The following is a 47,102-nucleotide window of genomic DNA, read 5'->3' on the forward strand; positions in this document are numbered from 1 at the left end:
GACGAGGAGCTCGACCAGGACGGCACGGACTCCGCCTCCGCCGCCTGACGCTGTGAGCGCGATTTCGGGGACTATTCGTGACCGAATAGTCCCCGAAATCGCGCTCACAACACACCGTGGTGCGGAGTCAGCCGGCGTGGCGCAGGCGCAGCGAGTTGCCGACGACGATGACGGACGACGCCGCCATGGCCGCCCCGGCGATCATCGGGTTGAGCAGCCCCGCGGCGGCGAGCGGGATGGCCGCCACGTTGTAGGCAAAGGCCCAGAACAGGTTCTGCTTGATCACGCGCAGCGTGCCGCGGGAGAGCCGGACGGCGGCGGGGGCGGAGCGCAGATCGCCGCGCACGAGCGTGATGTCGCTCGCCTCGATCGCGACGTCGGTGCCCGTGCCCATCGCGAGCCCCAGGTCCGCGGTCGCGAGGGCGGCGGCGTCGTTCACGCCGTCGCCGACCATCGCCACGACCCGGCCCTCCGACCGCAGCCGCGTCACGACCGCCGACTTGTCCTGCGGCAGCACGCGGGCGATGACGTCCTCGTCCGCGATGCCGACCTCGCGGGCGGCGACGCGGGCCGCGCCCTCGCCGTCGCCGGTGAGCAGCACGGGCCGCAGGCCGAGGTCGCGCAGCTCGCGCACGGCCTCGGCGGACGTCGCCTTGACCGGGTCGCGCAGCACGACGACGCCGCGGGCGGCGCCGTCCCACGCGACGACGACGGCGCTCGCGCCGGTGGCCTCGGCGTCGTCGAACGCGGCCGCCAGTCCGTCCGTGCCGCCGCCGTCGATCGCGACGCCCTGCCCGGCCAGCCACGACGGCTGCCCGACGAGCACCCGCCGGGCGTTGAGCCCGCCGTCCACGGCGAGCCCGGCGAGGCCGGAGTGCGCCCGTCGCACGACCGCCTCGACCCCGCCGCCCGGCGTCGCGCGGAATTCGAACGCCTGCAGCGCGCCGATCCCGACGCCGTCGGCCCCCGTCGCACCCGACCTGTCAGAGCCAGGTCGGGCCATACCCCCGTGTGGCTCTGACAACTCGGCGGCTGCGGCCGCGACGGCGTGCGCGATGGGGTGCTCGCTGAGGGCCTCGACGGCGCCGGCGTACGCCAGCACCTCCCGCTCCCGCGAGTTGTCAGAATCACGAGGGGCCATACCCCGCTGTGGCTCTGACAAGTCCGGGACGAGCACGCGCTCCACCTGCATGCGGCCCTCGGTGACGGTGCCGGTCTTGTCGAGCACGACGGTGTCGACTCGGCGCGTGGACTCCAGGATCTCCGGGCCCTTGATGAGGATGCCGAGCTGCGCGCCGCGGCCGGTGCCGACCAGCAGCGCGGTGGGCGTCGCGAGGCCGAGGGCGCAGGGGCACGCGATGATCAGCACCGCGACGGCGGCGGTGAACGCGAGCTGCACGTCCGCGCCGGCCAGCAGCCAGCCCACCAGGGTGAGCACCGACAGTCCGATGACGATCGGCACGAAGACGGCGGAGATGCGGTCGGCGAGCCGGGCCACGGGGGCCTTGCCGGTCTGCGCCTGCGACACGAGCCGCCCGATCTGCGCGAGCGTCGTCTCCTCGCCCACGCGCGTCGCGCGCACCAGCAGGTGGCCGGACGTGTTGACGGTCGCCCCGGTGACCGCGTCGCCGGGGCCGACGTCGACGGGCACCGGCTCGCCCGTGAGCAGCGACGTGTCGACGGCGCTCGCGCCCTCGACCACCTCGCCGTCGGTGGCGACCTTCTCGCCCGGCCGCACGACGAACACGTCGCCGACGGCGAGGTCCGTGACGGGGACGCGCTCGGTGACGCGTCCGCCGTCGGGCCCGGTCAGCGGCGTGCCGGTCGCGGCGAGCCGTACGCGCTCGGCGTCCTTCGCGCCCAGCTCCAGCAGGGAGCGCAGGGCGTCGCCGGCGCGACGGCGGGAGCGGTGCTCGGCGTACCGGCCGGCGAGCAGGAAGGTCGTGACGACGGCCGCGACCTCGAAGTACAGCTCGGGCACGCCGCCGGACTCGGACGGGATCAGCGACGGCCGCATCCGCATCCCGAGCTCGCCCGTGCCGCCGAGCGTGAGGGCCCACAGCGACCACACGGTCGCGGCGATCACGCCGAGCGAGACCAGCGTGTCCATCGTGGACGCGCCGTGCCGGGCGGCCCGCGCCGCGGCGGTGTGGAACGGCCACGCGCCCCACGTCACGACCGGCAGCGCGGCGGCGGCGACCACCCACTGCCAGCCCGTGAACTGCAGCGCAGGGATCATCGACAGCGCCACCACCGGCACGGTGAGCACCGCGGACGCGGCGAGCCGGCGGCGCAGGTCTGCGCCGCGTGCGTCGACCGGGGCCGACGTGTCAGACGTGTCAGACGTGTGGTGCACCGGGGTTCGCTGCGCGTCGGACACGTCGAGGGCGGGCGGGGCGACGTCGCGGCGGCCGGTGACGCGGGCGCCGTAGCCGGCCTTCTCGACGGCCTCGACCAGCGCGGCGTCGTCGACGGGCGCGGTGAGCTCGACGTGCGCGCTCTCGAGCGGCAGGTTCACGGTGGCGGTGACGCCGTCGACGCGGTTGAGCCGCTTCTCGACGCGTGCCACGCACGACGCGCAGGTCATGCCCTCGATGGCGAGGTCGATCTCCAGGATCGGAGGGCCGGCGGCGGGCCCCGCCGGGTCGACCGGCGAGGACGTGGGGGTGCTCATGGGGTGACTCCCTGAGGTGCTGGGTGGAGGTCACCCGCGACGACCCGGGGCGGCGGGGTCGCGGTGGGGGCGCCGGTCGGGTCGACGGCGGCGCGGCGCGGAGGGCCTGGGTCGCGGCGGCTCCGGGTGGTGGAGCCGGCGACGGTTCGGCAGGCGGTCCGCGGGTGGTGGCTCCGGGGAGCGGGGACTCAGGCGCGCGGGGGCACGGCCAGGTCGTAGGTCTTCTGCGCGGGCGCTGCGTCGGCGGACGCCTCGCCGGTGCCGCATCCGCAGGCGCAGTTGTGCGCCTCCTGGCGGGCAGGCGCCTGCGCGGCCTGCTGGGCGGCGAGCGCGTCCTGCTGGACGACGACGGACTCGACCTCGTAGCCGGCCTCGTCGACCGCCTCGCGCAGCGCCGCCTCGTCGAGCGGCGCGTCGGAGAAGACGGCGACGTCGGAGGTGCCGCCGACGTGCAGCTCGACGCTCACGTCCTCGACGCCGGCGACGGCGGAGAGGTCCTTGGTGACGTGCGCGACGCAGTTGCCGCAGGTCATGCCGGTGACGCCCAGGGTGGTGACGGTGCTCATGCGGGGCTCCTTCATCGAGGTGGATCAGCAGTGGAGGGGGGATCAGGACCGGACCAGCCGGCCGATGGCGTCGGCGGCCTCCTTGACCTTCGCGGCGCCCTCGGCCTCCGAGGCGCGGGCGGCGTCGACGACGCAGTGGCCCAGGTGGTCCTCGACGAGGCCGATGGACACGGCCTGCAGGGCCTTGGTCACGGCGGACACCTGGGTGAGGATGTCGATGCAGTAGACGTCCTCGTCGATCATCCGGGCGATGCCGCGCACCTGGCCCTCGATGCGGCGCATCCTCTTGAGGTACGCCTCCTTGTCGGAGGCGTAGCCGTGCGGGCCGTCGTGCGGGTGGCCGCCGTCGGTCGCAAGGTCGGGGAGGGGCGTGCCGGTGTCGGTCATGACCTCACCATACCCCCAGGGGGTAACGGTGGCAACGGGTGGCCGGGCGAGCGGACAAAAGCCGTGGCATCCCGACCGCGCCGACACTAGGGTCACCGGTGGCTCGCACGGAGCCGCCCGGTCGCGCCGTCGAGCGGGAGACCCAGGAAGGTTCGATGCCGGATGACGGTCCTTGCGCCCAGCGAGCGGCCTGCCCGCTCCCACGCGCACACCCGTTGGAACCCGTGCAAGGAGCACCACCGTGTTCGATCTTCGAATCTTCTCCATCCGTGAGTCCCGCCATCGCATCCACAACCCCCTGACCGAGCGGCAGCTCGCCGAGTTCGGCGCCTCGCTCGACCTCCCGGCCGGGACGAGCGTCCTCGATCTCGCCTGCGGGTCGGGGGAGCTGCTGTCCAGCTGGGCGCGTGACCACCAGGTCACCGGGCTGGGCGTGGACCTCAACCCGGACTTCGTCGCCCACGCCCGGGCGCGTGCCGACGAGCTCGGCGTGAGCGACGCCGTGCGGTTCGTCGAGGCGGACGCCTCCGGCTACGTCGTCGACGAGCCCGTGGACGTCGCGGCCTGCGTGGGCGCGACCTGGATCGGCGGCGGGGTGCCTGGCACCCTCGACCTCCTGCGCCGGAGCCTCGCGCCCGGCGGCATGCTGCTGGTCGGGGAGCCGTACTGGCGCACCGTGCCGGCCACCCCGGAGATCCTGGCCGGCTGCGGGGCGCAGTCCGTCGACGACTACCTGACCCTGCCCGGGCTGCTGGAGTCGTTCGGCGACCAGGGCTACGACGTCGTGGAGATGGTCTGCGCGACCGAGGAGTCGTGGGACCGGTACATGGCGCCGCAGTGGCTGAGCATGCGTCGCTGGGCGGACAGCCACCCTGACGACGAGCTGCACGACGAGGTCCGCCGCCTGCTGGCGACCGAGCCGCAGCAGTACGCGGCCTGCACCCGCGCCCACTACGGGTGGGGCGTGTTCGCGCTGATCGCGCGCTAGCACCCGGTCGACGGACGGGCGGTGGGCAGGACGTCCTGCCCACCGCCCGTCGCTCTCGGCGGCGCCGGGGGTCGCGCCGGGGATCGACCGGAGGTCAGCGGACCCGGAACGGCGCGACCAGGAGGTCCTCGCGCCGCGAGCTGGGGCCCACCAGCAGCTCGAACTCGCCCGGCTCGACGACGCGGCGGCCGGCGGCGTCGACGATCGTGCAGCCGGCGGCGGGCACCTCGACCTCGACGACGACGCTCTCGCCGGGCTCCAGCGGCACACGGCGGAAGGTCTTCAGCTCCCGGTCAGCCCAGGTCACCGAGGTGACGCGGTCGCTCACGTAGACCTGCACGGTCTCCACCGCCGGCCGGGCCCCGGTGTTGGCGACGGTGACGCGACCCCGCACCACGCCGTCGGACGCGACGTCGGCGGCGTCCAGCTCCAGGCCGGAGTACTCGACCGTCGTGTACGAGCGCCCCTCGCCGAACACGTACGGTGGCCGCTGCGTGAGGTCGGCGTACCGCGTGCCGTGCTGGCCGCGCACCTGGTGGTAGAACACCGGCTGCTGCCCGGCGTGCAGGGCGTAGGAGATCGGCAGACGGCCGGTGGGCTCGACGAGCCCGAGCAGCAGCTCCGCCACGGCCCGGCCGCCGCGCATCCCCGGGTTGGCGGCGTGCACCAGCGCGGCGGCACGGCCCACGGCCTCGGGCAGCACGAGCGGCTTCGAGGCGACCAGCACGACGACGACGGGCGTACCCGTCGCGACCAGCCGCTCCAGCAGCTCGACCTGCCCGCCCTGCAGCTCCAAGGTCGCGGTGGACTTGCCCTCGCCGGCCAGCGCGACCTCGTCGCCCAGCACGGCGACGACGACGTCCGCGGCGCGGGCCGCGTCCTCCGCCTCGGCGAGCAGCACCGGGTCGGACGGCGCGGGCAGGGCCGCCGGCGGGCGCGGCTGGCCGTCGGGGAAGTGCGTGCCGTCGGGGTCCGGTCCCAGCTCGACGATGTCGGCGCCGCGGGCGTAGGTCACCTCCCACGACGGGGGCGCGACGGCGCGCAGCCCGTCCAGCACCGTCTCGGTCAGCTCGCGCGGGTGCCCGTCGCGGATCCAGCTCACCTGGCCCGACGCGCCCGCCCAGTCGCCGAGCTGGGCGTGGGGGTCGTCGGCGTTCGGCCCGACGACGGCGACGCGCAGCGGCGCGGCACCGGTCGGGGCGCTCGCGCGCCCGTCGTCGTCCGCCACGAGGCCGCCCGCGAGCGGCAGCGTGCCGTCGTTCTCCAGCAGCACGAGGGAGCCGCGCGCGACGTCGAGGGCGAGGTCGCGGTGCTCGGCGGAGCCGACGACGGCCTCGATGCGGTCGGCTACCGGGGCGCGCGGGTCCTCGAACAGCCCGAGGTCCACCTTGAGGCGCAGGATGCGTCGCACCGCGTCGTCGAGCCGCGCCTCGTCGATGCGCCCGTCGGCGACGGCCTCCTGCGCGCCCTCGAAGAACCGTGGCGTCGCCATGATGACGTCGTTCCCGGCGTCGACGGCGGCCGCCGAGGCGTGGGCGTGGTCGGGGCTGACGAACTGCTCCCACACCATGCGGCCCACGTTGTCCCAGTCGGTGACGAGGGTGCCGTCGAAGCCCCACTCGTCCTTGAGCACGCCCTGCAGCAGCCAGCGGCTCGTGGTGATGGGCACGCCGTCGATGGCCTGGTAGCCGATCATCACGGTGCGCACGCCCTCGCGGACGACACGCTCGAACGGAGGCAGGAACCAGGAGCGGAGCTTGCGCGGCGTGAGGTCGGCCTCCGTGGCGTCGCGGCCGCCCTGCGTCTCGGAGTAGCCGGCGAAGTGCTTCGCCGTCGCGAGCACCGCCGTCGGGTCGGTGAGCCCCTCGCCCTGGTAGCCGCGCACCATCGCGGCGCCCAGCTCGCCGATGAGGTACGGGTCCTCGCCGAACGTCTCGTTCACGCGGCCCCAGCGCAGGTCGCGGGTCGCGCACAGCACGGGGGAGAACGTCCAGTGCAGGCCCGTCGCCGACGCCTCGACCGCCGTCGCGCGCGCCGCCTTCTCCACCACGTCGAGGTCCCACGTCGCCGCCATCCCCAGCTGGCTGGGGAAGACCGTGGCGCCGGGGAAGAAGCCGTGCCCGTGGATCGCGTCGTCCGCCACAAGCAGCGGGATGCCCAGGCGCGTGCCGCGCGCGAGCTCGATCGCCTCCACGACGCGCGAGGGCGACGCGTGCAGGATCGAGCCCGCCAGCCGCTCGGCGACGATCTCGTCGAGGTCGTCCATCGCGTTGAGCTGCAGCATCTGCCCCACCTTCTCGGGCAGCGTCATGCGGCGCAGCAGGTCCTCCACCCGCTCGGCGGGGGACAGGGACGGGTCGCGGTACGGCTGGTCGGTCATGGGTTCACGGTCCTCGATCGGTGCGGAGACGGCGAGATCGAGGCAACCGCCGCGAGATCGACCTTCGGTGGGTCGACCTCGCGGCGGATACCTCGATCTCGGGGCGGTCAGCGGACGGTGAGGCCGTTCGCCTGCGCGACGGAGCCGAGCCAGCCGAGCGACGGCTTCGCGCGGCGCTCGAACGTCTCCTTGTCGAACTCGACCAGGCCGAACGTCGGGCGGAACCCGGAGGCCCACTCGTAGTTGTCCAGCAGGCTCCAGTGCAGGTAGCCGCGCACGTCGACGCCGTCCTCGATGGCCGAGTGCAGGCCGGCCAGCGCGCCCTCGGTGTAGTCGATGCGACGCGCGTCGTCCTGCGTGGCCATGCCGTTCTCGGTGACGAAGACCGGCACACCCTCGGTCTTCTCCCACGCGGAGCGGACGCCGTGCTCGAGGGCGAGGGGGTAGAACTCCCACCCGGTGAGCGTGGTCTCGACGCCCTCGGGCACCTGGCGCGGGCCGTCGGGGCCGATGATGGTGCGGGTGTAGGCCTGGACGCCCACCCAGTCGTCGCCGCGGGCGGCCTCGAGGTACCAGTCGTCGCGCTGGTGGCCGTACTCGTGGGCCACGTCCTCGCAGCCCGGCTCGGGCTGGAAGTCCTGGGTGGCGACGGTCCAGCCCGAGTTGATGCCGCCCACGCCGGCGAGGATCTCGCGCGACCGGGTGTGGCACTCGAGCAGCGTGTCCGCGACCTGCAGGTCGGGCGCGGGCAGGCCGTAGGCGACCAGGTTGGCCGGGTCCTCGCCGCCCGCGATCATCGCGGCGATGTTCGGCTCGTTGATGGTGCAGACGTAGTCGACGTCGTTCCCGAGGATCGGCAGGGCGAGCTCGGTGAAGCGGGCGAAGCGGTCGGCCGCCTTCGGGGAGCGCCACATGCCCTCCTCGTAGAACCACCGCGGCACCGTGAAGTGCATGAGCGTGACCATCGGGGTGATGCCGAGCTCGAGGCACGTCTCCACCATGCGGCGGTAGTGCGCGATCTCGGCGCGGGAGACGAAGCCCTCCTCGGGCTCGATCCGCGCCCACTCGATGGAGAAGCGGTACGTGTCGAGGCCGGCGTCGCGCAGGAGGGTCATGTCCTCGCGGTAGCGGTGGTAGCTGTCCGCGGCGTCGCCGCTGGGCTCGACGATCGAGGTGCCGGCGGCGTGCTCGCGCACCCACCAGTCGCTGGAGACGTTGTTGCCCTCGATCTGGTGGGCCGCGGTGGCGGCGCCCCAGCGGAAGCCCTCGGGGAAGTGCAGCACGGGATGGTCCTTACGTTGTGGTGCGGAGTTCGGGGGAGCGAGCTCAGCGGCTCAGCGGGAGGTGGTCCAGAAGTCGGCCAGGAGGTCCGCCGTCGCGGCGGGGTTCTCGACGTTGGGGAGATGACCGGCGTCGGCGATCACCTCGTAGCGGGCGCCGAGCCGCTCGGCCATGGCGCGCTGCCACGGCTGCGGCCACGCGGCGTCGTCCACGCCGTGCGCGACCAGCACCGGCAGACCGGTGGCGGACACGTCGGGCGTGACGTCGCGGACGTCGGCGAGGACGTCGATCGCGCCCAGCAGGTTGTCCGTGCTGGTCGCGACCGAGCGGTCGCGGTGGAAGCGGGCGTCGACGTCGAGGGCGGCCAGAGCGGCCGGGTCCTCGGACAGGCGCCGGGCCAGCCCGGGGTTGTCGAGCGTCCACAGGTCGACGAGCCCGGCGGCGGCGAGCAGCCGGTCGCGCTCGGCGTCCTTGCGCCCCGGCCAGCCGTGCGGGCCGGAGCAGAGCATCGTGAGGCTCGCGAACGGCGCGGCGTCGCGCACGGCCGTGGCGGCCGCGACCGTGCCGCCGAAGCTGTGGCCCAGCAGGTGCAGGTCGCCGGCCCGGATGCCGGCGGCCGCGGTCACCACGGCGGCGACGTCGAGCGCGTCGCCCGTGAAGTCGTCGCGGCGGTAGGCGCCCACCCCGCGCGGCGCGACCGAGTCGGCCTGCCCGCGCTGGGAGTACGTCCATGCCTCGACCCCGCGCTCGGCCAGCAGCGGCAGCAGCAGCCGGTGGTCCTCCCGCGACCCGGTGAACCCGGGGACCAGCACCGCGACGGCGCGACGCTCCACGCCGTCCGGCACGACCGACCGCAGTGCGGTCAGCGGACCCACCGGCACGTCCAGCACCAGCGGCTCGACGCCGTTCGGCAGCGGCAGCACCGAGAACGGCGCCCCGGGCCGGACGGCCGTCGGGGCGGGCGCCGTCACGACGCCTCACCGTCCGCGAAGCGCCGTGCCGGCTGCGGGATCGCGTCCAGCAGCTGGGTCGTGTACGCGTCCTCGGGGAACCGCAGCACCTGCGTGGTGCCGCCGGACTCCACGACCTGGCCGTGGTGCAGCACCATGATCTGGTCGGTGACGACGCGCGCGGACAGCAGGTCGTGCGTGATGTACAGCAGCGAGACGCCCAGGTCGGCGCGCAGGTCCTCCAGCAGGCTGAGCACGCCGGCGCGCAGCGACACGTCGAGCATGGAGACCGGCTCGTCGGCGATGAGCACCTGCGGGTTCGACGCCAGGGCGCGCGCCACGACGACGCGCTGGCGCTGCCCGCCGGAGAGCTGGTGCGGCAGCTTGGCCGCGTACTGCTCGACGGGCGTGAGGCCCACGGTCTCGAGCAGCTCCAGCACGCGCTCGCGCGCCGCCTCGCCCTTGAGCCCGGTGAAGTTCTCCACCGGCCGCGTGAGCGTGTACTCCACGGTGTGCAGCGGGTTGAGCGCCGAGTACGGGTCCTGGAAGACCATCTGGACGTCCGCGTGCAGCGTCTTGAGCTGGCGGCGGCGCAGCCGGTCGACCCGCAGGTCGCCGAACGTCACCGTGCCCGACGTCGGCCGCTCCACGCCCGTGACCATCTTGGCGATGGTCGACTTGCCGGAGCCCGACTGGCCGACCAGCGCCATCGCAGCGCCCGGCTCCAGCCGGAACGAGACGTCGTCGACGGCGGTGACGGCCTGCTCGCCGCGGCGCGGCGGCGGGTACACCTTCGACACGTGGTCGACGACGATCGCGTCGTGGGCGGCGGCGCGCTCGGGGTGCGCCGCGCCGTCGCGCCCTTCCTGCGGCGCCTTGCGCTCGAAGCCCGGCAGCTCGACGACCTCGGCGCGCGGGTCGGCGTAGTGGCTCAGCAGCATCTGCGTGTACGGGTGCGCGGGCGCGGAGAAGATCTGCCGCGACGCGCCGTCCTCGACGATCTCGCCGTCGTGCATGACGACGACGCGCTCCGCGGACTCCAGCACCACGCCGAGGTCGTGCGAGATGAGCACGGCGGTGAAGCCCTCCGCGGCCTGCAGCTCGCGGATGGTGTCCATGACGGCGTGCTGCACGAGCACGTCGAGCGCCGTCGTCGGCTCGTCGAACACCATGAGGCGCGGCTCGAGCGACAGGGCCAGCGCGATCGACACGCGCTGGCGCATGCCGCCGGACAGCTCGCCGGGGTAGCGGTCGAGCACCGTGGACGGCAGCTGCACCTTGTCGAGCAGCTCGACGGCGCGCTGGCGCCGCTTCGCCTTCGGCACGTGGCCGTGCGCGGCGAAGATGTCGCCGAAGTGGTGCGCGATGGTGCGCACCGGGTTGAGCGCGTTCATGCCCGACTGGAGCACCATCGCGAACCCGCCGCGGCGCTGCACGCGCAGCTCCTCGGCGTCCAGGTGCGCGATGTCGGTGCCGTCGAACACGATGCGGCCGGCGGAGATGCGCGCCGGGGCCTTGGCGAGGCGGGTGACGGCGAAGCCGAGCGTCGACTTGCCGGAGCCGGACTCGCCGACCAGGCCCACGAACTCGCCCTGCTCCAGGGTGAGGTTCGCGTTCTTGACGGCGTGCGTCGGGACGGCCCCGCGGGGCTCGTAGACGACGGACAGGTCCTGGATCTCGAGCAGGCTCATCGGCCGGTCCCTTCCCGCAGGCGCGGGTTGGACAACCCGTCGACGCCGAAGTTCACGAGGGTCATGGAGGTCGCCAGGAGCGCGATGCACAGACCCGGGGCGAACAGGAGGATCCACTGGCCGGTGAGGATCGCCATCGAGTTCTGGGCCCAGAAGATCATCGAGCCCCAGCTCACGGTGGCCATGTCGCCCAGGCCGAGGAACGACAGGCCGGACTCGGCGAGCACCGCCGACGTCGCGGCGCCGAAGAACGACCCCGCGATCATCGAGGTCATGTTCGGCAGGATCTCGCGGAAGATGACGCGGGCCGAGCTCTCGCCCGAGAAGATCGCCGCCGTGACGAAGTCGCGCGAGCGCAGCGACTGCGTCTGCGAGCGCAGCACGCGGGCGCCCCACGCCCAGCCGGTGATGACGACGACCAGGATGATCATCGGCAGCCCGCCGTTCTGCAGGTACGCCGCGATGATGATCATCAGCGGCAGGCCCGGCATCACGAGGAACAGGTTGACGAGGAAGTTGACGACGTCGTTGCCCCAGCCGCGCAGGTAGCCCCACGACAGGCCGATGACGACGGCGACGACGGTCGACAGGCCGCCGGCGACGAAGCCGACGAGCAGGGAGACGCGGGCGCCGTAGATCACCTGGGACAGCACGTCCTCGCCGGCGCCGGTGGTGCCGAGCCAGTGCGCGGCGCTGCCGGGCTCGTTGCGGCCGAACGAGTCGTCGTGCGGGGAGTACGGCGCCAGCAGCGGCGCGAAGACCGCCATGAGGACGAACAGGCCCAGGATGACGAGCCCCACGCGGGCCTTGGGGTTGGCCCAGACGGTGGCGAACGCGCGGCCGAGCACCTGGCCGGTGCGGCCGAGGCGGGTGCGGGCGGGCCGCTGCGGTCCGCGGGCCGCCTCGGGGGCGGGACCCTCGGGGTCCGGGATCGTCGCGGTGCTGGTGGTGGTCGGGTCAGCCATCGGGGTCACCGCCTCGTTCGGGGGTCGAGGACGCCGTAGAGGATCTCCACCAGGAAGTTCGCGAGCAGCACGCTCACGGTGATCATGAGGAAGAGGGCCTGCATCAGCGGGAAGTCCTGGTTGGTGACGGCGTTGAACAGCAGGTAGCCGACGCCGGGGTACGCGAACACCTGCTCGACGAGCAGGGAGCCGCCGACGACGCCGCCGAGCGCCATGCCGAACCCGGTGAGGTTGGGCAGGATCGCGTTGCGGGCGGCGTAGCGGATCGCGACCGTGCGGCCGCGCAGGCCGTTGGCCTCGGCGAACGTCACGTAGTCGTCGCCGAGCGTGTTGATCATCGTGTTGCGCATGCCGAGGATCCAGCCGCCGAGCGACGTGATGAGGATCGTGATCGCGGGCAGGGCCGCGTGGTACAGCACGTCGCCGAGGAACTCCCACGACAGGTTCGGCACCGCGGTGGCGGAGTAGGCGCCCGAGGTGGGGAACCAGCCGAGCACGTAGCCCAGGAAGAAGACGATCAGCAGCGCGGTCCAGAAGTAGGGGAACGCGGAGAGGAAGCTGCCGGCCACCGTGGGCAGGGAGTCCATCCAGGTGCCGCGCTTCCAGGCCGCCCCGATGCCGATCAGGGTGCCGAGCACGAACGCCACGACGGTGACGGCGCCGACCATGATCAGCGTCCAGGGCAGGGCACCGGCGACGAGCTCGGAGACCTGCTGCGGGAAGAAGGTGTAGGACACCCCGAAGTCGAGGTGGATGACGTTGTTCAGGTACGTGACGTACTGGTCCCAGATGCTGCCGCCGGGCACGCCGAGCTGGGCCTCGATCGCCGCCTGCACCGACGGCGTCACGGGGCCGTTCTGGGCGAGCTTGGCGATGGCCGCGTCAGCGGGGGAGCCGGGCATGAGGCGCGGGATGACGAAGTTCAGCGTCACCGCCGCCCACAGCGTGAGGACCAGCAGGCCGAGCTTGCGGAGCGCGTAGCGCAACGGAGCCTCCGGGTCGGTGGTCGGGTGGTCGGGCGGGCGCGGCCCGGCGCCGTCGGGTGGGGACGACGCCGGGCCGCGGTGAGGTCAGCCCTGGGCGGGCTTGAGGTGCGTGAGGATCAGCAGCGGGGTGGAGTCCCACGTCTTCGGCGAGGCGTAGGGGTCGTCCGCGCTGGGCCAGCCGGTGAAGTTCTTGTTCGAGAACAGGCCCCACGAGCCGCCGTAGAACAGGGCGATCATCGGCAGCTGCTCGTAGGTGATCTGCTCCAGCTGGTGCGTGATCTCGAGCTGCTCGGCCTCGTCGGTGGTCACCTTGAGCTCGGCGAGCAGGTCGTCGGCCTCCTTCGACTCGAAGCGACCGAAGTTGCCGGCGGAGGTCTTGCCGACGGGCAGCAGGAACTCCGAGCCCATGAGGCCGTTGTAGTCCTGGAACGGCTGCCCGGTGCCGCCGACGGTGCCCATGATCATGTCGAAGTCGCCCGTGCGGAGCTCCTTCTGGTACGCGGCGGCCTGCGGCTGCACGACGGTGACGTCGATGCCGATCGCGGTGAGCTGGCCCTTGACCTGCTCCACGCCCTGCAGCCAGTCGGACCAGCCGTTCGGGGTGGTGATCGTGATCTTCAGCGGCTTGCCGGACGAGTCGACGAGCTTGTCGCCCTTCTTCGTGTACCCGGCCTTCTCGAACGCGGCGAGGGCGGCGTCGGTGTCCTGGTCGACGTAGCCCTGGTTCGGGATCGACGTGTCGAGGATGGCCTCCTGGTTGGGCAGCATGAGGCCGGTCTGGCTGGCCCGGTCGACGTAGCCCTGCTCGGCCTTGTCGGCGATGACCTGCTTGTCGAGGGCCAGCGCGACGCCCTGGCGGAAGTTGACGTCGTTGTACGGCGCCTTCGTCATGTTCGGGATGAGCGAGATGGCCGCGCCCGCCGGGAACCAGTACGTGTTGTTCTCGGGGTCGGCCTTGACCCAGGTGTCCTCGACGTCGCTCATGAACGCGTAGGCCCAGTCGTAGCCGTTGTTGACGATGTCCAGCTCGGAGTTGGCGGCGGGCTGCACCAGCTCCTCGACGGCCACCTTGTCCGCCTGCCAGTACTTCTCGTTCTTCTTCAGCGTGTACTGGTTCGGCGTGAACTCGCCGAGCGTGTAGGGGCCGGACCCGACGGGCTCCTCGTTGGTCCAGGTGACAGGGTCCTCGACCTCGGACCAGATGTGCTCCGGCACGATGAGCTGCTGGGCAAGGATCTTCGCGGCGGGGACGTCCTCGGTCTGCAGGTGCATGACGACGGTCTTGCCGTCCACCTCGACCGACTTCAGGTGCGACCACGCGCCCTTGAGGTCCATCTCGGGGTGCTTCTTGACGAGGTCGAAGGAGTACTTGACGTCCTCGGCGGTGAGGGGCTCGCCGTCGGACCACGTCACGCCGTCGCGCATGGTGAAGACGACGGTCTTGGCGTCGGGCTGCTCGTACCCCGTGGCCAGCCAGGGGGTCTCCTCGCCGCTCATCTCGTTGATGATGACCAGCGGCTCGTACAGGTACGACGTCGTGTTCCGCTTGCCGGACGAGTACGGGTTGAAGTTCCGGTCGAACGTCGGCGAGCCGTTGTCGGCCGCGATGAGCATCGACGTCGCGCCGCCGGCGGCGCCGTCGTCACCCTTGTTCTGCACCGGTGCCGAGCAGGCCGCCGTGGCCAGCACCGCGACGGTGGCCGCGATGGCGGCCAGGCGCCGCCCCGAGCGCGCTGTGCGCGTCATGGACATCCACTCCTCTTCGTCGAGGCCTCTCCTGTGAGGGCCCGCGCACGCCGGGGTCGGCGTGCGACGTCCCGGCGAGTGTATGCGCATACATTTCGGAGCGGCAAACCGTGTGGCCATCGGCCCGGGCGTGGTCCGGGGCGCTCCCGGGCCACCGGGTCACGAGCAGCCGCAGCTCTCGCGCAGCAGCACGCGCACGGGCAGGTTCACCGTCGCCGCAGGTGCGGACGGGTCGGCGAGCCGCGAACGCAGCAGCTCCACCGCCGCGCGCCCCAGCTCGACCATCGGCTGGCACACCGTGGTGAGCCGGGGGATGGACGCCTGCGTGGCGTCGATGCCGTCGAACCCGGTGAGGACGACGTCGCCCGGCACGTCGACGCCGGCCTCGGTGAGCACGTCGAGGAAGCCGAGCGCCGTCTGGTCGTTCGAGCACACCAGGCCGCGGGGGAGCGCGTGGCCCGTCGCCCCCGTCCCCCGGCCGGTCACGTGGTCCTCGAGCATCCGGCGGGCGAGGTCGCGGGCGCCGGCCCGCGTGAAGTCGCTGCGCGCGGCCGGCTCGTCGGGCACCTCGAGCCCCGCCGCTCCCAGCGCGTCGCGGAACCCCAGGAAGCGCTCGTGGGCGTCCGGCGAGTCGAACGGGCCGCCCACGAACGCGAGGTCGCGCAGGCCGTGGTCGGCGATCAGGTGGTCCACCAGGGCACGGGTGCCGGCCCGGTTGTCCACCGAGATGTGGTCATAGGCGTCGTCCTGCGGCGGGCCGGCCATGACGACGACGGGGACGCGGCGGGCGATGTGCGCCAGCAGGTCGTCGGGCACCGACTTCGACAGCACCGCCAGCCCGTCGACGCGCCCGGCGAGCTCGTTGACCGCCTGCGCGCGGCGCAGCCCGCGCGCGACGCCGATCATCACCGCGTGGCCGGTGCGCCATGCCTCCAGCTCCGCGCCGCGCATCACCTCGCCGAGGTACAGGTTGCTCCAGCGAGCCGTGACCGGGCCGCCGACGTCGCGCACCACCTCGACGGACTCGCCCACGCGCACCGGGTCGGGCAGGTCGGCGGCCTCGTCGATGCCGTCGACGTCGGGGAAGCACAGGCCCAGCACGCCCGTGGAGCGCGCCGCGAGGCCGCGCGCCGCGCCGGAGGGCACGTAGCCCAGCTCGCGGATCGCCTCGTGCACCACCGTGCGGGTGCGCTCGCGCACGTCGTCGGGGCGCCGCAGCACCCGCGAGACCGTCGCGATCGAGACCCCTGCGCGCTGCGCGACGTCGTACACCGTGGGGGCCTTCGCCACCGCAACTCCTTGACCGCGTGCGTCGCCCGCACGGTCGTGCGAGCGGTCCCACGATAGTGAACGCGCATACATCTCTGCATCGCGGCTGGTCACCACCAGTTCCCTGTCGCCTTCGAGAACGGGACCCGTACCGCCATTCGACGATGTGGCGGTACAGATCCCGTTCTCGAAGGCGACCGAGAGGTCGGGCGATGGTGGGCACGGCGGCCGGCTCCGGGTCGTCGACGGGGTCGTCGACGGCGATGCGCAGCGCGGCGACGAGGTCGCGGTACAGCACGTCCGTGGCGCGCGGGCACCGCGAAGACACCGCCGCCCCCACGCGGCCCCTCGCCAGGCGGTCGCGTCAGGCCCGCAGGTCGACGCTGTCGTGCGGGGCCACGCCGTGCGAGCGGCCCGGGTAGCGCAGCCCGGAGAAGTACATGGTCGTGTGCGCCACGATGTGCTCGGCGGGCACCACGACGCCCTCCCACTCGGCGTCCGTCGTCGTGTGGGCGTCGCTGACGAGCGTGACGTCGAGACCGCGGGCCGCGGCGGCCTGCGTCGTCGTGCGGATGCAGTAGTCGGACTGCGCCCCGGCGACGACGAGGCGCGTCGCGGCGAGGTCGCGCAGCACGTCCGCCAGGTCCGTGCCCGCGAACGAGTCGCGGTACGCCTTGCGCACCAGGGGCTCGCCCGGGGCCCGCTCGAGGGGCGCCGCGAGCTCCCAGCCGGGGGAGCCCTCCGGCAGGTCGCCGTGGTCCTGGACCCAGACGACCGGCGTCCCCTCGCGGCGCGCCCGGTCCACGAGCGCCGCCGTGCGGCGCACCACGCCCTCGGCGTCGAGGCACTCCTCGAGCACGCCGACCTGCAGGTCGATCACCAGGAGGACGGTCCGGCCGGCCTGGGGTGTCCGAGGCGTCTCGGGGGTCGCCACCGGCGTCAGGCGGTCGCCGCGGCGGCGGCGCGGGCGCCGGCGGGCAGGGCGTCGAGGATGCGGTTTACCGCGTCGTCGTCGTGCGCGGCGGAGACGAACCACGCCTCGAAGACGGACGGCGGCAGGTTGACGCCGGCGTCGAGCAGCGCGTGGAACAGCGCGCGGTAGCGGTACGCCTCCTGCGCCTGGGCCTGCGCGTAGTCGCGCACGCCCTCGGCGGCGGCGAACGGGCCGAAGAACGTCGAGAACAGCGAGCCCGCGCGCTGCACGCGGTGCTCCACGCCCTCGGCGGAGAGGGCCTCGCCGAGCGCGGTGGCGATCGTGTCCGCGACGGCATCGACGCGGGCGTAGACGGCGTCGTCGGCGAGGCGCAGCGTGGTGAGGCCGGCCGCGACGGCCACGGGGTTCCCGGACAGCGTGCCCGCCTGGTAGACGGGGCCGGTCGGGGCGAGCTGGTCCATGATCGACGCCGGGCCGCCCAGGCCCGCCACGGGCATGCCGCCGCCCACGACCTTGCCGAAGGTGATCAGGTCGGGGGTGTACCCCTCGCCGCCCTCGCCCCGGATGCGCGCGTTCTCCAGCCCCCACCAGCCGGACGGGCCGACGCGGAAGCCGGTGAGCACCTCGTCCATGACGAACAGGGCGCCGTGCGCGCGCGTGATCCGGCGCAGGCCCTCGTTGAAGCCCTCGGCCGGGGGCACCACGCCCATGTTGGCGGGGCTCGCCTCGGTGATGACGGCGGCGATCCGCGAGCCGTGCTGCGCGAACGCGGCCTCGACGGCGGCGAGGTCGTTGTAGGGGAGCACCAGCGTCTCGGCCGCGGACGCCTCCGTGACCCCGGCGGTGCCCGGCATGGCGAGCGTCGCGACGCCCGACCCGGCCTCCGCCAGCAGCGCGTCGACGTGCCCGTGGTAGCAGCCGGCGAACTTCACGACGAGGGGCCGTCCGGTGACGCCACGCGCCAGGCGGACCGCCGTCATCGTCGCCTCGGTGCCCGTGGACACGAGGCGCACCCGCTCGGCGACGGGCACCCGGCGGCGGATCTCCTCCGCGAGCTCCACCTCGGCCACCGTGGGCGCGCCGAACGACAGGCCGCGCGCGGCGGCGTCCTGCACGGCCGCGACGACCTCGGGGTGCGCGTGCCCCAGCAGCGCCGGGCCCCACGAGCAGACCAGGTCGACGTACTCGCGCCCCGCGACGTCGGTGACGTACGGGCCGCGCGCGCTCGCGAGGAACCGCGGGTCGCCGCCCACCGAGCCGTACGCCCGGACGGGGGAGTTCACGCCCCCGGGGATGGCGGCCTGGGCGCGCAGGAACGCGGCGTGATTGTCGGTCGTCATGCTCGGTACGGTCACTTGATCCACTCCGCGATCTCGTTGGCCCAGTAGGTGAGGACGACGTCGGCGCCGGCGCGCTTGATGGCGGTCACCGACTCGAGCACGGCGCCCTTGCGGTCGATCCAGCCGTTCGCGGCGGCCGCCTCGATCATGGCGTACTCGCCGCTGACCTGGTACGCCGCGACGGGCACGTCGGACCGGTCCGCGACGCCGCGCAGCACGTCGAGGGACGTGCCGGCCGGCTTCACCATGACCATGTCCGCGCCCTCGGCGAGGTCGAGGTCCGCCTCGCGCAGGCCCTCGCGGGCGTTGGCGGCGTCCATCTGGTACGTGCGGCGGTCGCCCTGCAGGGCGCTGTCGACGGCCTCGCGGAACGGGCCGTAGAAGGCGCTCGCGTACTTGGCGCTGTAGGCGAGGATGCTCACCTGCTCGAAGCCCGCGTCGTCGAGCGCGTCGCGGATGACGGCCACCTGGCCGTCCATCATCCCGGACGGCGCCACGACCTCCGCGCCCGCCCGCGCCTGCGCGACGGCCATCGCCGCGTACCGGTCGAGTGTCGCGTCGTTGTCCACCGTGCCGTCGGCGGCGAGCACGCCGCAGTGGCCGTGGTCCGTGAACTCGTCCAGGCAGGTGTCGGCCATGACGACGGGGCCCGGGCGCCCGGACGAGCCTGCTGAAACCTCCGACTCGACCGCCGCGACGGCCTCGCGCGCGATCCGGATGCCGCGCTGCAGGACGCCGTCGGGGTCGTCGCCGGCGGTGCCGGTCGCGTCGCGCTCGGCGGGGATCCCGAACAGCATGACGCCGCCCAGGCCCGCGCGCGCCGCGTCGGCGACGGCGTCGCGCAGCGTGGCCTCGGTGTGCTGCACCTGGCCGGGCATCGAGGTGATCGGTGCGGGCTCCGCCAGGCCCTCCTTGACGAACAGCGGCAGGACGAGGTCCGCCGCGTGCAGGCGCGTCTCGGCGGCCAGCCGCCGCATGCGGGGGGTGGCGCGCAGGCGGCGCGGTCGGTACACGATGCCGGTGCCCGAGGTGCTCACGGGTGCTCCTTCGCTGAGGTTTCAGGCGCACGGTTCGCTCCCGTGGGCCGGGTTTCTGCCAGCGCCTGCTCGACGGCGGCGGCGAGCGCGTCGTCGGTGGGGCGCGCCGCGACGGCGGCGACGCGCAGCCCGGCCTCGCGGGCGGCGTCGGCCGACGGCCCGCCGATGGCGACGACCGGGGTGGCCGTGCCCGTCTGGGCGGCGATCTCGCGCGCCACCGAGCCGGACGAGACGATGACGACGTCGAAGCCGCCGGCACGGGCGCGCTTCGCGACCTCCGCGGGCAGCGCGTGGCGCACCGTCCGGTAGGCCGTCACGACGTGCGGCGCCCAGCCGCGGTCGGCCAGCCCGTCGTCGAGGGTCGGTCGGGCGAGGTCGCCGAGCGGCAGCAGCACGGCCGGCGTCTCCGGGTCGGTGGCGGCCGGGTCGGGGAACGCCGCGACCAGCCCGGCGGCGGTGGCGTCGTCGTCCGGCACGAGGTCGGACGTGACGCCGGCCGCGGCGAGCGCGCGGGTCGTCGCGGGGCCGACGGCGGCCCAGCGCGCGCGGGCCTCCGCGAGGCTGGTGCCGGTCCGGGCGGCGGCGTCGGCGAGCGCGTCGACGGCGTTGACGCTGGTCACGGCGACCCAGACGAAGGCACCGCGTGCCAGGCCGCGGACGGCGTCGTCGAGCGGCGCGAGGTCGTCCGCCGGGGCACGCTCGATCACGGGCGCGACGACGACGTCCAGCCCGTGGTCGCGCAGCCGCGCGGCGAGCCCGGCGCCGCGGCCGGGTGCCCGCGCCACCAGCACGGACCCGGCCCGGCCCGTGCCCTCGCGGGCGGCGTCCTCGGTCACGCGCCCTCCGGGTCGTCGGTGCCGGTGGGCGTGTGCAGGGGCTCGACGTCGGGCCGCGGCGTGACGTCGTCCGCCTCGCCCGTGCGGGGCTCGCCGCTGCCGCCCACCAGTGGCGCGAGGCGGGCCGCGCCGTCGGCGAGCAGCGCCTCGGCCACGCGGAAGCCCAGGGCGGTCGCGGCGTCGTCCTGCGCCGCATGGTCCAGGGGGGCGTCGTTCGCCGCGAGCGCGGCGGACGCGCTGTGCGTGAGCTGCTCCGTCCCGTCGACGCGGGCGACCACCGCGGTGAGCTGCAGCTCGCCCGCCTCGACGCGGGCGTGCGCGCCGACCGGCGCCGCGCAGCCGGCCTCGAGCCGCGCGAGCACCGCGCGCTCGGCCAGCACCGAGAGCCGCGTGGGGCGGTGGTCGAGGGCGGCGAACGCGTCCGCCAGCGGGGTGCCGGGAACGACGTCGGCGGTGCGGGCCTCGACGGCGAGCGCGCCCTGCCCGGGGGCGGGGGCGACGACGGCCGGGTCGAGTGCCTGCGTGACCACCTCGGTGCGGCCCAGCCGGGTCAGGCCGGCGAGCGCGAGCACGACGGCGTCGAGGTCGGCGTCCGGGCCGAGCGCGCGGGCCAGCCGGGTCTCGACGTTGCCGCGGATGTCCACCAGCTCGACGTCGGGGCGCGCGGCCTGCACCTGCGCCGCCCGGCGCGGGGAGCCCGTGCCGACGCGGGCGCCGCGCGGCAGTGTGTCGAGGGTCAGGCCGTCGCGGGCGCACAGCGCGTCGCGCGGGTCCTCCCGCTCGGGGGTGACGATCGTGAGCTTGGCGGGCTGCGCCGTCGGCAGGTCCTTGAGCGAGTGCACGGCGACGTCGCAGCGCCCGTCGAGCAGCGCCTCCCGCAGCGCCGTGACGAACACGCCGGTGCCGCCCAGCGACGCGAGCGAGCCGGTCTTCACGTCGCCCTCGGTACGGATGCGCACCAGCTCGACCGGCCGGCCCAGCAGCTCCTCCAGCCGGCGCGCGACCAGGCCGGACTGCGTCGTCGCGAGGGCGCTGCCGCGGGTGCCGAGGCGCAGCGGGGCGGGGGCGGTCTCGGGGGTGCTCACCGGTCCAGTGTCGCGCAGGGGCACCGCCTGTGGACAACTTCCGGCGGGCCGGAGGCCGATCTCACACCGTTCACCCCGACGTCGTGACGCCAGGTCATGACGATGCGTCGACACCACGCCGCAAGTTGTCAGAGCCAGGTCGGGGTATGGCCCGACCTGGCTCTGACAACTCCAGGTGCCGGAGACCTGTCAGAGCCACAGCCGGGTATACCCCTACCTGGCTCTGACAGGTCGCGGGTCAGAGTGCGGCGACGGCGGCCTGCGCGTGCGCGACGATCGCCGCGAGGCCGGTGCCCGCCACCCAGCCACCGGTCACGGCCAGCCCCGGCGTGTGCCCGACGGCGGCGCTGAACGCGGCGACCTGCGCGCGGTAGGCGGGGGTCGGCGGGGGCAGCGAGCCGTCCCAGCGCTGCAGCAGGTGGTCGCGGACGCGGTCGGTGAGGTCGACGCCGAGCAGCGCGGACGCGTCGCGGGCGGCCTCCTCGGCGGACGGCGGCTCCGTCGTCGTGCCGATCCGGCCGTACGACAGCCGCACCACGTGCACCCCCGGCCCGGCGGCCCGCCGCACCCGGTCGGCCAGCCACGGCCACTTCGCCGTCGCGTGCGTCAGCGCCTTGGCGCGCACCCCGGCCGCGCCCTTGCTGTCCCCCGCGACTCCCGCGTCCGCCGCGCTCTCGGCGTCGGGCGCGACGAGCATCCCGGAGCCGCGGGGGGCGTCGTCGAGCTCGGGCGCGTCGAGCAGGAGCGTCGCGAGCCAGATGTCGGCGCCCGCCTCCGGTGTCGGCACGGGCACCGTGCCCGGCTCGGCCTCGCCCGGCGCCGTGACCCATGGCGCCAGCAGCGGCGCGACGTGCGGCGTCGTCACGACCAGCCGCGGCGCGCGCACGGTGTCGCCGACGGTCGTGGTGACCTGCCAGTCCGCGCCGACCCGCTGCACGCCGTCGACCTGCTGCCCCACGCGCACGGCGGCGTGGATGGGGCCGGTCGCGTCGGTGCGCGGCGAGTCGGCGAACTCCTCGGCGCTCGCGGCGATCTCGCCGGTGAGCGCCTCGACGACGGCGTGGATGCCGCCGTCGATCCCGCGCACGGCGGACCCGGCCGGGGCGGCCGCCCGCAGCTCGGCGACGGCCCGCGACAGCGACGCCGTGCGGGCGAACGCGTCGAGCAGCCCGGGCGCGACGGCGGCGACGTCGAGGCGGTCGAGCGGCGCGGAGTGCACCCCGGTGGCGACGGGCGCGACGAGCCGGTCGGCCACGCGGCGCCCCAGCCGGGAGCGCACCAGCGTGCCCAGGTCGGTGGTGTCCGCGACGAACCGCGGAAGCACGCGGTCCAGGGCCGCTCGGGCGACGCCGAGCCAGCCGATCGCGCGCCGCACGTCGGCCGCCCACGGGACCGACGGGATGCCGAGCACGCCCGCCTTCGGCAGCGGGAAGGCGCGCCCCGCCGCGTACCCCCAGGCGGACAGGGCCGCCGGGCTCACGACGTCCAGCCCGAGCTCCTCCGCCAGGTCCGTGACCGTGGTGCCGCGCGCGGCGAACGACTCGGCGCCGAGGTCGAGCCGCACGGGCGGCGAGCCGAACGCGCCGCCGCGCACGGGGCCGCCCACGCGGTCGGACGCCTCGAGCAGCACCACCTGGAGGCCGCGGCGGGTCAGCGTGCGGGCCGCGACGAGCCCGCCGATCCCGCCGCCGACGACGACCGCGTCGACGTGCTCCGGCGGCCGGGCGGGCCGGCCGGAGGCCGCGTCGGGGGCGCCCAGCGGCGGGAGGGGCGTCACAGCGAGTGCACCAGCTCGACGACGCGCGTGAGCACGGTCGGGTCGGTGTCCGGCGGCACGCCGTGGCCCAGGTTGACCACGTGCCCGGGGGCGCCGGTGCCGCGGGCGACGACGTCGCGCACGTGCGCCTCGAGCACGGGCCACGGGGCGCCCAGCAGGGCGGGGTCGATGTTGCCCTGCACGGGCACGGCGCCGCGCGGGTGATCGGCGAGCAGGGCGGCGGCCTCGTCGAGGGGGGTGCGGTAGTCGACGCCGACGGCGGGGTGCGCGACGCCGGCGGCGTCCAGCACGTCGCGCAGCGCGGGCAGCAGGTGCCCGGTGCCGGTGCCGAAGTGGATGGCGGGCAGGCCGCCGTCGGGGCCGCGCAGATCGGCGACGTGCGCCAGCGCGGCGGTCGACGACGGCGCCACGTGCGCGGTGTAGTCGGCCAGGGACAGGGAGCCCGCCCAGGAGTCGAAGAGCTGCACGGCGGACGCGCCGGCGAGCACCTGCGTGCGCAGGAAGCGGCCGGTGAGCTCGGCCGTCCAGGCGGTGAGCCGTGCCCACGTCTCGGGGTCGGCGTGCATGAGGGTGCGCGCGGCGAGGTGGTCGCGCGACGGGCGGCCCTCGACCAGGTAGGCCGCGAGCGTGAACGGCGCGCCGCCGAAGCCGAGCAGCGGCACGTCGCCCAGCTCGGCCACCGTCAGCCGCACGGCCTCCGCGATCGGCGCGAGCGCGCCGTCGTCGAGCGTCCGCGAGGTGAGCCGCGCGACGTCCTCGGCCGTGCGGTACGGCTGGTCCATCACGGGGCCGACGCCGGGCTTGATGTCGACGTCCACGCCCGCGAGCCGCAGCGGCACGACGATGTCGCTGAAGAAGACGGCGGCGTCCACATGGTGACGGCGCACGGGCTGGAGGGTGATTTCCGCGGCGAGCGGTGGCCGGAGGCAGGAGTCGAGCATCCCTACCCCCTGACGGACCTCGCGGTACTCGGGCAGCGACCTGCCGGCCTGCCGCATGAACCACACGGGGGTCACGTCCGGACGGTCGCCCCGCAGGGCACGCACCAGCGGGGCACGCGTCGTCCGGCCGTCGACCAACGGGTGGTCGGCGGGCAGCTGGGTGGGCTCGGACGGCGTCTCGGCCGGGATCGTGGGGGGTGTCACGGTTCACGATTCTGCCCCGGTTGTTCGGCCCTCTTAAAGTGGAGCCACTGTGGTACTCCTCTCCCTGACCGCCTCGCACCGCGAGCTGGACCTGGACGCCCTCGAGCGGCTGTCCACCGGGTCCGGCTCCGTCGGGCGTGTCGCCGTGGGGTCGTGCGGGCCCGTGCAGGGCTCCGTGGTGATCTCCACGTGCAACCGTTTCGAGCTCTACCTGGACGTGGACGCGCCCCTGCACGGCGACGCCGTCCGGCACACCACGCGCCACGTCGCCGCCCTGGTCGCCGCGAGCTCCGGGGTGTCCGAGGACGTCGCGGCCGACTCGTTCACGGTCCGCACCGGGCCGGAGGTCACCTCGCACCTGTTCACGGTGGCGGCGGGCCTGGACTCGATGGTCGTGGGGGAGCGGGAGATCGCCGGGCAGGTGAAGCGCGCCCTCTCCGAGGCCCGCGCGGACGGCACCACGTCGAAGACCCTCGAGCTGCTGTTCCAGACGGCGTCGCGCACCTCGAAGCGTGTCGGCACGCACACGGAGCTCGGCGGTGCCGGGCGGTCCGTCGTGTCGCTCGGGCTGGACCTCGCGGGTCGTGACCTGCTGCGCGGCCGTGCCGAGCGGGACGGGTCGTGGCGGGGTGTGCGCGCGGTGCTGATCGGCACGGGCTCCTACGCGGGGGCGTCGGTGGCGGCGCTGCGCGCCCGCGGCTGCGACGACGTGCGGGTGTACTCGCGCTCCGGCCGCGCGGAGGTCTTCGCGGAGGGTCACGACGTCGAGGCGGCACCGGACCTCGTCGAGGCGCTGGCCGACGCCGACCTCGTCGTGTCGTGCTCGGGCGCGCGCGGCCGGCGGCCCGCCGGCGCCGTCGCGGACGGGCGGGCCGAGGCGTCCCTGGAGTACGTGCTCGACGCCGCCGCGGTGGTGCGCTCGCGCGAGCGGGCCGCGGCCGCCGCCGGCGACGAGCCGGAGCCGCGCCCCCTCGTCATCCTCGACCTGGCGCTGCACCGCGACGTCGACCCCCGCGTGGCCGACGTCGAGGGCGTGCTGCTGTACGACCTGGGCACGCTCAAGGCGCACGCCCCGGCCACGGCCGCGGACGTCGTCGACCGGGCCCGGCGGATCGTGGACGACGCGGCCTCGGGCTTCGAGGAGACCCGCCTGGGCCGCGCCGCGGACGCCGCGGTCGTGGCGCTGTTCGACGCGGCCGAGGTCGAGGTCCGCCGGGAGATCGACGCGGCGGTCGACCGCCTCACCACGGAGCTGGCGGCCCGTGGCGAGACCGCCGACGAGGCCGACGTCGACGCCATCGCGCGCGACGTCCGCAAGCGCGTGCACGCCTCCCTGCACGGGGAGATCCAGGCCGTGCGCGCCGACGCGCTGGCCCGGGCTCGGGCCGAGGAGGCCGCCGTCGTCGCGGGCGCCGAGGAGCTCGTCGAGGACGCCGAGCGCGCCGACCGCCGCTGACCGTCCCGCCTGTCGCGAACCTCCCGCAGAGCCCGGTTCGCCGGGTCGAGGCCCAGATCACCCCGTTTCGACGCGCGCGTCCGGCATGTCGCCACTAGCGTTCCCAGCGCGGGCACACGGGTCCGCCACCGGTCGACCTGTCGATGGTTGGGACCGCTCGAAAGGACACGCGCGATGGAAACCTTCTGGGACTTCTTCTGGTACCTCGTCTGGATCTTCCTGTTCATCGCCTACCTGATGGTGCTGTTCCAGATCCTCACCGACCTCTTCCGTGACCGGGACCTGTCGGGCTGGTGGAAGGCGGTGTGGGTGATCCTCCTGATCTTCATCCCGCTGCTGTCCGCCCTCGTCTACCTCATCGCCCGCGGGCGGGGGATGTCGGAGCGTCAGCTCGCGGCGGTGAAGGAGGCCAAGGCCGGCACCGACGCGTACATCCGGGAGGTCGCGGGCAGCCCGGCCGACCACATCGCCCAGGCGAAGAAGCTGCTCGACGAGGGCACCATCACGCCGGAGGAGTACGCGCAGCTCAAGGCGAAGGCGCTCTCCTGACGATCCCCAGCTGACCGGCTCACGACGCCCGGCCCCGCCCCGCGGGACCGGGCGTCGTCGTGCGCGGGGCGGGCACGGCGTCCGACGCCGCCGCTACGCTCGGCTGCCATGAGCAGCGCAGCCCGGGCCTCCGCGCCCCGCCTCGGCGTGATCGACATCGGCTCCAACACGGTGCACCTGCTCGTGCTGGACGCGCGGTACGGCGTGCGGCCCGTGCCGCACGCGGAGCGCAAGATCACGGTGCGCCTCATGCGGTATCTCGACGCCGACGGCGCGGTCACGGCCGAGGGGCGGCGCACGATCCTGGCCGCCGTCGACGACGTCATGGAGCTCGCCCGCGAGTCCGCGGTCGACGAGCTGCTGCCGATGGCGACGTCCGCGTTGCGGGACGCCGCGAACGGCGCCGCGGTGCTCGCGGAGATCGCCGGGCGCGTGGGCCGCGAGGTGGTCGTGCTGTCGGGCGAGGACGAGGCCCGGCTGACGTTCCTCGCCGCCCGCCGCTGGCACGGGTGGGCGGCCGGCCGGCTCCTGGTGCTCGACATCGGCGGCGGCTCGCTGGAGATCGCCTCCGGCGTGGACGAGGAGCCGGACCTCGCCGCGTCCGTGCCGCTCGGCGCCGGCCGGACCACGCGTGAGTACCTGCCCGACGACCCGCCCCCGCCCGACCAGGTCCAGGCGCTGCGCGTGCACGCCCGCGCGCTGCTGGCGCCCGTCGTCGACCGGCTGGCGACGGTGCCCGCGCCCGACCACGTCGTCGCGACGTCGAAGACGTTCCGCTCGCTCGCGCGGCTGGCCGGCATGCAGGTGGAGGCCGTCGGCCCGGACGACCGCTGGCGGCTGCGCCTGCCCCAGCTCGCGGACTGGGTGCCGCGGCTGGCCCGCCTCACCGCCGAGGGCCGTACCGCGCTGCCCGGCGTGACGCCGGAGCGCACGTACCAGATCGTCGGCGGGGCGGTCGTGGCGGAGGAGACCATGCGCGCGCTCGGCGTCGACGAGGTCGAGATCTGCCCGTGGGCGCTGCGCGAGGGCGCCGTGCTGCAGTGGCTCGACCACCTGTGAGGCGGGGGTTCCTGTGCTGAGGACCGTGGTCCGCCGTGGGCCGGTGGACCTCTCCGTCGCGGACACGGGCGGCGACGGTCCGCCGGTGCTCCTCCTGCACGGTCTGGCGGGCAGCTCTCGCGAGCTCATGGCGACCGCGCGCGGTCTCGCGGACGCGTCTCGGGTGCTGCTGCTCGACCAGCGCGGCCACGGCGCCAGCACGCGCCGTCCGGCCGACCTCTCTCGCCAGGCCTTCGTCGACGACGTGATCGCGGTGGTCGAGTGCCTCGCGCCGGGGCGGTCGGTCGCCCTGGTGGGCCAGTCGATGGGGGCGCACACCGCGTTCCTGGTCGCCGAGGCCAGGCCTGATCTGGTCGACCGGCTCGTGATGCTCGAGGGGCACGCCGGCGCGGGCGAGGGCCCGGAGGCGGCCGCGGCGCTGGGCGCGTACTTCGCGTCCTGGCCCGTCCCCTTCGCCGACGAGCAGCGCGCCCGCGCGTTCCTCGGGGAGTCCCCGCTGACGTCCGCGTGGATCGCCGACCTCGAGCGGACCCCGGACGGGTTGCGGCCGCGCTTCGACGCGGACGTCATGCGCCGGACGCTCGAGGCGGTCCACGAACCCCGCTGGGCGGAGTGGGAGCGCCTGTCCGTCCCGACCCTCGCAGTCTTCGCCGAGCACGGGATGTTCACGTCGGAGCAGCAGGACGAGCTGCTCGCACGCCGGCCGAGCACCCGACGCGCGGACCTCGCCGACGCGAGCCACGACGCCCACCTCGACGGGTTCGACGCCTGGGTCGCGACACTCCGGGAGTTCCTCGGCGCCGGGACCCGATGAGAGCGGCAGTTCGTGCTCGGGTCGGCAGTTCGAACTGCCGCCCTGAGCGCGAACTGCCGTTCCGACGGGATCAGCGGGGCGGTGCCTGCACCCAGGCCGCGCCGGACGCGGACACGCGGACCCCGTCGGGTCGTTCGACGACGACGAGCAGGACGGCGGCGCAGGTCGCGCAGCGCACGACGCCGCCCATGGCGGACAGGTGCACGGTGGTGCGGGCGAGGACGTCGGTGTGCCCGCAGCTGGAGCAGCGCACGACGGCGCGCGTCGTCTCGAAGGCGTAGACCTCGCTCAGCGTGCCGGCCAGGGCCGACCCGTCGAGGGCGGTCCGGTCGGCTGCGGGTGCGGCGGGGGACGACATCAGGCACCTCCGAAACGCTCGGTGCGGACGCGGTCGGGCGGGTGCCCGAGGGCGGTGAGCAGGCCGGCCGCCGCCTCCACGAAGCCGGTGGGGCCGCAGACGAAGACGTCCGTGCCGTCGTCCGGGCCGAACCCGGGGGCGGCGAGGTCGTCGGTCGTGATCCGGCGCGGCGGCGTCGGCCACCCGGGCGGGGCCTCGCGCGTGAAGACCCAGCGCACGTCGAACCCGCGGTCGGGGGTGTCGACCTCCCCGCGCTCGATGGCGTCGGCGGGCGCGCGCACGGAGCACACGAGGCGGAACGGCGCCCGGCGCCCGGTGCTGCGGCGGGCGCGCAGCATCGCGAGGAACGGCACGACGCCGGAGCCGCCGGCCACGAGCAGCACCGGGGCGGTGTCGGCGTCGTGCCAGACGAAGTACCCGCCGAGCGGGCCGCGCACCTCGAGCTGGTCGCCCGGCCGGGCGTCGCGGACCAGGTAGGGCGACACCTCGCCGTCGGGCACCTCGTCCACGACGAGGTCGACCCGCTCGTCGTGCCCCGTCTCGGCGAGCGAGTAGGCGCGGGTGGCCTGGTAGCCGTCGGGGGCGGTGAGCCGCACGTCGACGTGCTGGCCGGGCAGCGCGCCGACGAACCCGGGCACCGCCAGGGTCAGGGCGCGGGCGGTGCCCGTCAGGGGCCGCGCCCCGACGACCGTCGCGACGTGCCAGCTCACGCGTACCGCTGCTCGAGCCAGGGGTCGCCGTAGGCGTGGTACCCGTTCTGCTCCCAGAAGCCCAGGTCGTCGTCGTCCATGAGGTCGAGGCCGCGCAGCCACTTGGCGCTCTTCCAGAAGTACAGGTGCGGCACCAGCAGCCGGGCCGGCCCGCCGTGCACCGGCTCCAGCGGCTCGCCCTCGAACTCGTACGCCACCCACGCCTGCCCGTCGAGCAGGTCCTGCAGCGGCAGGTTCGTGGTGTAGCCGCCGTACGAGCGCGCCATGACGAACTCCGCGCTCGTCTCGACGTCGGCCAGCAGCGTGTCCAGGGAGACGCCGCGCCACGTCGTGCCGAGCTTGGTCCAGTGCGTGACGCAGTGGATGTCCGTGACGACGTCCTCGGCGGGCAGCGCCAGGAGCTGCTCCCACGTCCACGACGTGCCCTCGCCCGTCTCCGTGCGGACGGTGAGCTCCCAGCGGGACTCGTCGACGTCCGGGGTCGGCCCCGCCGACAGCACGGGGAAGTCGTCCGTGACGAACTGCCCCGGCGGGATCTCGTGCTCCGGCTCGGGGCGCCGGCCCCCGAACCCCCGCGTCACGACCGCCATCGCCGACCCCTCTCGTCGCCGCCCGGGCGGTGCGCGCCGGGTCAGGTCCGATCAGACCAGAGCCCTGCGCCCCTCGCACTTCCCGGGGCGGGGATCACCCTCACGACGGCGGCGCTTCCTGCCACGCGGCGTGGTCCGTGCCCCAGGGGTGGGCGGGCGCCGGGTGGTCGTCGTGGCCGGGCAGCGCGGGGCGCGCGGTCGTGACGCGCGGACGGTGGCCGTGGCTCACGACCGCCTCCGGGCCGGGCGCGGCGGCCGGCGGGTGTCCGGGATCCCGGGCGCCGGCGTCGAGCAGCCAGGCGGCGGTGCGCGCGAGCGACGCCGCGACGTCGCGCCCGCGGCCGTCGTCGCGGGCGGCGAGCGCGTCCACGACGCCGGCGGCGAGCAGGTAGCCCGTCGCGTGGTCGAGCGCCTGCGCGGGCAGCGCGCCGGGCGCCTCGCCGTCCGGCGACTCGAGCAGCGCGACGCCCGACGCCGCCTGCACGATCGAGTCGAAGCCGCGGCGGTGCGCCCACGGCCCGTCGTCGCCCCAGGCGGACACGTGCGCGACGACGGCGCCCGGCGGTGGGCGCAGCCCGAACCGGTCGAGCGCGCCGGGGCGGTAGCCGGTGACCAGCACGTCGGCGTCGTCCAGGAGCGCCTGCGCGCGGTCGCGGTCGCCGGCGTCGTGCAGGTCGAGCAGGGAGGTGCGCTTGCCCTGCCCGACGTCGAGGTGCTGGTGTCGGATCTCCGCGGGCACGGGCGGGTCGACACGCAGCACGTCGGCGCCGAGGGCGCCCAGCGCCCGGGTGGCGACGGGGCCGGCGATCACGCGGGTGAGGTCGAGCACGCGCAGCCCCGCGAGGGGTGCGGCCCCGCCGGGGAGCTCCGCCGGTCGCGCGACGACGTCGTCGCGCACCCCGGACCGCACCAGGGGGCCTCGCCACGCAGCCCGGCCGGGCACGGACGTGCGCCACTCCGCCTCGGCGCGCACGCGGACGACGATCGCGCCCGCGGCGGCGGCATCGTCCTCCAGCGTGGCCGCCGAGACGGCAGCGAGCCGGTCGGCGAGGCCGTCGCGGTCGGCGCCGTCGGGCAGGCCGAGGAGGTGCAGCAGGCGGGCCCGGTGGTGCGGGTAGTTGGCGTGCGTCCGCACCCAGCCGTCGCGGGTGCGGAAGAAGCCGGACAGCGGCGCGAACCCCGGGACCGGCCGCCCGTCGAGCCGCAGCAGCCGGTCGGAGCCGAACGACGCCGCGACCCGCGCCGGCGACGGCCCGCGCTCCACCAGGGGGCCCGTCGCGCCCGACCGACGGGCGGCAGAGGCGAGGGCCGCGACCGACCCCAGCGCCAGGTCCAGCACCGGCAGCGTGGCGGCGAGCCAGGCGTCCGGTGCGCCGTCGAGCGGCGGGACGTCGTCGTCGGGCTGGGCGCCGTCGCCGAGGCCCGTCCGGTAGTCCGCCACGAGGCGGCGCCACGGCTCCATCCCGTCACCGTACCCACGCCCGCCGGGGGATGGGCCCGGCAAGGTGGTACCGGACCTCCCTGGGCACCACCACCACCTCGGCAGGACCGGCACGACTCGGGCGGGAGGAGGGTGCGCCGGGCCGATAGGATCGCGGGCATGGCCAAGAGCTCTGCGACCGCCCCTGTCCTGCGTCCGTTCGAGGGGCTTCCCGGGGAGGCGGACTGGGTCGCGCTGCGCGAGGTGGTGCCGTCCGCCACGGCGACGGCGCGCACGACGGCGGACCACGGCGGCCGCGACGTCACCGTCACGACCGTCCTGCCGGGCGGCTGGTGCGCGCTGCACCGCGAGGACGGCACGGTGCTGCTCGCGCTGCAGGGCCTGGGCACCTCCGACGACCTCAGCCGCGACCTGGCCGCCGCGCTCCTCGCGGCGCTCGCGGCGGAGCCCGGCTCGGGCGTGCTGCCCGAGGAGCTGTCGGCCCCTGCGGACGACGACCCCCGCCTCCAGGACGTCCTCGACCTCGACGTCCCGTTCGAGGTGACCGTGCACGACGGCTACGACTACTGGGTCGACGCCGGGACGCAGATGACGGACGAGATCCGCGAGTCCCTGGACGAGGCGGCGGAGTCCTCCATCCCCACCGTGAAGCTGGCAGCGGTCCCCGCGGCGTACTGGTGCCGCATGTCGCGCGAGTTCCTGCGCTGGGCGCGCACGGAGGACGAGGACGCCGTCGTCGACGCGATCGCGCGGCTGCACGCGCGCCGCGAGTCCGGCCTGGCGGGCGGCAAGTTCCTCGGGATGTTCCGCGCCTGCGGGCTCGTCGTGCCGGTGTGGGAGCTGCCGCGCGGCACCGAGGCGGCGGAGCTGGAGGAGCCCGTGGCCGAGCTCGCGGGCAAGCTCGAGGAGGCGCTCGCGGTCACCGAGCCGCTCGACGCGAACGAGCGACGCGCCCGGGCCGGTATCGTCTCCCGACAGGTGACGCTGCGCTGATGCGGCGCCGCCCGGCGGCCCCGGCCGCCGGCGGTCCCCGCGAGGTCGCGGGCTCCGCACGATCTTCACGGACCGTCCCGCTCGACACCGTTTCTTGACCCGAGGTCGGGCGTTCCGGGGGAGTAGAGTTTCTCAGGAAAAGATTGCTCTTCTGATCTCCGGTGATTCCCCCAAGGGGGCACCGCACAGCACGCCGGCCGACCGCCGGCCGACACGAGCGAGAGAACCCAACAGGCAGGGAGTCGTGAACACGGACCACGGGGCGACCCGCACGGGCGCTGAGGTGTCCACCAGCCAGGACGAGGCCGGCGAGCGGAACACCGTCGCCGGCGGTGACGGCGGCGTCACGACGACGCGCGTGGGGGCGCTGCCGGTCGCCAAGACCCCGCGGCCACCGGTCGCCCAGGGGCGCCGCAACCCGCAGCGCGTCGCGGTGATCATCCCCGCGAAGGACGAGGCCGCGCGGATCGCGGCGACGGTGCGCTCGGCGCGCGCGATCCCGCACGTCGACCTCGTGCTCGTGGTCGACGACGGCTCGACGGACGACACGCAGCACGTCGCCCGCGACGCCGGGGCCGTCGTCGTCCGGCACTCGCACAACCGCGGCAAGGCGGCCGCGATGGAGACCGGCGCGGCCGTCGTCGCGATGCGCGACGCCGACGGCCGCGCCCCGCGGCTCCTCCTGTTCGTCGACGGCGACCTCGGCGACACGGCCGTCAACACGGCCCCTCTCGTCGCCCCCGTGCGCGAGGGCGTGGCCGACGTCGCCATCGCGCTGCTGCCGAAGCAGACCGGGGCCGGCGGCCGCGGCATCGTCGTCGGCACGGCGCGCCGCGCCATCCAGCACCTCACCGGGTGGAGCCCCAGCCAACCGTTGTCCGGCATGCGCTGCCTCACCCGTGAGGCGTTCGAGGCCGCCACGCCGCTGGCGCACGGCTGGGGTGTCGAGACCGGCATGACGATCGACCTGCTCCGCCAGGGGTACGTGGCCGTCGAGGTGCCGTGCGACCTCAAGCACCGCGCGTCGTCGAACGACCTCCGGGGCCAGCTGCACCGGGCCGGGCAGTACCGGGACGTCGTGCTCGCGGTGAACGCGCGTCGCGTGCGGGGGGCGGTGGACGCGGTCCGCGGCATCGGACGCTCCCACGAGAGCGCCCAGTCCTGATCCCTGCACCCGGGGCGGATCTGGCGCCTGAGCAGCGCCGACACCTCGCGTCGACAACGTCGGCGGGGCGTGGCTAGGCTCGCAGCGCCGGGACGATCGCGTCCCGCGACGCTCCGACGGAGGCCAGATGCCCACCACCCCTGACACCGGAACTCCCGGCCCGCTGCGCGGGTCCGACGTCCTGGAGGTGGACCCGGACTCGGCCTTCGGCCTCGGCGTGGACGTCGCCCGCGACCGGGTGCGCGTCGCCCTCGTGGACGCGACCGGCGCCGTCCGGGCGCGGGCCGAGCGGCGTGACGTCCAGCGCACCCCCGTGGCGCGGGCGCGGGCGGCGGCGGTGCTGGCGAACTCGTGCCGCGAGGACGTCGAGGCGCGGCTCGAGCCGGGCCGCGGGGTCGAGGTGAGCCGCGCGGTCGTGGCGTTCCCCGCGGTGGTGGGCGCCGACCGCACGACGGTGCTGCACGTGCCCGGCTACGAGAAGGGCGGGACGGCGCTGCACGACGCGCTCGTGGATGCCCTCGGCTGCCCCGTCACGCTGGACAACGACGTGAACCTGGCCGCCGTCGCGGAGCAGCACCGGGGGGCCGGGCAGGGCCGGTCCACGTTCGTGACCGTCTCGTTCGGCGAGGGTTTCGGCGCGGGCATCGTGCTCGACGGCCGGGTGCACCGGGGCGCCGCGGGCATCGCGGGCGAGGTGGCCTTCCTGCCGCAGCCGGGGCACGCGCTGGGGGAGCAGGTGCTGGGCGACGCGGCGATCGCGACGCTGGCGAAGGACCACGACCTGCCGGAGGACATCACCGTCCACGAGCTGATCGACCGCGCGGAGCACGGCGACGGCGTCGCTGACGACGTCGTGGCGGAGCTGGCCCGCCGGGTCGCCGTCATCGTCGCGTCGCTGGCGATCGTGCTCGACCCGGAGGCCTTCGTCCTCGCCGACGAGGCCGCGCGCCCCCCGATCCACGAGCGGGTCGCCAGCTACCTGCGCGACCGTGTCGGCGTCCTGCCCGTGCACGTCGACGCATCGCCGCTCGGCGCGGACGGCGCCGTGCTGGGCGCCGCGTGGGTGGCCGGCGAGGCACTGCGCGCCGGGATCGCGGACCGGGCGGCCCGGTGAACGCGGCCGACGCGCCGCCGTCCGACCTCACCGCACGCCTCGGCCTCGCCCCTGACGCCCGCGCGATCATCCTCAACGCGGACGACCTGGGCATGTGCCGCGCCGCCAACCGCGCGATCCTGCCGCTGCTCGCGGCGGGGCACCTCGACTCCTCGACGGTGATGGTGCCGTGCCCGTGGGCGCCGGACGCCCTCGCGTCGGCGGCCGCGGACCCCGGGCTCGACGTCGGCGTGCACCTGGTCCTCACCAGCGAGTGGACCCGCTACCGGTGGCGCCCGCTGACGGGCGTGGGCACGTCGCTGGTGGACGGCGCCGGGTACTTCCCCGCGGCCGTCGACGTCGTCGAACGGCAGGCCCGGGACGAGGACGTCGAGGCCGAGCTCACGGCGCAGCTCGACGGGGCGCTCGCCGCGGGCGTGGACGTCACGCACCTCGACAACCACATGGGCTCGGTCTACGGGCTCGCGACGGGGCGGTCGTTCCTGCCGCAGGTGCTCGGGCTCGCGGCCGCACGCGGCCTGCCGTTCCGGCTGCCGCGCTCGCTGGACGGGCTCGGGGCCATGGGCGCGGACCCGGACGCGCCCGGCTCGCAGGCGATCCTCGACGCCGCCACCGCGGCCGCCGACGCGGCCGGCGTCGTCATCCTCGACCGGCTGTGGACGCACCCGTTCGAGCTGGCGGGGGAGGGCACCCCCGACGCCGAGGGCTACGAGACGGTGAAGGCGGGCTTCCTCGACCTGCTGCGCGACGTGCGGCCGGGGGTCACGGAGATCTTCCTGCACCCGATGCTGCACGACGACGAGCTGCGCGACGCCGTCGACTACGCGGCGCCCAAGCGCGGCCACGAGGAGCGACTGCTGCGCGACCCGGACGTGGCCGCCGTGATCGCGGACGAGGGCCTGGTCCGCGTCGGCTGGCGCGACCTGCGCGCGGTGCAGCGGGGCGAGCGGTGAGCGACACCGCGGCCGGGACGGGCGTGCTCGCCCGGCTGCGCGACCGGCGGCTCGAGGGGGCGCCCACCCGGGCGCAGGCCGTGGCGTACGGCGCGTCGGCGTTCCCGGCGAACCTCATGCTGCAGACGTTCTCCGCGTTCGTCGTCTTCTTCTACGTGGACCACCTCGGCGTGCCCGCGGGCTGGGTCGCGGGCGCGATGGTGGCGCACGGCGTCCTCAACGCGGTGCTCAACCCGGTGGTGGGCGCGGCCTCCGACCGGCGCCGCACGCGCTGGGGCCGGCGGGTGCCGTGGATCGTGCTGGGGATCGTGCCGCTCGTCGTGTCGTTCGCGCTCGTGTGGGCGCCGCCCGCCCTGCCGGCGGCGGGGCTCGTCGTGTGGTTCCTGCTCGTCGTGGCGGTGTTCGACGTCGCGTACGTGGCGGTCGTGCTCAACGTGTCCGCGCTGTTCCCGGAGATCTTCCGCACGACGGCGGAGCGGGCGCGCGGCAACGCGCCCCGGCAGCTCTTCGCGCTGGTCGGGATGATCCTCGGCACCGCGGGTGCGCCGCTGCTGTACGACGCGATCGGCTGGGCGGGGATGGGTGTCGCGCTCGCCGTCGTGTGCGCCGCGTTCTTCGCCTGGTCGCTGCTGGGCATGGTGGAGCGCGACGCGGACGACGCCGTGCGGGCCCGGGAGTCCGCCGTCGGGCTCCGCGACCAGCTGCGCTACACCTTCGCCAACCGCGCGTTCGTCACGTACGTGCTGGGCTCGCTGCTGCTGCAGAGCACGACGTCGGTGCTGCTCGCGGGCATCCCGTTCTACGTGAAGTACACCGTGGGCGGCACCGACGCCGACGCGACGCTGCTGCTGGCGCCGATCTTCGTGGCCGCGATCCCGGCGATCTGGGGCTGGTCGTGGGTGGTGCGCCGGCTCGGGCCGCGCACCACGATGCTCGCCGTCGTCGCCGTCTACGGGCTCGCGACCTGCCTGTACCTGCTGCCCACGACCGTGCTCGGCGCCGCCGTGGCCGGGCTCGCCGTCGGTCTCGGCGTCGCGGGCCTCCTGCAGGTGCTGGAGGTGGCCCTCGGCCAGGTGATCGACGACGACGAGCGCCGCACCGGCCTGCGCCGCGAGGGCATGTACTTCGGCGCCAACGGCTTCGTGGTCCGCGGGTCGGTGGTCGTTCAGGCGGTGGTCGTGGCCGGCGTGCTCGCGGCGAGCGGGTACGTCGAGGGGGCGGCCACGCAGGTGCCGCAGGTGGCCACCGGCATCCGCCTGCTCATCGGCGGCGTGCCGGTGGTCCTCGCGGCCCTGGCCTTTGTCTGCTTCTGGCTCTATCCCCTGCGCTCCGCGGCGCCGACCGCTCCCGCCGTCGCGCCCTGATCCGGCTCGTCGCCCCGCCGGGCGACGAGCCGGTTGAGCCGCTCGGACATGAGCAGGCCGAGCGCCACGAGCACGGCGAGGAACAGGGGGAACACCCAGGCACCCACCCAGGCCGAGAGCACGCCGAAGGCGGGCGGCGCGAGCGTCGAGCCGGTGTACGCCGCGGCCATCTGGATGCCGATGATCGCCTGGGAGCTGCGGGCGCCGAAGTTGGCCGGCGTGGAGTGGATGATCGCCGGGTAGATCGGCGCGCACCCCAGGCCCGCGATCACGAGCCCGACCAGGGCGGGGACGGGGGTGCCCACCGGGAGGGCGATCAGCACGACGGCGAGGGCCACCACCGCGAAGCCGCCGCGGATCAGCCGCTTGTCGCCGACGCGGTCCGCGAAGAAGCCGGCGAGGAACCGCCCGGCGGTGATGCCGAGCAGGAACAGGGAGGCGAAGGCGGCCGCGGTGGCGGAGTCGACCCCGCGGTCGGTGACCAGGTACGTCGAGGCCCACAGGATCGCGGTGCTCTCGAGGGCGCAGTACGCGAAGAAGGCGGCCAGGATCAGCAGGACGCCGGGGATCCGCAGCGCCGTCGCGAGCGGGACGTGGGAGCGGCCGCCGCCCGGCGGCTCGGCGGCGTCGGTGTGCTCGGCGGGGTGCTCGGCCTCGGGGGCCGGGCGGACCTTCCCCCACAGCGGGATGCTGGCGATCAGCACGACCGTGAGCACGGCCTGCGCGACGCCGACGATGCGGTAGGCGCTCGACCAGCCGAGCCCCGACGTGAGGGCGTAGCTCATGATGAACGGGCTGATGGAGGCGCCCAGCCCCCAGAAGGAGTGCAGCCAGTTCATGTGCCGTGCCGCGAAGTGCAGGGCCACGTAGTTGTTGAGCGCCGCGTCGACCGCGCCGGCACCCAGCCCGTAGGGGATCGCCCACAGGCAGAGCAGCCAGAACGAGCCGGAGACGGAGAAGCCCACGAGGGCGGCGGCCGTCAGCCCGACGCTCACGGCGGTGACGACGCCGGCGCCGAACCGCTTCGTCACCCGCTCGGACGCCAGGCTGGAGAGGATCGTGCCGCCGGCGATGATCATGGTGATGATGCCGGCGAAGGAGACGGGGACGCCCAGGTCGGCGTGCATGACGGGCCAGCCGGCCCCGACGAGGGAGTCCGGGAGCCCGAGGCTGACGAAGGCGAGGTAGATGATCGCCAGGAGGAGCGAGTACACGGCGGGGTGGTGGGCCTTTCCGGGGGTGCGGGTGGCGAGACGACGGGGTCAGCGGGTGCGCAGCAGCGCGATGAACTCGTCCGCCATGGCGAGCTTGCGCGCGAGGCCGGCGCGGCGTTCCTCGGCGGCGGCGCGGTAGCCGTCGAGGCGGGACCGGGCGTCGCCGGCCCCCGCCTCGTCGAGCGTCCCCGCCTCGAGCGCGTCGGTGATCTCCAGCAGCTCCGCCATCTCCTCGAGCGTGAAGCCCAGCGGCTTCATGCGGCGCACGAGCAGGAGCCGCTCGACGTCGTCCTCGGTGTACAGGCGGAACCCGCCCTCGCTGCGCGCCGACGGCCGCACCAGTCCCACCTCGTCGTAGTGCCGCAGCGTGCGCAGCGACAGCTCGGTGCGGGTCGCGACGGCGCCGATGTGGAGGGTCGCGTCGGGGGAGGGCTCGGCCATGGTGACCAGTCTGACCGATGCCGCCGGGTGCCCGGGGTGGCGGCGGCGATGGAACCCTACCCTCACGTGAGGGTAGAGTTCGCGGCGGCCGTCGGTGTCCGCCCTCGTGTCCATCCGCCCCCCGGTACCGAACGGAGCCTCAGCGTGTCCGACGACCTGCGCGCCTCCCTGCCCGACCCCGCCCCCCGGCCCCTGCCCGTCACCGGCTCCCCGGACGCTGCGTCGTCGGGGTCGTTCCGCGCCGCGTTCTCGTCCGGGACCCGCCTGCGCACCGAGGTCCTCGCCGGCCTCGTCGTCGCCCTGGCGCTCATCCCCGAGGCGATCGCGTTCTCGATCATCGCGGGCGTGGACCCGCGCATCGGCCTGTTCGCGGCGTTCACGATGGCGGTGACGATCTCGTTCGTCGGCGGCCGGCCGGCGATGATCTCCGCCGCCACGGGCGCCGTCGCCCTGGTGATCGCGCCCGTGATGCGCGACCACGGCCTCGACCACCTCGTCGCCACCGTGATCCTCGGCGGCGTCATCCAGGTGGTGCTCGGCCTGCTCGGCGTCGCCAAGCTCATGCGGTTCGTCCCGCGGTCGGTGATGACGGGCTTCGTCAACGCTCTCGCGATCCTCATCTTCACCTCCCAGCTGCCCCACCTGTTCGGCGACAAGATCACGCCCGACAACCGGTGGTGGGTCTACACGCTGGTGGCCGCCGGGCTCGCGATCATCGTGCTGCTGCCGCGGTGGACCAAGGTCGTCCCCGCCCCGCTGGTCGCGATCGTGCTGATCACGGGTGCGGTGCTGCTCGGCGGGCTCGACGTCCCGACCGTCGGCGACGAGGGCGAGCTGCCGCAGTCGCTGCCCACCCTGTTCTTCCCCGACGTGCCGCTGACCCTCGAGACCCTCCGGACCATCGCCCCGTACGCGCTGGCGATGGCGCTGGTCGGCATCCTCGAGTCGCTCATGACCGCCAAGCTGGTCGACGACATCACGGACACCCACTCGAACAAGACGCGCGAGTCGTGGGGCCAGGGCGTGGCGAACATCGTCACGGGGTTCTTCGGCGGCATGGGCGGGTGCGCCATGATCGGCCAGACGATGATCAACGTGAAGGCGTCGGGCGCCCGCACCCGGCTGTCGACGTTCCTCGCCGGCACGTTCCTGCTGGCGCTCGTCGTGGGTCTGGGGGACGTCGTCGCGACCATCCCGATGGCGGCCCTCGTGGCCGTGATGATCATGGTGTCCGTCGGCACCTTCGACTGGCACTCGGCACGACCGTCCACGCTGCGGCGGATGCCGAAGTCCGAGACCGCCGTCATGCTCGCGACCGTCGCCGTGACCGTGGCCACCCACAACCTCGCCTACGGCGTGATCGTGGGCGTCGTCGTCGCTGCGGTCCTGTTCCTGCGGCGGGTCGCGCACCTGACGACGGTCACCCGCCTCGACGCGTCGGACGAGGACGACGAGCGGGTGTACGCCGTCGACGGCGAGCTGTTCTTCGCCTCGTCGAACGACCTCGTCTACCAGTTCGACTACGCGGGCGACCCGCGCCGGGTCGTCGTGGACATGTCGCGCACGCACGTGTGGGACGCGTCCACGGTCGCGGCGCTGGACGCCGTGCAGCACAAGTACGCGCAGCACGGCAAGACCGTGGAGTTCCGCGGCCTCGACGCCGACAGCGCCGAGCGGCTCGCCCGGCTCGCGGGCACGCTCGGGGCCGGCCACTGACGCGGACGGCAGGGCGGCCACCCCTCGGGGCCGCACGGTAGGTTCGGGGCATGCCCGTCATGCCCGCAGCCGGAGGCCTCTCCGCGTCGATCCCCAGCCCCGACCCCGCGTGGGCGGTGTTCGAGCTGGGACCGTTCTCGCTCCACGTCTACGCGCTGTGCCTGCTGGCCGGGATCGTGCTGGCCACGTGGATCACCCACCGGCGCCTCGTCGCGCGCGGCGCGGAGCCGGAGGCGACCCTCGACATCGTGATGTGGGCGGTGCCGCTGGGCATCGTCGTCGCGCGGATCTACCACGTGCTCACCCACCTGGGCGACTACTCGGACGGCACCGGGACGTGGGGTTACTGGGAGTGGGTGCGGATCTGGGACGGCGGCATCGCCATCTACGGCGCCCTCATCGGTGGCGCGCTGGGCGTGTGGATCGGCTGCCGGCGCGCGGGGCTGCGGTTCTGGTCCTTCGCGGACGCGCTCGCGCCCGGCATGCTCGCGGCCCAGGCGGTGGGCCGGCTCGGCAACTACATGAACCAGGAGCTGTACGGGGCGCCCACCACCCTGCCCTGGGGCCTCGAGATCGACGGGGCCGTGGCCGGCTACCCGGACGCCACCCTGTTCCACCCGCTGTTCCTGTACGAGATGCTCTGGAACCTCCTGGGCGTCGCCGTCCTGCTCCTCGTCGAGCGCGCGGTGCGGCAGCGCGCCGAGGTCCGCGCCGACGCCGTCGGCGAGCCCGGCTACGGGCTGCGCTGGGGCCGCCTGTTCGCCCTGTACCTGGTCTGGTACGGGCTGGGACGCAGCTGGCTCGAGGCGCTCCGCATCGACCCGACGAGCAACGAGTGGCTGGGCATCCCGGCCAACATCTGGACGTCCTTCGTCGCCGTCGCGCTGGGCGTGGCGCTCTTCGTCGTCCGGGGGCGGCAGCACCCCGAGCCCGAGACCTCCGTCTACCTGCCGGGGCGGTCCGCGCCGTCCGCCGACGAGGGCGTCGACGAGGCGGCCGGGGCGGACGAGGCCGATGCCGACGCCGCCACCTCCGCCCGCTCCGACACCTCCGACGACGCGAGCGGCCGCTCCGGCGACGCCGGCTGACCCGGCTCGTCGGGCGCGGCCGGCCACGACCGCACGACGATCAGCCCGACCAACGGCACGGCGGCCGCGAGCATGATCGACACCATGCGGATGCCGTAGTCGTTGACGACCGCGCCGCCCACGCCCGCGAGGATCAGGCTGACGAGCACGGGGCGCAGCAGAGGCCAGTCGGCCTCGGAGCGCTGCAGCCACCGGGCCCGCAGGCGCGGTCCGCCCCACAGCACGGCGACGAGGCCGACCAGGACGGCGAGGGCGAGCCAGGCGGGCACGCCGCCGTTCAGGGACCGCAGGGCGTAGCCGGCCTTGCGCGCGATGGTCTCGAGCGCGGTCCCGTCGACCACGGACTGCACGAACGCGCCGAGGTGCGTGCGCTGGGCCGGGGGGCGCAGCCAGTCGACGACGCCGATCGCGGCGACGAGCGCCACGCCCGCCAGGCCCGCGAGGAGCAGGCGCTGCCAGGTGACGCGGGCCTCGAGGACGCCGAGCACGAGGACGACGAACACGGGCAGCAGCACGAGGCCGCCGCCGACGTCGGCGCCGAGGGTGGGCCACACGCTCACGACCAGCGTGACCAGGCCGACGGCCGAGGCGACCGCCGCGGCGGGGATCGTCCCCCAGCGGCGCCGGACCGCGGTGGCGAGCCCGGCGGCGGCGATCAGGGCCGCCGTCGCGTAGATCGAGTAGGTGGGGTTGCCGAAGCCGTAGTAGCGCCCGCCCAGCGTCGGGGCCGAGCCCAGCGGGCTGCCGCGGTGCAGGGGGGTGCCGAGCAGCGCGTCGACGGTGAGGAGCAGGAAGGTGAGCGTCGCGATCACGGTCGCGCCGGCCCACGCCGGGCGGCGGGGCGCGAGCGCTCCGACGAGCGCGACCACGACGGTGCTCAGCCCGAGCGTCACCCACAGCGCCGTGACGGGTGCGGAGAGGCGCCACCAGCCCCACGCCGTCATGAGGAACGCCGCGGCGGGGACGGCGGCACAGACCAGCAGGACGGCGTCGAGGACGCGCGCCAGCCGGCCCGCGGCCCGGGGTGCGGTGCGACGCAGCCGCGGCAGCAGCAGCACGACCAGGGCGAACGCCGCGAGCCCCACGTACGCGGGGGCCGTGGTGACGGTGCCGGTCGTGACGCGGAGCATGTGGTCGCGCTCGGTGAGGCCGGCGAGCTCGCGCACGGTGGCCCCGGTACCGCCGGGACGCTCGGCCGCGAGCTCGATGGGCGAGCCGCTGAGGTCGGCGGGCACGGGCAGGCCGAACGCGGTGACGAGGGTGGTCGGCACGTCGAGCAGCCGCACGACGCCGAGCCAGTGCGTGGCGCCGGACGTCAGGTAGGCGGGCGCGTCGTCCGCGTCGGCGTCGGCCACGCCGACGCCGAGGGCGGGGCGGCCGGGCGCGGGGTTGCCGACGTCCATGACGAGCACGGTCGCGTCCGCGGGCACCGCCGCGAGCACCCGCCCGACGGTCGCGTCGACGGCGCGGAGGGCGGCGTCGCGCTCCGTGCCCTCGCCGGTCGCGTCGTCGGGCAGCGGCACCAGGCCGGTGTAGCCCTCCGGGTCCGGGTGGTACGGGGCGCTGCCGGCGTCGACCAGGGTGACGGGGCAGGAGAAGGCGTCGGCGGGGTCGGCGAGCGCCGTCTCGAGGTCGCGGTAGCGGGGCACGGTGCCGTCGCGGCCGGCGAGCGCGAGGGCGGCGCCCGGTGCGACGGCGGTGGTGCACACGCCGCCGTCGTCGAGCGCGTCGCCGAGCACGCCCAGGGTGGGGCGGAACTCCGAGGACGACTGCAGCGCGGCGAGGTCGTCCCACCCGTCGACGGTCGCGCCCTCGCTCCCGGACGACGGGGCGACCTCCCAGGGGGCGCACGACCACGCGCCGTCGGTGGTCTCGCCGGTCACGGGGCTGCGCCCGGAGGACAGGCCGAGCCACCCGGCGGCCGGGCAGGTGGCCGAGGCGCCGCCGACGGCGGGGGTGACGCCGGCGCCGCTGGCGCCGTCGCGCAGCACGCCCCACAGGGTGGGCGTGGCCGAGGGGCTGACGTCCTCCCAGCGCACGCCCTGCGTCCCGACGACGACGACGGGGTGGGCGTCGTCGACCACGGGGGTGCCCGAGGTCGAGACGTCGCCGGCCCGCGCGGACGCCGAGCCGGGCATCGCCGTCGTGCCGACGAGCAGCGCGACGAGCAGCGCCGCCGACGCGCCGACGAGCACGGCCGGCACGCGGCTGAGCATCGGTCCCGCGGCGCGCGCGGCGTCGTCCCGGGCGGGCGGGTCGGCCGCGTCGGCGTGGGCGAGCCGCCCGGCGAGCAGCACGGGCAGCGCGAGGGCGAGCACGATCACGGCCACCGCGACGCCGGAGTCGTTGAGCAGCGTGCCGACGCCGGCCGTGACGACGAGCGCGACGACGAGCCGCCACAGCACGGGGTCCTGCCGGTAGGCGCGGTCGAGGCCGTCGAGACGTGCACGGCTGGGGGAGAGCACCGCCCAGGCGGCGGCGACGCACACGAGCAGGGCGGCGGCGCCGGCGGGGTTGGCGACCGTCGCCCACGCGCCGGCGGCCTTGCCGGCCACGACGCCGAGCGCCTTGCCTTCGACGACGGACTCGACGAAGCCGCCGAGGTGGCTGCCCGGGCCGGGCAGCAGCCAGTCCACGACGGACACGACCGCCACGGCGAGCACGGTCCCGGCGGCCACGAGCAGCACGCGGCGCCACGTGATGCGCACCCCGGCCACGCCCAGCGCCAGCACGGCGAACCCCGGGATCAGGGCCAGGATGCCGCCGAAGTCCGCGCCGAACGGCGGCAGCCCGTCGACCAGCACGGTCACCAGGCCCACCGTGGCCGCGGTCCAGCCCGCCCGCGCCGGGCTGCCGCCGCGGGCGCGCACGGCCGCCGCGAGCCCCGCGGCGAGGACGAGGCCGACCACGGCGTAGACCGCGAAGACGGTGTTGGAGAAGCCGTAGAAGCGGGCGCCGAGGGAGGGCGCCGGGCCCAGCAGCGAGCCCTGCTGCAACGTCGTGCCGGTCAGGCCGTCCACGGTGACGACCAGCCAGGTCACGCCCGCGAGGCTCGTCGCCAGGCGCCACGGCGACGGGGGCAGCAGGCGGCGCGCGAACCACGCGACCAGGGCGGCGACCAGGGCCGCGACGGTGAGCGACAGCACCAGCGTCGTGACGGGCGACGGCGCCGCCCACCAGCGCGACAGGGTCGCCAGGGACGCCGCGACCGGCAGGCTGGAGGCGACCACGAGGACGGCGAGGCCCACGCGGCGGGCGTGGCGCGAGCCGGGGGAGGGCTCCGACCCGCGGCGGCGGGCCAGCAGCAGCGCGCCCACCACGAGGACGTCGGCCAGGCCGACGAGCCCCAGCACCAGCGGGGACAGCCGGGGCACGGTGTCCGTGAGCACGCTGAGGTACTGCCGGTTCTCCACCGTGCGGGACACGGAGATGCGGCGGTCGTCCCCGCGCTCCAGCGGGGAGCCGGTGAACGGGGCGAGGGCCGTGGCGAGCGTGTCGTCGCCCTCGCCGGCATCGGCGGTGTCGGCCCCCTGGTCGGTGCCGTCACCGCCCGGCGGGGTGTCGTCGTCGGCCTGTGCCTCCTCGGGCGCCGTCCCGGACAGCGCGCCCCCGGTGAGGGTGTCGGCGAGGGTCGCGGACAGGTCGGCCAGCACCACCACGCCGGCCCACCGGGACGAGGTCGAGCTGAGCCATGTGGCGCCGCCGCCGGGCGACGTCCAGTCCACGACGACCTGGAGGTCGGCGGGCCCGAGCGGCGTGTCGGAGATCCCGGCCACCACGAGCCGCCCGCCGGCGGGCAGCAGGTCCGCGAGCCGGCCCACCTGGTCGTCGAGCTCCTCGACGGCGGCCGTGCGCTCGCTGGCGGCGTCGGGCAGCACGCCCAGGTCGACGACGGTGGCCGGGCACTCCGCCACCTGCGCGGCCGTGAGCCGTCCCGCGTCGGGGAGGTAGCGCGGCACGTCGCCCGTGGCGTCGGCGAGCGCGACGGCCGCGCCCGGGCCGACGGCGGTCGCGCAGGCCTCCGCGACGTCGGCGACGTGGCCGAGCGCCCCCGGCTCGGCCGCGTTCGGCGTGAGGGGGTCGGTCGCGGCGAGCTCGGTCCAGCCCGGCACGTGGGTGCGCTCCGTGCTGTCCCCGGCGCCGTCGGCCGCACCGGCCGAGGCCGTGGGCGGCACGGGCACGGTGGGGCAGCCGAGCGCCGGCGCGCCGTCGACCGGGGGCTCGTCGGCGTCCTCCTCGAGCTCCTCCGCGCCGTCGGTGACGGCGGGCTGCGCGACGGCCTTGCTCCCCGCGGACAGCGTGAGCCACCCCTCGACGGGGCAGGTGGGCGTGAGCGTGCGGACCGCGATCGACGCGACCGACCCGCCCCCGATGAGGCGCCACAGGTGCGGGGTGCGCGCGGCGTCGACGTCCGACCACTGCAGGCCCGACACGCCCGCGAGGACCAGCGGCGTCTCGGGCGGCTCCGCGTCCGCCGGCACAGGGGCCGCCGACGCCGCCGGGGCCCCGAGGAGCAGGGCGACGAGGGCGGCGACGAGCGCGAGGGCACGGGCGCGGGCGGGGCGGATCACGCGGGCCAGCCTATGCACCGCCCTGTCACGGGTGCCGCGAGGCCGCCGCGGGACGCCGGACGTTCACGCGATCATCCCGTCCGGACCACGAGGGCACCGGGCTCGACCCAGGTCTCCAGCTCGACGGCGTTGCCGAGCGGGTCGCCGTCGACCTGCGCCTGCTCGCCGTCGTCGACACGGATCGTCGCGCGGCGCGCGCGGGTGTGGTCGATGCGGCCGATCTTGCCGGGCAGGTCGTTGCGCACCCCCAGGCCCTGCGCCACGACCTCCCCGAAGAGCTGGGCCCACCCGGCGAGGCCGCCGCGGGTGTCGATGGCGGCCACGTCGAGCTCGCCGTCGTCGATGACGGCGTCGGGCAGCAGCGTGATCCCGCCCGGCAGCCTGCCGCAGTTGCCGACCATGATGCTGCGCAGCCGCGCCTCGACGGGCTCGCCGTCGTCGAGGCGGATGGTCGCGCGCATGCGCCGGCCGTGCAGGTGCCGCGCGCCGGCGAGGAAGTACGCCACCCAGCCGACCTTCGCCTTGAGCTGGTCGTCCGCGTCGGCCACCATCGCCGCGTCGAAGCCGAGGCCCGCGATGACGAGGAAGAGGTGCGCCTGGTGGGGGTCGCCGCCGACGGTCGGCTCGGCGTCGTCGGCGAACTCGGTGACGCGGGCGCGACCGACGTCGATCGCACGGTCCGTGCCGCCCAGCACGACGGCGACCGCGTCCGTCACGGACGTCAGCGGCAGGTCGAGGTTGCGGGCGAGCAGGTTGCCCGTCCCGACGGGGATGAGCCCCATCGGCCGGCCGGTCCCGGCCAGGACCTCCGCCACGGCGCGCACGGTGCCGTCCCCGCCCGCCGCGACCACGACGTCCGCGCCGTCGGCCAGCGCGCGCCGGGCCTGGCCGGTGCCGGGGTCGTCCACGGTGGTCTCGTAGAAGAGCGGGTCGGGCAGGGCTGCGTCGGCGCACACGCGCTCGACGACGGCCCGCACGTCCGCCGCACCCTCCTTGGAGGGGTTGATGACGACGGCGAGCCGCATCCCGCGTGCCTCGCCCTCCTGCGCGCGCTCGGCGTCCCGCGCGGCGAGCACGTGCTCCCGCGTGCGGGCTCGCCGCCACAGCACCAGCGTCGCGGCGAGCGCGCTGAGCACGAGCACCAGCGCGACGACCAGCGCGACGATCCCCGCATACTCGTCCGGCATGACGGCAACCTACGACGGATCGGGCGGACGGACCCGGCGAAGTCGCCCATCTCACGCCGAGGTAGTCCCAGATTCCGCGAGGTAGTTCCAGATTCCGCGGGGTAGTGCGAGGGGCGGCGAGGTAGTTCAGGACGGCGCGAGGTAGTGCGAGGGGCGGCGAGGTAGTTCAGGACGGCGCGAGGTAGTGCGGCGGTCTCAACCGGTCATCGCAACATCCTGATCTGGAGGGTGTGCGTGATGGTTCGTGGTGGGGTGCGGGTGCCGAGGGCGTGGCGGCGGGTG

At 75.2% G+C, this 47,102-nt stretch carries 37 protein-coding genes; 12 read left to right on the forward strand and 25 right to left on the reverse strand.

The annotated features are described in order from the left end of the window. Positions 1-127: 127 nt before the first annotated feature. The 3 genes from ABZ493_RS18260 to ABZ493_RS18270 all read right to left on the reverse strand — a co-directional run bounded on the left by ABZ493_RS18260 (position 128) and on the right by ABZ493_RS18270 (position 3,627). Complete coding sequence (locus ABZ493_RS18260) at positions 128-2,674, reverse strand: heavy metal translocating P-type ATPase (protein ID WP_430583545.1); 2,547 nt, start codon at positions 2,672-2,674, stop codon at positions 128-130. Positions 2,675-2,862: 188 nt separating this feature from the next. Then, complete coding sequence (locus ABZ493_RS18265) at positions 2,863-3,240, reverse strand: heavy-metal-associated domain-containing protein (protein ID WP_430583546.1); 378 nt, start codon at positions 3,238-3,240, stop codon at positions 2,863-2,865. Between the two features lie 42 nt (positions 3,241-3,282). Next, entirely contained in the window at positions 3,283-3,627 is a 345-nt protein-coding gene (locus ABZ493_RS18270; RefSeq protein ID WP_430553503.1) for a metal-sensitive transcriptional regulator, read from the reverse strand. Between the two features lie 241 nt (positions 3,628-3,868). Here ABZ493_RS18270 and ABZ493_RS18275 point away from each other — a divergent pair, with 241 nt between their 5' ends. Continuing rightward, on the forward strand, positions 3,869-4,615 hold the full coding sequence (locus tag ABZ493_RS18275; protein ID WP_430583547.1) for a class I SAM-dependent methyltransferase: 747 nt from the start codon (positions 3,869-3,871) through the stop codon (positions 4,613-4,615). 94 nt (positions 4,616-4,709) lie between these two features. On the opposite strand, the gene ABZ493_RS18280 is transcribed toward ABZ493_RS18275, so the two are convergent. The 15 genes from ABZ493_RS18280 to hemE all read right to left on the reverse strand — a co-directional run bounded on the left by ABZ493_RS18280 (position 4,710) and on the right by hemE (position 24,037). Next, positions 4,710-6,995: a glycoside hydrolase family 3 N-terminal domain-containing protein gene (locus ABZ493_RS18280; protein ID WP_430583548.1), complete on the reverse strand. Its 2,286-nt coding sequence runs from the start codon at positions 6,993-6,995 to the stop codon at positions 4,710-4,712. 107 nt (positions 6,996-7,102) lie between these two features. Beyond that, positions 7,103-8,278, reverse strand: coding sequence for a family 1 glycosylhydrolase (locus tag ABZ493_RS18285; protein ID WP_430583549.1), 1,176 nt, complete (start codon positions 8,276-8,278; stop codon positions 7,103-7,105). 51 nt (positions 8,279-8,329) lie between these two features. Further along, positions 8,330-9,247, reverse strand: a complete 918-nt coding sequence (locus ABZ493_RS18290; RefSeq protein WP_430583550.1) for an alpha/beta hydrolase — start codon at positions 9,245-9,247, stop codon at positions 8,330-8,332. Beyond that, positions 9,244-10,917 carry an ABC transporter ATP-binding protein gene (locus tag ABZ493_RS18295; RefSeq protein ID WP_430583551.1) on the reverse strand — a complete coding sequence of 558 codons (1,674 nt, stop codon included), beginning with the start codon at positions 10,915-10,917 and terminating at the stop codon, positions 9,244-9,246. Before ABZ493_RS18295 ends, ABZ493_RS18290 begins: the two co-directional genes overlap by 4 nt. Then, positions 10,914-11,882, reverse strand: coding sequence for an ABC transporter permease (locus ABZ493_RS18300; RefSeq protein WP_430583552.1), 969 nt, complete (start codon positions 11,880-11,882; stop codon positions 10,914-10,916). Before ABZ493_RS18300 ends, ABZ493_RS18295 begins: the two co-directional genes overlap by 4 nt. A 5-nt stretch (positions 11,883-11,887) precedes the next feature. Beyond that, positions 11,888-12,868 carry an ABC transporter permease gene (locus tag ABZ493_RS18305; RefSeq protein WP_430583553.1) on the reverse strand — a complete coding sequence of 327 codons (981 nt, stop codon included), beginning with the start codon at positions 12,866-12,868 and terminating at the stop codon, positions 11,888-11,890. 84 nt (positions 12,869-12,952) lie between these two features. Further along, on the reverse strand, positions 12,953-14,614 hold the full coding sequence (locus ABZ493_RS18310) for an ABC transporter substrate-binding protein (protein ID WP_430583554.1): 1,662 nt from the start codon (positions 14,612-14,614) through the stop codon (positions 12,953-12,955). A 159-nt stretch (positions 14,615-14,773) separates the two neighbouring features. Next, on the reverse strand, positions 14,774-15,904 hold the full coding sequence (locus ABZ493_RS18315; protein WP_430583555.1) for a LacI family DNA-binding transcriptional regulator: 1,131 nt from the start codon (positions 15,902-15,904) through the stop codon (positions 14,774-14,776). 343 nt (positions 15,905-16,247) lie between these two features. Next, a complete protein-coding gene (locus ABZ493_RS18320; RefSeq protein WP_430583556.1) occupies positions 16,248-16,763 on the reverse strand; it encodes a cysteine hydrolase family protein in 516 nt (171 codons plus the stop codon). Between the two features lie 59 nt (positions 16,764-16,822). Further along, positions 16,823-18,157 (reverse strand): glutamate-1-semialdehyde 2,1-aminomutase, encoded by a 1,335-nt coding sequence (gene hemL, locus ABZ493_RS18325; RefSeq protein ID WP_430583557.1) that lies wholly within the window; start codon positions 18,155-18,157, stop codon positions 16,823-16,825. A gap of 11 nt (positions 18,158-18,168) precedes the next feature. Further along, positions 18,169-19,134, reverse strand: a complete 966-nt coding sequence (gene hemB / locus ABZ493_RS18330) for a porphobilinogen synthase (protein ID WP_430583579.1) — start codon at positions 19,132-19,134, stop codon at positions 18,169-18,171. Positions 19,135-19,190: 56 nt separating this feature from the next. Continuing rightward, entirely contained in the window at positions 19,191-20,030 is an 840-nt protein-coding gene (locus tag ABZ493_RS18335; protein WP_430583558.1) for a uroporphyrinogen-III synthase, read from the reverse strand. Next, on the reverse strand, positions 20,027-21,115 hold the full coding sequence (gene hemC, locus ABZ493_RS18340; protein ID WP_430583559.1) for a hydroxymethylbilane synthase: 1,089 nt from the start codon (positions 21,113-21,115) through the stop codon (positions 20,027-20,029). The genes ABZ493_RS18335 and hemC overlap by 4 nt, the downstream gene beginning before the upstream one ends. Positions 21,116-21,353: 238 nt before the next feature. Continuing rightward, positions 21,354-22,892 (reverse strand): FAD-dependent oxidoreductase, encoded by a 1,539-nt coding sequence (locus ABZ493_RS18345; RefSeq protein ID WP_430583560.1) that lies wholly within the window; start codon positions 22,890-22,892, stop codon positions 21,354-21,356. After that, complete coding sequence (hemE, locus tag ABZ493_RS18350; protein WP_430583561.1) at positions 22,889-24,037, reverse strand: uroporphyrinogen decarboxylase; 1,149 nt, start codon at positions 24,035-24,037, stop codon at positions 22,889-22,891. Before hemE ends, ABZ493_RS18345 begins: the two co-directional genes overlap by 4 nt. A 49-nt stretch (positions 24,038-24,086) precedes the next feature. Between hemE and ABZ493_RS18355 the strand changes: the two genes are divergently transcribed. The 4 genes from ABZ493_RS18355 to ABZ493_RS18370 all read left to right on the forward strand — a co-directional run bounded on the left by ABZ493_RS18355 (position 24,087) and on the right by ABZ493_RS18370 (position 27,915). Continuing rightward, the gene (locus ABZ493_RS18355; protein WP_430583562.1) at positions 24,087-25,493 is read left to right on the forward strand and encodes a glutamyl-tRNA reductase; all 1,407 of its coding nucleotides are present in this window, start codon (positions 24,087-24,089) and stop codon (positions 25,491-25,493) included. A 174-nt stretch (positions 25,494-25,667) separates the two neighbouring features. Then, on the forward strand, positions 25,668-26,042 hold the full coding sequence (locus ABZ493_RS18360) for an SHOCT domain-containing protein (protein ID WP_430583563.1): 375 nt from the start codon (positions 25,668-25,670) through the stop codon (positions 26,040-26,042). A 108-nt stretch (positions 26,043-26,150) separates the two neighbouring features. Next, on the forward strand, positions 26,151-27,101 hold the full coding sequence (locus ABZ493_RS18365) for a Ppx/GppA family phosphatase (protein WP_430583564.1): 951 nt from the start codon (positions 26,151-26,153) through the stop codon (positions 27,099-27,101). 43 nt (positions 27,102-27,144) lie between these two features. Then, positions 27,145-27,915, forward strand: a complete 771-nt coding sequence (locus ABZ493_RS18370; protein WP_430583565.1) for an alpha/beta hydrolase — start codon at positions 27,145-27,147, stop codon at positions 27,913-27,915. A gap of 70 nt (positions 27,916-27,985) precedes the next feature. Here ABZ493_RS18370 and ABZ493_RS18375 read toward each other — a convergent pair whose 3' ends face one another. From ABZ493_RS18375 to ABZ493_RS18390, 4 genes are all read right to left on the reverse strand, one after another. After that, positions 27,986-28,273 (reverse strand): DUF6510 family protein, encoded by a 288-nt coding sequence (locus tag ABZ493_RS18375; protein WP_430583566.1) that lies wholly within the window; start codon positions 28,271-28,273, stop codon positions 27,986-27,988. Beyond that, positions 28,273-28,983, reverse strand: a complete 711-nt coding sequence (locus ABZ493_RS18380; protein ID WP_430583567.1) for an FAD-binding oxidoreductase — start codon at positions 28,981-28,983, stop codon at positions 28,273-28,275. The genes ABZ493_RS18375 and ABZ493_RS18380 overlap by 1 nt, the downstream gene beginning before the upstream one ends. After that, on the reverse strand, positions 28,980-29,573 hold the full coding sequence (locus ABZ493_RS18385) for a molybdopterin-dependent oxidoreductase (RefSeq protein WP_430583568.1): 594 nt from the start codon (positions 29,571-29,573) through the stop codon (positions 28,980-28,982). The genes ABZ493_RS18380 and ABZ493_RS18385 overlap by 4 nt, the downstream gene beginning before the upstream one ends. 100 nt (positions 29,574-29,673) lie before the next feature. After that, on the reverse strand, positions 29,674-31,035 hold the full coding sequence (locus ABZ493_RS18390; RefSeq protein WP_430583569.1) for a CoA transferase: 1,362 nt from the start codon (positions 31,033-31,035) through the stop codon (positions 29,674-29,676). Positions 31,036-31,173: 138 nt separating this feature from the next. Between ABZ493_RS18390 and ABZ493_RS18395 the strand changes: the two genes are divergently transcribed. From ABZ493_RS18395 to ABZ493_RS18415, 5 genes are all read left to right on the forward strand, one after another. Beyond that, a complete protein-coding gene (locus tag ABZ493_RS18395) occupies positions 31,174-32,007 on the forward strand; it encodes a DUF5926 family protein (RefSeq protein WP_430583570.1) in 834 nt (277 codons plus the stop codon). Between the two features lie 367 nt (positions 32,008-32,374). Continuing rightward, positions 32,375-33,172 carry a glycosyltransferase family 2 protein gene (locus ABZ493_RS18400; protein ID WP_430583580.1) on the forward strand — a complete coding sequence of 266 codons (798 nt, stop codon included), beginning with the start codon at positions 32,375-32,377 and terminating at the stop codon, positions 33,170-33,172. A 127-nt stretch (positions 33,173-33,299) separates the two neighbouring features. Next, complete coding sequence (locus tag ABZ493_RS18405; protein WP_430583571.1) at positions 33,300-34,286, forward strand: ROK family protein; 987 nt, start codon at positions 33,300-33,302, stop codon at positions 34,284-34,286. Further along, positions 34,283-35,239 (forward strand): polysaccharide deacetylase family protein, encoded by a 957-nt coding sequence (locus tag ABZ493_RS18410; protein ID WP_430583572.1) that lies wholly within the window; start codon positions 34,283-34,285, stop codon positions 35,237-35,239. Before ABZ493_RS18405 ends, ABZ493_RS18410 begins: the two co-directional genes overlap by 4 nt. Further along, entirely contained in the window at positions 35,236-36,603 is a 1,368-nt protein-coding gene (locus ABZ493_RS18415; protein WP_430583573.1) for an MFS transporter, read from the forward strand. Before ABZ493_RS18410 ends, ABZ493_RS18415 begins: the two co-directional genes overlap by 4 nt. Here ABZ493_RS18415 and ABZ493_RS18420 read toward each other — a convergent pair. Next, positions 36,555-37,817, reverse strand: coding sequence for an MFS transporter (locus ABZ493_RS18420; RefSeq protein ID WP_430583574.1), 1,263 nt, complete (start codon positions 37,815-37,817; stop codon positions 36,555-36,557). The two genes, ABZ493_RS18415 and ABZ493_RS18420, sit on opposite strands and share 49 nt — an antisense overlap. A gap of 48 nt (positions 37,818-37,865) precedes the next feature. Continuing rightward, positions 37,866-38,258, reverse strand: a complete 393-nt coding sequence (locus ABZ493_RS18425; RefSeq protein ID WP_430583575.1) for a MerR family transcriptional regulator — start codon at positions 38,256-38,258, stop codon at positions 37,866-37,868. Between the two features lie 144 nt (positions 38,259-38,402). On the opposite strand from ABZ493_RS18425, the gene ABZ493_RS18430 reads away from it, so the two are divergent. Both ABZ493_RS18430 and lgt read left to right on the forward strand, forming a co-directional pair. Further along, complete coding sequence (locus ABZ493_RS18430) at positions 38,403-39,974, forward strand: SulP family inorganic anion transporter (RefSeq protein WP_430583576.1); 1,572 nt, start codon at positions 38,403-38,405, stop codon at positions 39,972-39,974. A 50-nt stretch (positions 39,975-40,024) separates the two neighbouring features. Beyond that, entirely contained in the window at positions 40,025-41,062 is a 1,038-nt protein-coding gene (gene lgt / locus ABZ493_RS18435) for a prolipoprotein diacylglyceryl transferase (protein WP_430583577.1), read from the forward strand. Positions 41,063-45,704: 4,642 nt separating this feature from the next. Here the strand turns inward: lgt and ABZ493_RS18440 are convergent. Further along, the gene (locus ABZ493_RS18440; RefSeq protein WP_430583578.1) at positions 45,705-46,820 is read right to left on the reverse strand and encodes a diacylglycerol kinase family protein; all 1,116 of its coding nucleotides are present in this window, start codon (positions 46,818-46,820) and stop codon (positions 45,705-45,707) included. Between the last annotated feature and the right edge of the window lie 282 nt (positions 46,821-47,102).

It is taken from the genome of Isoptericola sp. NPDC019482 (assembly GCF_040632295.1).
GTDB lineage: Bacteria > Actinomycetota > Actinomycetes > Actinomycetales > Cellulomonadaceae > Isoptericola.

Coding starts and splice junctions, on each gene's coding strand:
- ABZ493_RS18385 (WP_430583568.1), bottom strand. CDS start 29,573: ATGGCGGTCGTGACGCGGGGGTTCGGGGGCCGGCGCCCCGAGCCGGAG.
- ABZ493_RS18425 (WP_430583575.1), bottom strand. CDS start 38,258: ATGGCCGAGCCCTCCCCCGACGCGACCCTCCACATCGGCGCCGTCGCG.
- ABZ493_RS18360 (WP_430583563.1), top strand. CDS start 25,668: ATGGAAACCTTCTGGGACTTCTTCTGGTACCTCGTCTGGATCTTCCTG.
- ABZ493_RS18280 (WP_430583548.1), bottom strand. CDS start 6,995: ATGACCGACCAGCCGTACCGCGACCCGTCCCTGTCCCCCGCCGAGCGG.
- lgt (WP_430583577.1), top strand. CDS start 40,025: ATGCCCGTCATGCCCGCAGCCGGAGGCCTCTCCGCGTCGATCCCCAGC.
- ABZ493_RS18375 (WP_430583566.1), bottom strand. CDS start 28,273: ATGTCGTCCCCCGCCGCACCCGCAGCCGACCGGACCGCCCTCGACGGG.
- ABZ493_RS18300 (WP_430583552.1), bottom strand. CDS start 11,882: ATGGCTGACCCGACCACCACCAGCACCGCGACGATCCCGGACCCCGAG.
- ABZ493_RS18265 (WP_430583546.1), bottom strand. CDS start 3,240: ATGAGCACCGTCACCACCCTGGGCGTCACCGGCATGACCTGCGGCAAC.
- hemL (WP_430583557.1), bottom strand. CDS start 18,157: ATGACGACCGACAATCACGCCGCGTTCCTGCGCGCCCAGGCCGCCATC.
- ABZ493_RS18405 (WP_430583571.1), top strand. CDS start 33,300: ATGCCCACCACCCCTGACACCGGAACTCCCGGCCCGCTGCGCGGGTCC.
- hemB (WP_430583579.1), bottom strand. CDS start 19,134: ATGCGGCGGCTGGCCGCCGAGACGCGCCTGCACGCGGCGGACCTCGTC.
- ABZ493_RS18395 (WP_430583570.1), top strand. CDS start 31,174: ATGGCCAAGAGCTCTGCGACCGCCCCTGTCCTGCGTCCGTTCGAGGGG.
- ABZ493_RS18365 (WP_430583564.1), top strand. CDS start 26,151: ATGAGCAGCGCAGCCCGGGCCTCCGCGCCCCGCCTCGGCGTGATCGAC.
- ABZ493_RS18310 (WP_430583554.1), bottom strand. CDS start 14,614: ATGACGCGCACAGCGCGCTCGGGGCGGCGCCTGGCCGCCATCGCGGCC.
- ABZ493_RS18260 (WP_430583545.1), bottom strand. CDS start 2,674: ATGAGCACCCCCACGTCCTCGCCGGTCGACCCGGCGGGGCCCGCCGCC.
- ABZ493_RS18390 (WP_430583569.1), bottom strand. CDS start 31,035: ATGGAGCCGTGGCGCCGCCTCGTGGCGGACTACCGGACGGGCCTCGGC.
- ABZ493_RS18440 (WP_430583578.1), bottom strand. CDS start 46,820: ATGCCGGACGAGTATGCGGGGATCGTCGCGCTGGTCGTCGCGCTGGTG.
- ABZ493_RS18270 (WP_430553503.1), bottom strand. CDS start 3,627: ATGACCGACACCGGCACGCCCCTCCCCGACCTTGCGACCGACGGCGGC.
- ABZ493_RS18295 (WP_430583551.1), bottom strand. CDS start 10,917: ATGAGCCTGCTCGAGATCCAGGACCTGTCCGTCGTCTACGAGCCCCGC.